Source organism: Streptomyces sp. NPDC086077 (assembly GCF_040686175.1).
GTDB lineage: Bacteria > Actinomycetota > Actinomycetes > Streptomycetales > Streptomycetaceae > Streptomyces.
The window spans coordinates 1-56634 of sequence record NZ_JBFBJT010000026.1 but is presented as its reverse complement, the minus strand read 5'-3'; the positions used below and the strand labels follow the sequence as shown (position 1 = coordinate 56634).

At 72.0% G+C, this 56634-nt stretch carries 54 protein-coding genes and 1 pseudogene (1 of these 55 only partly in view); 43 read left to right on the top strand and 12 right to left on the bottom strand.

Annotated elements, in window-relative coordinates; translation table 11 throughout:
* The 5 genes from dop to prcA form a co-directional block, all read left to right on the top strand.
* Window positions 1-899, top strand: partial view of a depupylase/deamidase Dop gene (dop, locus tag AB0O67_RS10835; RefSeq protein WP_365448409.1) — the 3' portion only. It extends 613 nt beyond the left edge of the window; 899 of the gene's 1512 nt are visible here — the last part of the coding sequence; its start codon lies off the left edge, out of view; its stop codon occupies window positions 897-899.
* A 180-nt stretch (window positions 900-1079) separates the two neighbouring features.
* Window positions 1080-1298, top strand: coding sequence for a ubiquitin-like protein Pup (locus AB0O67_RS10830; protein WP_062722796.1), 219 nt, complete (start codon window positions 1080-1082; stop codon window positions 1296-1298).
* 36 nt (window positions 1299-1334) lie between these two features.
* Window positions 1335-1625: an endonuclease domain-containing protein gene (locus tag AB0O67_RS10825; protein WP_365448435.1), complete on the top strand. Its 291-nt coding sequence runs from the start codon at window positions 1335-1337 to the stop codon at window positions 1623-1625.
* A complete protein-coding gene (prcB, locus tag AB0O67_RS10820; protein ID WP_365448407.1) occupies window positions 1577-2422 on the top strand; it encodes a proteasome subunit beta in 846 nt (281 codons plus the stop codon). Before AB0O67_RS10825 ends, prcB begins: the two co-directional genes overlap by 49 nt.
* Window positions 2423-2483: 61 nt before the next feature.
* On the top strand, window positions 2484-3233 hold the full coding sequence (gene prcA / locus AB0O67_RS10815) for a proteasome subunit alpha (protein WP_365448405.1): 750 nt from the start codon (window positions 2484-2486) through the stop codon (window positions 3231-3233).
* Window positions 3234-3300: 67 nt separating this feature from the next.
* Here prcA and AB0O67_RS10810 read toward each other — a convergent pair whose 3' ends face one another.
* The gene (locus AB0O67_RS10810) at window positions 3301-4311 is read right to left on the bottom strand and encodes a LacI family DNA-binding transcriptional regulator (protein WP_365448403.1); all 1011 of its coding nucleotides are present in this window, start codon (window positions 4309-4311) and stop codon (window positions 3301-3303) included.
* 113 nt (window positions 4312-4424) lie between these two features.
* Here AB0O67_RS10810 and AB0O67_RS10805 point away from each other — a divergent pair, with 113 nt between their 5' ends.
* The 16 genes from AB0O67_RS10805 to AB0O67_RS10730 all read left to right on the top strand — a co-directional run bounded on the left by AB0O67_RS10805 (window position 4425) and on the right by AB0O67_RS10730 (window position 20939).
* Window positions 4425-5684, top strand: a complete 1260-nt coding sequence (locus tag AB0O67_RS10805) for an MFS transporter (RefSeq protein WP_365448401.1) — start codon at window positions 4425-4427, stop codon at window positions 5682-5684.
* A gap of 9 nt (window positions 5685-5693) precedes the next feature.
* Window positions 5694-7055, top strand: a complete 1362-nt coding sequence (gene pafA / locus AB0O67_RS10800; RefSeq protein ID WP_365448399.1) for a Pup--protein ligase — start codon at window positions 5694-5696, stop codon at window positions 7053-7055.
* 126 nt (window positions 7056-7181) lie between these two features.
* Window positions 7182-8186, top strand: coding sequence for an FKBP-type peptidyl-prolyl cis-trans isomerase (locus AB0O67_RS10795; RefSeq protein WP_365448397.1), 1005 nt, complete (start codon window positions 7182-7184; stop codon window positions 8184-8186).
* Between the two features lie 60 nt (window positions 8187-8246).
* The gene (locus AB0O67_RS10790) at window positions 8247-8618 is read left to right on the top strand and encodes an FKBP-type peptidyl-prolyl cis-trans isomerase (RefSeq protein ID WP_365448395.1); all 372 of its coding nucleotides are present in this window, start codon (window positions 8247-8249) and stop codon (window positions 8616-8618) included.
* Between the two features lie 122 nt (window positions 8619-8740).
* Window positions 8741-9694, top strand: a complete 954-nt coding sequence (locus AB0O67_RS10785) for a WYL domain-containing protein (RefSeq protein WP_365448393.1) — start codon at window positions 8741-8743, stop codon at window positions 9692-9694.
* Between the two features lie 19 nt (window positions 9695-9713).
* On the top strand, window positions 9714-10772 hold the full coding sequence (locus AB0O67_RS10780) for a WYL domain-containing protein (protein WP_365448391.1): 1059 nt from the start codon (window positions 9714-9716) through the stop codon (window positions 10770-10772).
* Window positions 10773-10798: 26 nt separating this feature from the next.
* Window positions 10799-11059 (top strand): hypothetical protein, encoded by a 261-nt coding sequence (locus AB0O67_RS10775; RefSeq protein WP_365448433.1) that lies wholly within the window; start codon window positions 10799-10801, stop codon window positions 11057-11059.
* 56 nt (window positions 11060-11115) lie between these two features.
* The gene (locus AB0O67_RS10770; protein WP_365448389.1) at window positions 11116-11310 is read left to right on the top strand and encodes a hypothetical protein; all 195 of its coding nucleotides are present in this window, start codon (window positions 11116-11118) and stop codon (window positions 11308-11310) included.
* A 270-nt stretch (window positions 11311-11580) separates the two neighbouring features.
* The gene (gene tatA / locus AB0O67_RS10765) at window positions 11581-11871 is read left to right on the top strand and encodes a Sec-independent protein translocase subunit TatA (RefSeq protein ID WP_365448387.1); all 291 of its coding nucleotides are present in this window, start codon (window positions 11581-11583) and stop codon (window positions 11869-11871) included.
* Window positions 11872-11919: 48 nt separating this feature from the next.
* Window positions 11920-12882: a twin-arginine translocase subunit TatC gene (tatC, locus tag AB0O67_RS10760; protein ID WP_365448385.1), complete on the top strand. Its 963-nt coding sequence runs from the start codon at window positions 11920-11922 to the stop codon at window positions 12880-12882.
* A gap of 180 nt (window positions 12883-13062) precedes the next feature.
* Window positions 13063-15912, top strand: coding sequence for a DEAD/DEAH box helicase (locus AB0O67_RS10755; RefSeq protein WP_365448383.1), 2850 nt, complete (start codon window positions 13063-13065; stop codon window positions 15910-15912).
* 375 nt (window positions 15913-16287) lie between these two features.
* The gene (locus AB0O67_RS10750; RefSeq protein ID WP_365448381.1) at window positions 16288-17889 is read left to right on the top strand and encodes an ATP-binding protein; all 1602 of its coding nucleotides are present in this window, start codon (window positions 16288-16290) and stop codon (window positions 17887-17889) included.
* The gene (locus AB0O67_RS10745; protein WP_365448431.1) at window positions 17886-18293 is read left to right on the top strand and encodes a roadblock/LC7 domain-containing protein; all 408 of its coding nucleotides are present in this window, start codon (window positions 17886-17888) and stop codon (window positions 18291-18293) included. The genes AB0O67_RS10750 and AB0O67_RS10745 overlap by 4 nt, the downstream gene beginning before the upstream one ends.
* Window positions 18290-18739: a DUF742 domain-containing protein gene (locus AB0O67_RS10740; RefSeq protein ID WP_365448379.1), complete on the top strand. Its 450-nt coding sequence runs from the start codon at window positions 18290-18292 to the stop codon at window positions 18737-18739. The genes AB0O67_RS10745 and AB0O67_RS10740 overlap by 4 nt, the downstream gene beginning before the upstream one ends.
* Complete coding sequence (locus AB0O67_RS10735) at window positions 18720-19340, top strand: ATP/GTP-binding protein (protein ID WP_365448378.1); 621 nt, start codon at window positions 18720-18722, stop codon at window positions 19338-19340. The genes AB0O67_RS10740 and AB0O67_RS10735 overlap by 20 nt, the downstream gene beginning before the upstream one ends.
* Before the next feature lie 69 nt (window positions 19341-19409).
* Window positions 19410-20939, top strand: a complete 1530-nt coding sequence (locus tag AB0O67_RS10730; RefSeq protein ID WP_365448376.1) for a cytochrome P450 — start codon at window positions 19410-19412, stop codon at window positions 20937-20939.
* 74 nt (window positions 20940-21013) lie between these two features.
* Here the strand turns inward: AB0O67_RS10730 and AB0O67_RS10725 are convergent, their stop codons facing one another.
* From AB0O67_RS10725 to AB0O67_RS10715, 3 genes are all read right to left on the bottom strand, one after another.
* Window positions 21014-21961, bottom strand: a complete 948-nt coding sequence (locus tag AB0O67_RS10725; RefSeq protein ID WP_365448374.1) for an RluA family pseudouridine synthase — start codon at window positions 21959-21961, stop codon at window positions 21014-21016.
* A gap of 109 nt (window positions 21962-22070) precedes the next feature.
* Window positions 22071-22922 (bottom strand): siderophore-interacting protein, encoded by an 852-nt coding sequence (locus AB0O67_RS10720; protein WP_365448372.1) that lies wholly within the window; start codon window positions 22920-22922, stop codon window positions 22071-22073.
* A gap of 125 nt (window positions 22923-23047) precedes the next feature.
* Window positions 23048-24010, bottom strand: a complete 963-nt coding sequence (locus tag AB0O67_RS10715; protein ID WP_365448370.1) for a 5'-3' exonuclease — start codon at window positions 24008-24010, stop codon at window positions 23048-23050.
* 167 nt (window positions 24011-24177) lie between these two features.
* Between AB0O67_RS10715 and AB0O67_RS10710 the strand changes: the two genes are divergently transcribed.
* The 4 genes from AB0O67_RS10710 to AB0O67_RS10695 all read left to right on the top strand — a co-directional run bounded on the left by AB0O67_RS10710 (window position 24178) and on the right by AB0O67_RS10695 (window position 28944).
* Entirely contained in the window at window positions 24178-25260 is a 1083-nt protein-coding gene (locus AB0O67_RS10710; protein WP_365448368.1) for a glycine betaine/L-proline ABC transporter ATP-binding protein, read from the top strand.
* Window positions 25253-27073 (top strand): ABC transporter permease/substrate binding protein, encoded by a 1821-nt coding sequence (locus AB0O67_RS10705; protein ID WP_365448366.1) that lies wholly within the window; start codon window positions 25253-25255, stop codon window positions 27071-27073. Before AB0O67_RS10710 ends, AB0O67_RS10705 begins: the two co-directional genes overlap by 8 nt.
* Before the next feature lie 582 nt (window positions 27074-27655).
* Window positions 27656-28222, top strand: coding sequence for an XRE family transcriptional regulator (locus AB0O67_RS10700; protein WP_365448364.1), 567 nt, complete (start codon window positions 27656-27658; stop codon window positions 28220-28222).
* A 2-nt stretch (window positions 28223-28224) separates the two neighbouring features.
* Window positions 28225-28944 (top strand): helical backbone metal receptor, encoded by a 720-nt coding sequence (locus AB0O67_RS10695; protein ID WP_365448362.1) that lies wholly within the window; start codon window positions 28225-28227, stop codon window positions 28942-28944.
* Here AB0O67_RS10695 and AB0O67_RS10690 read toward each other — a convergent pair.
* On the bottom strand, window positions 28856-29995 hold the full coding sequence (locus AB0O67_RS10690) for a TDT family transporter (RefSeq protein WP_365448429.1): 1140 nt from the start codon (window positions 29993-29995) through the stop codon (window positions 28856-28858). The two genes, AB0O67_RS10695 and AB0O67_RS10690, sit on opposite strands and share 89 nt — an antisense overlap.
* 70 nt (window positions 29996-30065) lie before the next feature.
* Here AB0O67_RS10690 and AB0O67_RS10685 point away from each other — a divergent pair, with 70 nt between their 5' ends.
* Window positions 30066-31019: a LysR family transcriptional regulator gene (locus tag AB0O67_RS10685; protein ID WP_365448360.1), complete on the top strand. Its 954-nt coding sequence runs from the start codon at window positions 30066-30068 to the stop codon at window positions 31017-31019.
* Between the two features lie 70 nt (window positions 31020-31089).
* On the opposite strand, the gene AB0O67_RS10680 is transcribed toward AB0O67_RS10685, so the two are convergent.
* The 3 genes from AB0O67_RS10680 to AB0O67_RS10670 all read right to left on the bottom strand — a co-directional run bounded on the left by AB0O67_RS10680 (window position 31090) and on the right by AB0O67_RS10670 (window position 34189).
* Window positions 31090-31773: a gamma-glutamyl-gamma-aminobutyrate hydrolase family protein gene (locus AB0O67_RS10680; protein ID WP_365448358.1), complete on the bottom strand. Its 684-nt coding sequence runs from the start codon at window positions 31771-31773 to the stop codon at window positions 31090-31092.
* Between the two features lie 67 nt (window positions 31774-31840).
* Window positions 31841-33286, bottom strand: coding sequence for an ethanolamine permease (eat, locus tag AB0O67_RS10675; RefSeq protein ID WP_365448357.1), 1446 nt, complete (start codon window positions 33284-33286; stop codon window positions 31841-31843).
* A 159-nt stretch (window positions 33287-33445) separates the two neighbouring features.
* Window positions 33446-34189 (bottom strand): FCD domain-containing protein, encoded by a 744-nt coding sequence (locus AB0O67_RS10670; RefSeq protein WP_365448355.1) that lies wholly within the window; start codon window positions 34187-34189, stop codon window positions 33446-33448.
* Between the two features lie 118 nt (window positions 34190-34307).
* On the opposite strand from AB0O67_RS10670, the gene AB0O67_RS10665 reads away from it, so the two are divergent.
* The 4 genes from AB0O67_RS10665 to AB0O67_RS10650 are packed head-to-tail and all read left to right on the top strand — an operon-like array spanning window position 34308 to window position 38775.
* A complete protein-coding gene (locus AB0O67_RS10665; protein ID WP_365448354.1) occupies window positions 34308-35666 on the top strand; it encodes a glutamine synthetase family protein in 1359 nt (452 codons plus the stop codon).
* An 8-nt stretch (window positions 35667-35674) separates the two neighbouring features.
* The gene (locus AB0O67_RS10660; RefSeq protein WP_365448353.1) at window positions 35675-37060 is read left to right on the top strand and encodes an aldehyde dehydrogenase family protein; all 1386 of its coding nucleotides are present in this window, start codon (window positions 35675-35677) and stop codon (window positions 37058-37060) included.
* A complete protein-coding gene (locus AB0O67_RS10655; protein WP_365448352.1) occupies window positions 37057-37848 on the top strand; it encodes a 3-oxoacyl-ACP reductase in 792 nt (263 codons plus the stop codon). The genes AB0O67_RS10660 and AB0O67_RS10655 overlap by 4 nt, the downstream gene beginning before the upstream one ends.
* A 27-nt stretch (window positions 37849-37875) precedes the next feature.
* A complete protein-coding gene (locus AB0O67_RS10650; RefSeq protein ID WP_365448427.1) occupies window positions 37876-38775 on the top strand; it encodes a DUF2510 domain-containing protein in 900 nt (299 codons plus the stop codon).
* 3 nt (window positions 38776-38778) lie between these two features.
* Here AB0O67_RS10650 and AB0O67_RS10645 read toward each other — a convergent pair whose 3' ends face one another.
* A complete protein-coding gene (locus AB0O67_RS10645) occupies window positions 38779-39981 on the bottom strand; it encodes an amino acid deaminase/aldolase (protein WP_365448351.1) in 1203 nt (400 codons plus the stop codon).
* Window positions 39982-40535: 554 nt separating this feature from the next.
* On the opposite strand from AB0O67_RS10645, the gene AB0O67_RS10640 reads away from it, so the two are divergent.
* A complete protein-coding gene (locus tag AB0O67_RS10640) occupies window positions 40536-41534 on the top strand; it encodes a hypothetical protein (protein WP_365448350.1) in 999 nt (332 codons plus the stop codon).
* Complete coding sequence (gene mycP / locus AB0O67_RS10635; protein WP_365448349.1) at window positions 41531-42703, top strand: type VII secretion-associated serine protease mycosin; 1173 nt, start codon at window positions 41531-41533, stop codon at window positions 42701-42703. The genes AB0O67_RS10640 and mycP overlap by 4 nt, the downstream gene beginning before the upstream one ends.
* Window positions 42704-42850: 147 nt before the next feature.
* Here mycP and AB0O67_RS10630 read toward each other — a convergent pair whose 3' ends face one another.
* Window positions 42851-43804: a serine hydrolase gene (locus AB0O67_RS10630; protein WP_365448348.1), complete on the bottom strand. Its 954-nt coding sequence runs from the start codon at window positions 43802-43804 to the stop codon at window positions 42851-42853.
* A 56-nt stretch (window positions 43805-43860) separates the two neighbouring features.
* On the opposite strand from AB0O67_RS10630, the gene AB0O67_RS10625 reads away from it, so the two are divergent.
* A complete protein-coding gene (locus AB0O67_RS10625) occupies window positions 43861-44592 on the top strand; it encodes an SseB family protein (RefSeq protein WP_365448347.1) in 732 nt (243 codons plus the stop codon).
* Window positions 44593-44611: 19 nt separating this feature from the next.
* Here AB0O67_RS10625 and AB0O67_RS10620 read toward each other — a convergent pair whose 3' ends face one another.
* Window positions 44612-44959 carry a DUF1844 domain-containing protein gene (locus AB0O67_RS10620; RefSeq protein ID WP_365448346.1) on the bottom strand — a complete coding sequence of 116 codons (348 nt, stop codon included), beginning with the start codon at window positions 44957-44959 and terminating at the stop codon, window positions 44612-44614.
* Between the two features lie 388 nt (window positions 44960-45347).
* Here AB0O67_RS10620 and infC point away from each other — a divergent pair, with 388 nt between their 5' ends.
* The 10 genes and pseudogenes from infC to AB0O67_RS10570 all read left to right on the top strand — a co-directional run bounded on the left by infC (window position 45348) and on the right by AB0O67_RS10570 (window position 56217).
* On the top strand, window positions 45348-46013 hold the full coding sequence (gene infC / locus AB0O67_RS10615) for a translation initiation factor IF-3 (protein WP_365448425.1): 666 nt from the start codon (window positions 45348-45350) through the stop codon (window positions 46011-46013).
* Window positions 46014-46125: 112 nt separating this feature from the next.
* Window positions 46126-46320 (top strand): 50S ribosomal protein L35, encoded by a 195-nt coding sequence (gene rpmI / locus AB0O67_RS10610; protein WP_003977225.1) that lies wholly within the window; start codon window positions 46126-46128, stop codon window positions 46318-46320.
* Window positions 46321-46417: 97 nt separating this feature from the next.
* Window positions 46418-46801 (top strand): 50S ribosomal protein L20, encoded by a 384-nt coding sequence (gene rplT, locus AB0O67_RS10605; protein WP_055492778.1) that lies wholly within the window; start codon window positions 46418-46420, stop codon window positions 46799-46801.
* 188 nt (window positions 46802-46989) lie between these two features.
* A complete protein-coding gene (locus AB0O67_RS10600) occupies window positions 46990-47838 on the top strand; it encodes an RNA methyltransferase (RefSeq protein WP_365448345.1) in 849 nt (282 codons plus the stop codon).
* A gap of 53 nt (window positions 47839-47891) precedes the next feature.
* Window positions 47892-49028, top strand: a complete 1137-nt coding sequence (locus AB0O67_RS10595; protein ID WP_365448343.1) for an ATP-binding protein — start codon at window positions 47892-47894, stop codon at window positions 49026-49028.
* Window positions 49029-49154: 126 nt separating this feature from the next.
* The gene (gene pheS / locus AB0O67_RS10590; protein WP_365448341.1) at window positions 49155-50276 is read left to right on the top strand and encodes a phenylalanine--tRNA ligase subunit alpha; all 1122 of its coding nucleotides are present in this window, start codon (window positions 49155-49157) and stop codon (window positions 50274-50276) included.
* The gene (pheT, locus tag AB0O67_RS10585) at window positions 50276-52828 is read left to right on the top strand and encodes a phenylalanine--tRNA ligase subunit beta (protein WP_365448339.1); all 2553 of its coding nucleotides are present in this window, start codon (window positions 50276-50278) and stop codon (window positions 52826-52828) included. The genes pheS and pheT overlap by 1 nt, the downstream gene beginning before the upstream one ends.
* Window positions 52829-53037: 209 nt before the next feature.
* Window positions 53038-54036 (top strand): annotated as a pseudogene (locus AB0O67_RS10580) (PP2C family protein-serine/threonine phosphatase); the annotation flags it as partial.
* A 224-nt stretch (window positions 54037-54260) separates the two neighbouring features.
* Window positions 54261-55601, top strand: a complete 1341-nt coding sequence (locus AB0O67_RS10575; RefSeq protein ID WP_365448337.1) for a transcriptional regulator — start codon at window positions 54261-54263, stop codon at window positions 55599-55601.
* Between the two features lie 70 nt (window positions 55602-55671).
* Complete coding sequence (locus tag AB0O67_RS10570) at window positions 55672-56217, top strand: NUDIX hydrolase (protein ID WP_365448335.1); 546 nt, start codon at window positions 55672-55674, stop codon at window positions 56215-56217.
* Window position 56218: 1 nt separating this feature from the next.
* Here AB0O67_RS10570 and AB0O67_RS10565 read toward each other — a convergent pair whose 3' ends face one another.
* On the bottom strand, window positions 56219-56476 hold the full coding sequence (locus AB0O67_RS10565) for a hypothetical protein (RefSeq protein WP_365448333.1): 258 nt from the start codon (window positions 56474-56476) through the stop codon (window positions 56219-56221).
* Window positions 56477-56634: the final 158 nt, after the last annotated feature.

Below are 56634 nucleotides of genomic sequence, written 5' to 3'. Positions count from 1 at the left end.
AGCGCGCGGACTACTTCGAGGTCGAGGTAGGCCTGGAGACGACGCTGAAGCGCCCGATCATCAACACGCGCGACGAGCCGCACGCCGACGCGGAGAAGTACCGCCGGCTGCACGTGATCATCGGCGACGCGAACCTGTCGGAGATCTCGACCTACCTCAAGCTGGGCACCACGGCCCTGGTGCTGTCCATGATCGAGGACGGCTTCATCGCCGTCGATCTGGCCGTCGACCAGCCCGTACGCACCTTGCACCAGGTTTCGCACGACCCGTCGCTCAAGCGTCTCGTCACGCTCCGCAGCGGCCGGACGCTGACCGCGGTCCAGCTGCAGATGGAGTACTACGAGCTGTCCCGCAAGTACGTCGAGGAGCGCTTCGGGGCGGACGCCGACGAGCAGACCAAGGACGTCCTGCAGCGCTGGGAGGACACCCTCAACCGGCTGGAGCACGATCCGATGAGCCTGTCCGGCGAGCTGGACTGGGTCGCCAAACGGGAGCTGATGGAGGGCTACCGGCGCCGTGACGGCCTCGACTGGGACGCCGCCCGGCTGCACCTGGTCGACCTCCAGTACGCGGACGTACGCCCCGACAAAGGCCTGTACAACCGTCTGGCCTCGCGCGGCCGGATCAAGCGGCTGCTGACCGAGGAGGACGTCGAGCGGGCGAAGTCCAAGCCGCCGGAGGACACGCGCGCGTACTTCCGCGGACGCTGCCTGGAGCAGTACGCCGACGACGTGGCCGCGGCCTCCTGGGACTCGGTGATCTTCGACCTGCCGGGCCGGGACTCCCTGCAGCGCGTTCCAACCCTGGAACCGCTTCGCGGAACGCGTAATCACGTCAAGGAGCTCTTGGACCGCTGCCGCACCGCGGAAGACCTGGTCAAGGTCCTGAGCGGCGGCTGAGCGGGTACTCGGGCGGGGCCGGGCGCACAGGGTGGAAATCCTGGCGCCCGGGAATCATCGAGGTGGCCCTCGTACGTTGCAGAAACTGCGGGGCCATTGTCGGACCCGGCTTGTAGGGTCTGATCATGACCGATCGGCAGCGATGTCGAACATTCGGGCGAACCGAGCGGGGTGAGGGTTATGGCGACCAAGGACACCGGCGGCGGACAGCAGAAGGCGACGCGTTCCACCGAGGAGGTCGAGGAGCAGGCGACAGAGGCGCAGGCTTCGGAGGACCTCAAGGAGCGGCAGGAGAAGCTCTCGGACGACGTGGACTCGGTACTGGACGAGATCGACGACGTCCTGGAGGAGAACGCAGAGGACTTCGTGCGCTCCTTCGTGCAAAAGGGTGGGCAGTAAACCCACTTGCCCTTCGAATCGAAGGTCGACGGGGGTGTGGGTGTCCGGCATCCCGCCAATGAGGTGCCACGCGCGGTGCGGTGGGTCCGAGCCGCGCGTGGCCTTCGCCCGCGCCTGCGTGTGATCTGCCGCAAGGCTTCCGCCGTTCATGTGGATCACCGCCATGAGACGGGTAGGGTCCGTGGCGTACCTTGCTTCAACTGCGATACCGGCGTCGGCATGTCGAGTGACGGTCCCGAAGCCGCGTACCGAGCTGCTGACTACTTGGAAGGAAACGCGTGGAAGCCAACACTCGTAGCACCGGGCGTCTACCAGCTGCCTTCCTGACGCCTGGGTCCTCCTCCTTCATGGACTTCCTTGCCGGGCACCAGCCGGAGATGCTGCCCGGCAACCGGCAACTGCCTCCCACCCAGGGGGTGATCGAGGCGCCGCACGGCACCACGATCGTGGCCGTGACGTTCCCCGGCGGAGTCGTGCTCGCCGGCGACCGCCGGGCCACCATGGGCAACGTCATCGCGCAGCGCGACATCGAGAAGGTCTTCCCGGCGGACGAGTACTCGGCCGTCGGCATCGCCGGCACCGCCGGTCTGGCCGTCGAGATGGTCAAGCTCTTCCAGCTGGAGCTGGAGCACTTCGAGAAGGTCGAGGGCGCCCAGCTGTCCCTGGAGGGCAAGGCGAACCGGCTGTCGACCATGATCCGTTCCAACCTCGGCATGGCCATGCAGGGCCTCGCCGTGGTGCCGCTCTTCGCCGGCTACGACGTGGACCGGGGCAAGGGCCGCATCTTCTCCTACGACGTGACGGGCGGCCGCTCCGAGGAGCAGGGCTTCGCGGCCACGGGCTCCGGCTCGATCTTCGCGCGCGGCGCCATGAAGAAGCTCTTCCGTGAGGACCTGACCGAGGACCAGGCCACGACCCTCGTGGTGCAGGCCCTCTACGACGCGGCAGACGACGACTCGGCGACCGGTGGCCCCGATGTCGCCCGCCGGATCTACCCGATCGTCACCGTGATCACCGAGGACGGATTCCGCCGGCTCACCGAGGACGAGGGCTCCACGATCGCCCGCGCGATCCTGGAGCGCCGGCTGGAGCAGCCCGACGGCCCGCGGGCCGCGCTGCTGTAGCCGGCGGCCGTTGGTGTCCGAGGGTGCTCCAGTGACTTCGACAGAAAGGGACGGATAACCGGTGTCGACGCCGTTCTATGTCTCACCTCAGCAGGCCATGGCCGACCGGGCGGAGTACGCCCGCAAGGGCATCGCCCGGGGCCGCAGCCTGGTCGTGCTGCAGTACGCCGACGGCATCGTCTTCGTCGGCGAGAACCCGTCCCGCGCGCTGCACAAGTTCAGCGAGATCTACGACCGGATCGGCTTCGCGGCCGCCGGCAAGTACAACGAGTACGAGAACCTGCGCATCGGCGGTGTCCGCTACGCCGACCTGCGTGGTTACACCTACGACCGCGACGACGTGACCGCCCGCGGCCTCGCCAACGTCTACGCGCAGACGCTGGGCACGATCTTCTCCAGCGCGGCCGAGAAGCCGTACGAGGTGGAGCTGGTGGTCGCCGAGGTCGGTGAGACGCCCGAGGGCGACCAGATCTACCGGCTCCCGCACGACGGCTCGATCGTGGACGAGCACGGCTCGGTCGCGGTGGGCGGCAACGCCGAGCAGATCAGCGGCTATCTGGACCAGCGCCACGAGGACGGCATGACGCTCGCCGAGGCGCTCAAGCTGGCCGTGCAGGCCCTGTCCCGTGACACCAACGGCAGCGAGCGGGAGATCCCCGCCGAGCGCCTGGAGGTGGCTGTGCTGGACCGGACGCGCCCGCAGAAGCGCAAGTTCAGGCGGATCACCGGCCGACAGCTCGGCCGACTGCTGGAGGCCGGCGGGGCCTCGTCCGCCGCGGAGGCCGAGGACGAGGCCGGCGAGGACGAGTAGACCGCGTCTCGGCCCGCCCGATCCCCTTGCGGATGCCCCGGTCCCGACGGCCGGGGCATCCGGCGTTTCAGAGCGCCGGTGGCGGCGCCGTGGAGCCCCGTACGACCAGCTCGACCGGGATGTCCCCGCCCTCCGGCTCCCGGCCCTCCAGGACCGCCAGCAGGGCCCGCATACCGCGTTCCCCGAACAGCTCGGCGTCCAGGCGCACGGTCGTCAGCTCCGGATCGATCGCGGTGGCCAGGGCGAGGTCGTCGAGGCCGGTGACGGAGATGTCGTCCGGGACGCGCAGGCCCAGCCGCCGGACGGCCTTGTAGGCGCCCGCCGCCAGCTTGTCGTCGTCGCAGACGACGGCGGTGGCGGGGCGGCTCCCGAGCGCCCCCTCGGCGGCGCTCAGGGCGTCGTCGATGGAGATGGGCGCGCGGGCCGTGTGCACGGTCGTACCGGGGACGGCTCCCACGCGTGCGGCGAGCTCCCGGGCGCGCACCTCGAAGGTCCAGGACGGCACGTCGGCCGCCAGGTGCAGGAAGTGGCGGTGGCCGAGGCCCAGCAGGTGGTCGGTGACCTGGCGGACGCCGTCGGCGATGTCGAGGTTGACCGTGGCCGCGCCCAGGCTGCCCGTGGGGTCGCTGTCGAGCATCACCAGGGGCAGCTGGTCGCCTCGGATGGCGGTGAGGGCGTCGGCGGCCATGGAGGAGGCGATGACGCCGTCCAGGGCGGCCTGGGCGGACGCGAAGGGGCTTCGCGCGGGCCCGATGCCCTCGGGGGAGGGGTAGAGCACCACGCCGAAGCCGTGCTCGGCGGCGACGCGGGCGGCCCCGGTGTAGACGCCGGCGAAGAACTCGGTGGTGAGGGCGGGGACGACCAGCAGGACCGTGCGGGTGTGCCCGAGGCGCAGGTTGCGGGCGGCCAGGTTGGGGCGGTAGCCCAGGTCACGGGCGGCCTCCCGGACCCGCTCGGCCGTCGCCTCCGAGACGCGGCCGCGCCACTTCTCGCCCAGCACCAGCGAGACGGCGGCCTGCGAGACCCCGGCGGCCTCGGCGACGTCCCGGCTGGTGGGGCGGGTGCCGGCTCGTGCCACTCGGCCTGCTCCTTCGTCGGGCGGGGTCCGGGCTTCGCCTGGACGCGTGAACAGCGCACATGGTACGTATGGCAATGGACGTTATACGTAAAACTTCGGCGGAGGGCGGGGTCATGGCCGCGGGATACGGGGAGATCCTCAGGGCGAAGCACGCCGCGAGGCTGCTGACCGGCACACTCGTGGGCCGGCTGCCCAACGCCACTGCCGCGATCGCGATCGTGCTGTTCATCCGCGCCGAGGGCGGCTCCTACAGCCTGGCCGGCGCCCTGGCGGCCGTCTACGGCGTCGCCAACGCGGTGGGCCAGCCCCTGCTGGGGCGGCTGGTCGACCTGCACGGGCAGCCCCGGATCCAGCTGCCGGCCGCGCTGCTCTCGGCGCTCGCCATGGCCGGCTTCGCCTTCAGCGGCACCGAGGCGCTGCCGCTCTCCTACGCCGCCGTCGCCGCCGCCGGGCTCTTCACACCGCCCCTGGAGGGCGGCCTGCGCGCGCTGTGGCCCTCGGTGCTGCGCCGCGAGGACCAGATCCACAGGGCGTACGCCATGGACGCGGTGGCCCAGGAAGTCATGTTCACGGTCGGGCCGCTGCTGGTGACGCTCTGCGTGTCCCTGTGGTCGGCGCAGGTCGCGCTGTTGGTGCTGAACGTCGTCGGGGTGCTCGGCGCGCTCTCCGTCGTGCTGTCGCCGCCCTCGCGCGCGTGGCGCTCGGCGCCGCGCGAGGCGCACTGGCTGGGCGCGCTGCGCTCACCGGGGCTGCTGGCCCTGCTGGCCGCGTTCCTGTTCGTCGGCGTGGCGCTCGGCTCCATCACGGTAGCCGCGGTGTCCTACGCGGACGACCGCGGCGGGGACGCGGTGTACGGCTGGCTGATGGCGGCCCTGGGGCTCGGCGCGCTGGTCGGCGGGATCGGCTACGGGGCGCGGGAGTGGGCCGGTTCCCCCGAACGGCGACTGCGCGTGCTCGTGGGGCTTCTGGCGGTCTGTTATCTGCCGCTGATGCTGATGCCCGGCCCTGTCGCGATGACCGCCCTGTCCGGGCTGGCCGGCGTCTTCCTCGCACCCGCCATCGCGTGCGCCTTCGTCATCGTCGACCGGCACGCTCCGCGAGGGACCGTCACCGAGGCTTTCTCCTGGCTTGTGACGACGTTCACCGTGGGTGCCTCGGTCGGAACGGGGCTGGCGGGGCCCGTCGTCGAGTCGGGCGGGGCGCTGTGGGGCTTCGCCGTGCCCGGTGCGGCGGGAGCCGTGTCGTTGCTGGTTCTGCTGGCCACGGGGCGGGTACTCGCAGCTCCCGCCAGGACGGCGGTCGTTGCGGCTTCATCGGAAAATGATCCAAATCGTGCTGCCGAACCCCGTTTCAGTTCAGGGGATCGGGCGTAATGTTCAGTCATGGACCGCCGCATTTTCGGGCTGGAGAACGAGTACGGCGTCACGTGCACGTTCAGGGGACAGCGCCGTCTGTCGCCTGACGAGGTGGCGCGGTACCTCTTCCGCCGTGTCGTGTCATGGGGCCGCAGCAGCAATGTCTTTCTGCGGAACGGCGCCCGCCTCTATCTCGACGTGGGCTCGCATCCGGAATACGCGACACCCGAATGTGACAACGTGATCGAACTGGTCACCCACGACAAGGCCGGCGAGCGCATTCTCGAAGGACTCCTGGTGGACGCGGAACGACGCCTGCACGAGGAAGGAATCGCGGGCGACGTCTACCTCTTCAAGAACAACACCGACTCCGCCGGCAACTCCTACGGCTGCCACGAGAACTACCTGGTGGCCCGCCACGGGGAGTTCTCCCGGCTGGCGGACATCCTCATCCCGTTCCTCGTCACCCGGCAGCTGCTGTGCGGCGCCGGCAAGGTGCTGCAGACGCCGCGCGGCGCCGTGTACTGCGTCAGCCAGCGCGCCGAGCACATCTGGGAGGGCGTCTCCTCGGCGACGACCCGCTCCCGGCCCATCATCAACACCCGCGACGAACCGCACGCGGACGCCGAACGCTACCGCCGGCTGCACGTCATCGTCGGCGACTCGAACATGTCCGAGACGACCATGCTGCTCAAGGTCGGCGCCACCGACCTGGTGCTGCGCATGATCGAGGCGGGCACGGTGATGCGTGACCTCACCCTGGAGAACCCCATTCGGGCGATCCGCGAGGTCAGTCACGACATAACGGGCCGACGCAAGGTGCGACTGGCCAGCGGCCGGGAGGCCTCGGCGCTGGAGGTGCAGCGCGAGTACTTCGAGAAGGCCGTCGACTTCTGCGAGCGGCGCGGCATCCGCACCGGCATCGTCGAACAGGTGCTGGAGCTGTGGGGCCGCACGCTCGACGCCATCGAGGCCGAGGACCTGGACCGGATCGACACCGAGATCGACTGGGTCATGAAGTACAAGCTCATCGAGCGGTACCGGGCCAAGCACAACATGACCATGTCGAATCCGAGGGTCGCCCAGATAGACCTCGCCTACCACGACATCCACCGCCGTCGTGGCCTCTACTACCTGCTGGAGAAAAAGGGTCAAGCCGCCCGGATCTGCAACGACTTGAAGATCTTCGAAGGCAAGTCGGTTCCGCCGCAGACCACTCGGGCCCGGCTGCGCGGCGACTTCATCCGGAGGGCCCAGGAACAGCGCCGGGACTTCACCGTCGACTGGGTTCACCTCAAGCTCAATGACCAGGCCCAGCGGACGGTGTTGTGCAAGGACCCGTTCCGCTCCGTGGACGACCGGGTGGAGAAGCTGATCGCCGGTATGTGAGCCATGTGTTCCGAGTGAAGCCGGAACGCCACACGGGCGCCGTACGTTTCCCGTACGGCGCCCTTCTCACGCCGTAGAGTTGCGCGCACGCCATCAACAAGATCGACCGATTACGAGGCCCCCACCGTGCGCCGACGCTCACTGCTCATCGCCGTTCCCGCTGGACTGGTCACACTCGCCGCCTGCGGCGACGAAGGGTCCGACTCCGGCAAGGCCAGCGACACCGCGTCGCCCTCGGACCCGGCGTCGCCCTCCGCGGCACCGTCACCGAAGATCGTCGACGGACCGCTGCCGGCGATCACCGCGGGCACGAAGTTCGGCGAGAAGCCCACGGTGGCCAAGGGCAGCGGCGAGCCGTCGAAGGACCTCGCCGTGAAGACCGTGATCGCGGGCGGCGGCCGCACCGTCGCGGAGAACGACTACATCGTGGCCAACTACCTGGGTCAGATCTGGTCCAGCGCGAAGGTCTTCGACAACTCCTACGACCGCAAGACGCCGCTGCTCATCCAGCTCTCCCAGGGCAGCATCATCGACGGCTGGCGCTACGGGCTGGCCGGCAAGAAGACCGGCAGCCGTGTCGAGATGGCCGTCCCGCCCACCTGGGGGTACGGCGAGCAGGGCAACCCCCAGGCGGGCATCAAGGGCACCGACACGCTCGTCTTCGTCATCGACATCGAGGACACGTACAACGCGAGCAGCTCCGCCAAGGGCACCGACGTCGCGCAGGACGACGCGGACCTGCCCAAGGTCGGCACCAACACCGACGGCAAGGCGCCCTCGATCGAGATCCCCAAGACCGACGCGCCGACCGAACTGGTGGCGACCTACGTGATCGAGGGCGACGGCGAGGAGCTGAGCGCCGACAGCACCGTGCTCGTGCAGTACAAGGGCGTGCTCTGGGACACCGGCAAGGAGTTCGACTCGTCGTACAGCCGCAAGGCGCTGACCTCCTTCTCGCTCCAGCAGGTCGTCAAGGGCTGGGCGCAGGGTCTGACCGGCAAGAAGGTCGGCAGCCGGGTCCTCATCGTGATCCCGCCGGAGCTGGGGTACGGCGACAACCCGCCGCAGGGCAGTGGCATCGAGAAGGACTCGACGCTGGTCTTCTCGGTCGACATCCTCGCGGCGATGTGATCGCCGGGAATGTAAGACTGTGCGTGTTCGCCTTTCCACACACGAGCAGGAGCTGAAGACGTGAGCATCGACAAGCCCGAGATCGACTTCCCGGGCGGCGAGCCCCCGGCGGACCTCGAGATCAAGGACATCTGGGAAGGCGACGGCCCCGTCGCGGAGGCCGGCCAGACGGTCACCGTGCACTACGTCGGTGTCGCCTTCAGCACGGGCGAGGAGTTCGACGCCAGCTGGAACCGTGGCACGCCGTTCCGCTTCCCGCTGGGTGGGGGCCGTGTCATCGCCGGCTGGGACAAGGGCGTGCAGGGCATGAAGGTCGGCGGCCGTCGCCAGCTGACCATCCCGGCCCACCTCGCCTACGGCGACCAGAGCCCGACCCCGGCCATCAAGCCCGGTGAGACCCTGATCTTCGTGGTCGACCTGCTCGGCGTCTGAGCAGGACCGACCGGAGTCGATCACCTGGGGCCCATGCCTGTCCGGGCATGGGCCTCGGCTTTTGCCACGGCCCCGCGGAGCGGTACGGTCAACGATCGGAAGCACCTTAGGGAAGGGCGTCGATGGCCATTGCCAAGGCCGAGCGGCTGATGAACCTGGCGCTGTGTCTGCTGGGGACGCGCCGGCCGCTCAGCAAGCGTGAGCTTCGAGAATCCATCGAGGCCTATCTCGAAGCGGGCAGCGACGACTCCTTCAACCGGATGTTCGAGCGGGACAAGGACGACCTGCGCGAGCTCGGCCTGGTCATCGAGACCGTGGAGAACCTCGACGGCGAGGTCGGCTACCTGGCCCGCCGTGACAGCAACCGCCTCCCGCCCATCACGCTGGACGCCGAGGAGGCCGCCGCCCTGGGCCTGGCCGCCAAGGTCTGGCAGCAGGCCCGGCTGGCCGGCGCGGCCAGCGGCGCCCTGCAGAAGCTGCGCGCCGCCGGCCTGCCCGAGGACGTCGACCCCTACGAGGCGCACGGCGCCCTGGAGCCGCGCATCCCCGTGCACGAGGCCGCCTTCGAGCCGCTGATGCTGGCCTGCCGCGACCGCCGCCCCGTCGTCTTCGAGTACCGCAAGGCGAACGCCGCCCACCCCGAGGCCCGGCAGGTGGAGCCGTGGGCGCTGGAGTGCTGGCGCGGCCACTGGTACCTCGCGGGCTGGGACCGGGAGCGCGGCGCCGAGCGGGTCTTCCGGCTGTCCCGGATCACCGGCAAGGTGCGCACCCGCAGCGGCCGCTACACGGCCCCCGTCCCGGACGTCGTCACCGTCCGCGAGACCGTCGCCGGGTGGGCCGGTGAGACCGCCGACCGCAGCGCCCGGATCCGGCTGCGCTCCGGCTCGGGGTACCCCCTGCGGGCGAAGGCGGCCGCCGTCCGGGAACTCGGAGACGGCTGGGACGAGTTGGAGATTCCGTACGGCCACGGGCTGGATGCCTGGCTGGTCGAGTTCGGACCGGACGTGGTGGTCCTGGAGCCCGCGGAGCTGCGGGCCGACGTGGTGGACCGGCTGCGTGCCGTGGCCAAGGGCTGAGGGGGAGCGGAAGAAGACAGTGGCCGGCAAACCGATCAGGCCCACGAACGCCATCGACCAGACCCGGCGGATGCTCTCCCTGGTGACCTATCTCAGGGAGCGCCCCGGGGCCCGGGTGGAGGACGTCGCCCGCGCGTTCGGCATCACCGAGGACGAGCTGGTCTCCGACCTCGACCTGCTGCCCATGTGCGGCACCAGCTTCCGCGGCGGCGATCTGCTCGACATCGACACCGACGGCGAGCGCATCTGGTGGCACAACCCCGCCGCCCTCGGCGCGGACGCGGCCGAGCCGCTGCGCCTCGCCGCCGACGAGGCGACCGCCCTGCTGGTCGCCGCCCGGGCCGTGTCCACCCTGCCGGGCCTGCGCGAGAGCGACCGGCAGGCGCTGCTGCGCGCCACCGCCAAGGTGGAGGCCTCGGCCGGCGAGGCGGCCGGCGCCAGCTCCCGGCTGTCGGTGACCTTCGAGTCCGAGGGCGGTGTCTTCGCCGACGTCGACCGGGCGATCTCGGAGCGCCGCAGGCTGTGGATCCGCTACTACTCGCCGGCCCGCGACGAGGTCACCGAGCGCGAGGTCGACCCGATCCGCCTGGTCAGCGTCGGTCACACCTATGTCGAGGGCTGGTGCTACCGCTCGGAGGCGCGCCGCACCTTCCGGCTCGACCGGGTCGCCGAGATCAAGGTCCTCGACGAGCCGTCCGCACCGCCCGAGACCGAGCTGCGGGACCTGTCCGAGGGGCTGGTGCAGCCCGCGGCCGAGGACCCCGAGGTCGTCGTCGAGGTCGGCCCCGGCGGCCGCTGGGTCGCCGAGTACTACCCGCACGACACCGCGGATGAGCTTGCGGACGGCGGACTGCGTATCACCCTGCGCACGCCCGACCCGGCGTCGCTGCGCCGCCTCGCCCTGCGCCTCGGGCGTGACGGCCGGATCGTCACCCCGCTGGAGCTGGCCGACAGCGCCCGGCAGGCGGCCCGCGAGGCGCTGGCGGCGTACGACGGGATCGAGGCGGAGGCTCCCGGGAGCGGGCGACCGGGGCACCCGGGCAAGCATGCACACGACAGTCAGGAGCAGGGACTTTGAGCGAGCCGGCGGCTGGGGTGCGGGAGATGACGGTGGTGTCCGCGTTCGCGGGGATGAGAAGCGTGACTCCCGTGGTGTTCCGGGCCGGCTGCCCGGACTGCCGGGGCCGCTTCGAGCTCGCCGCGGGCGCCCTGCGCCTGGCCATCGGCGCCACGAGCCGTACGACCTTCTACTCCTTCACCTGCCCCGAGTGCGGCGCCGCCGTACGCAAGCCGGCGGGGGAGCGGGTCGTCGAGCTGCTCACCGGCGGCGGGGTCCGGACCCTGCGACTGCACTCCACGCTGTAGCGGTGTCGGCGCACCCTGTGCGCACCCGCCGCAGCACAGGCCCTAGGCTCAGGGGCATGTTCTGGCCGATGTTCGCGGTAGCTGTGGGTTTCCTGGGAATCGCCGTCCTCGGCGTGCTCGCCGTCCGGGTCTTCCTGGAGGCCCAGCGCCTGGGCAGGCAGGTGTCGGACTCCGCGCGCCGGATCAACCGCGCCGCGGAGGATCTGGAGCGGGCGGCGGCGAGCACGGCACAGTCCGTGGACGCGCTGTGATCGGCCGCTGACCTGGGCTGACCCGGCCGGTGAATCCGGCGCTTGGTGTCCCTTTGGGCCGCTTCGCCCTGTCAACTTCCCCCATGCGGAAGGTACGCTGCTGATCGCGGCCCGGAAAACGAGGCCCGGGCCGTGGACCGGGAGTACGCACGGGGATTGCTTCACGTTCACCCCCGAGCGTTACGATCGCTGCCAGCACGGTCGTTCGGATTCCTGTCCGACCGGTCGGACAGCACCCACCCGCCCGCCTCGGTGAGAAGGTAAAGACTTATGTTCGGAAGGCTCGGAGCCCCCGAGATCATTCTCATCCTCGTCGTCATCATCCTGCTGTTCGGCGCGAAGAAGCTTCCGGACATGGCTCGCTCGCTCGGCAAGTCGGCGCGGATCCTCAAGAGCGAGGCCAAGGCGATGAAGGACGACAGCAAGTCCTCCGCCCCTGCCGACCCGCCGAACACCGACGAGCAGCAGGCGGCCCCGTCCCAGCGCATCATCCAGGCCTCGCCCGGCGACGTGTCCAGCTCCCGCACGGTCAACGAACCGACGGACACGACCAAGCGCTGACGCCGGGCCGGTGATTCTCCGGCCTGCCGCACGAGATGGGAACGTGGGTTGCTGAAGCCTGCCCGCAACAAGGAGAAGGATCCCGAGGGGCGGATGCCCCTCGCGGAGCACCTGCGTGAGCTCCGCAACCGGCTCGCGAAGGCACTGCTGGCCATCATCGGTGTCACGGTCGTCGCCGCCTTCTTCTACAACGACATCATCAACTTCTTCACCGAACCGATCCTCGACTCGGTCGGTTGCTCCCAGTCGTTCGAGGAGCTGGCCAGGGCGTCCGCGGAGAACGCCAAGAACACGGAGCCGTGTGCGCAGATCACGATCAACGGTCTGCTCGCGCCGTTCACGCTGGCCCTGAAGGTCTCCCTGATGGCCGGTGTCGTGCTGGCCTCGCCGGTCTGGCTCTACCAGCTGTGGGCCTTCATCGCGCCCGGTCTGCACCGGCACGAGAAGAAGTACGCGTACGCGTTCGTCGGCACCGGCGCCCCACTGTTCCTCTGCGGCGCCTTCTTCGCCTACAAGGTGCTGCCCACCACCGCCAACGTGCTGATCGAGTTCACGCCGTTCGGTGTCGACAACCTGCTGCCGCTCGACGACCTGCTCGACCTCGTCACCCGCATGGTGATCGTCTTCGGTCTCTCCTTCGAGCTGCCGTTGCTGCTGGTCATGCTCAACTTCAGCGGCGCCATCTCCGGCAAGCGGATGCTCGGCTGGTGGCGGGCGATGATCATGGGCATCACGGTGTTCGCGGCGATCGCCACCCCCAGCACCGACCCGCTGACCATGCTGGCGCTGGCGGGGCCGATCTGGATCCTGTACTTCGGCGCGGTGGCCGTCTCCCTTGTCAACGACCGGCGCAGGCGCCGGCGCGAGGCGCTGGGACCCGCCGACGACGAGGCCTCCGAGCTGGACCTCACGCCCGACGAGATCGGCGAGGTGGAGACCGTCAGCGCGAGCCGCGCCCTGCCCGAGCAGCCGGGCAAGGACCGGATAAACGGCTACGACGACGTGACCTGAGACCCTCCTCGTCAACCCCACCGCGGGCAGCGGCCGGGGCGCCCACGCGGCGCAGCCGGCCGCTTCCGCTGCGCGGGCGGCCGGTACCTGCCGCCGAGCGTGCGGTGCGGGCCGGGGCGGTGCGCCTCGTGGGGCGCTGAGCTGGGGTGATCACCGGATTCAGCGCAGCGGATCCGGATAATGATCGTCCTGTTGTCAGTGTGGGCCGGTACGCTCGAGAGCACGATGACTGAGGACCTCTCCCCGGCCGAGCGGTACGTGGCGGCGCGTCGGCGCGCCGCCGAGCAGGCCACCGCGCTCGCGTCCTTCCGCGAGATGTACGACTTCGGCCTCGACCCCTTCCAGATCGAGGCCTGCGAGGCGCTCGAAGCGGGGAAGGGCGTGCTGGTCGCGGCGCCCACCGGCTCCGGCAAGACGATCGTCGGCGAGTTCGCCGTCCACCTCGCTCTCCAGCAGGGCAAGAAGTGCTTCTACACGACGCCCATCAAGGCGCTGTCGAACCAGAAGTACAACGACCTGTGCCGGCGCTACGGCGCCGGCAAGGTCGGCCTCCTCACCGGCGACAACAGCGTCAACTCGGACGCCCCGGTGGTCGTGATGACCACTGAGGTGCTGCGGAACATGCTCTACGCCGGCTCGCAGACCCTCCTCGGCCTCGGCTACGTGGTCATGGACGAGGTGCACTACCTCTCCGACCGGTTCCGGGGCGCCGTCTGGGAAGAGGTGATCATCCACCTCCCCGAGTCGGTGACGCTGGTGTCGCTGTCCGCGACCGTGTCCAACGCCGAGGAGTTCGGCGACTGGCTCGACACCGTGCGCGGCGACACCGAGGTGATCGTCTCCGAGCACCGGCCCGTGCCGCTGTTCCAGCACGTGCTCGCCGGGCGGCGGATGTACGACCTGTTCGAGGAGGGCGAGGACCAGCGGAAGGCCGTCAACCCCGACCTCACGCGCATGGCGCGCATGGAGGCGAGCCGGCCGTCGTACCAGGACCGCAGGCGGGGCCGGGCGATGCGTGAGGCAGACCGGGAGCGGGAGCGGCGGCAGCGGACGCGGATATGGACGCCGAGCCGTCCCGAGGTCATAGAACGGCTGGACGCGGAAGGGCTGCTGCCCGCCATCACGTTCATCTTCAGCCGCGCCGCGTGCGAGGCCGCCGTCCAGCAGTGCCTGCACGCCGGGCTGCGGCTGAACGACGAGGAGGCCCGGGAGAAGGTCCGGGCGCTGGTGGAGGAGCGCACCGCCTCGATCCCGGCCGAGGACCTGCATGTGCTCGGGTACTACGAGTGGCTGGAGGGCCTGGAGCGCGGCATCGCCGCCCACCACGCGGGCATGCTGCCGACCTTCAAGGAGGTCGTCGAGGAGCTGTTCGTGCGCGGGCTGGTGAAGGCGGTCTTCGCCACCGAGACCCTGGCCCTGGGCATCAACATGCCCGCGCGGTCGGTCGTGCTGGAGAAGCTCGTGAAGTGGAACGGCGAGCAGCACGCCGACATCACCCCGGGCGAGTACACGCAGCTGACGGGTCGTGCGGGGCGGCGCGGCATCGACGTCGAGGGTCACGCCGTGGTGCTGTGGCAGCGCGGGATGAACCCCGACCACCTCGCGGGACTGGCCGGGACGCGCACGTATCCGCTGAAGTCCAGCTTCAAGCCGTCGTACAACATGGCGGTCAACCTGGTCGAGCAGTTCGGGCGGCATCGCTCGCGGGAGCTGCTGGAGACCTCGTTCGCGCAGTTCCAGGCCGACAAGTCGGTCGTGGGCATCTCGCGCCAGGTGCAGCGCAACGAGGAAGGGCTCGAAGGCTACAAGGAGTCCATGACCTGCCACCTCGGGGACTTCGAGGAGTACGCGCGGCTGCGCCGCGAACTGAAGGACCGTGAGACCGAGCTGGCGCGCCAGGGCGTGGCCGAGCGGCGGGCCGAGGCGGCCGTCGCGCTGGAGAAGCTGCGGCCGGGCGATGTGATCCATGTGCCGACCGGGAAGTACGCCGGGCTGGCGCTGGTGCTGGATCCCGGGCTGCCGGCCGGCCGGTCCAACGGCCACCGGGGCTTCGAGCACCACGACGGGCCGCGGCCCCTGGTGCTGACGGCGGAGCGGCAGGTCAAGCGGCTGGCGTCGATCGACTTCCCGGTGCCGGTCGAGGCACTGGAGCGGATGCGGATCCCGAAGTCCTTCAATCCGCGTTCGCCGCAGTCCCGGCGGGACCTGGCGTCGGCGCTGCGCAGCAAGGCCGGGCACATCGCGCCGGAGCGGCAGCGCAAGCGGCGTTCGCAGGCGGCGGACGACCGGGAGATCGCGCGGTTGCGGACGGCGCTGCGGGCCCATCCGTGCCATGGGTGCAACGACCGTGAGGACCACGCCCGCTGGGCCGAGCGCTACCACCGGCTGATGCGGGACACCTCGCAGCTGGAGCGGCGCATCGAGGGGCGTACGAACACGATCGCCCGGACGTTCGACCGGATCGTCGCGTTGCTGACCGAGCTGGACTACCTGCGCGGTGACGAGGTCACCGAGCACGGCAAGCGGCTGGCGCGGCTCTACGGCGAGCTGGATCTGCTCGCCAGCGAGTGTCTGCGCGAGGGGGTCTGGGAGGGGCTGGGTCCGGCGGAACTCGCCGCGTGCGTCTCGGCGTTGGTGTTCGAGGCGCGGGCCGCAGACGACGCGATGGCGCCCAAGCTGCCCTCGGGCAAGGCGAAAGCCGCGCTCGGTGAGATGGTGCGGATCTGGGGGCGGCTGGACGCGTTGGAGGAGGACTTCCGGATCACGCAGACCGAGGGCGTCGGGCAGCGGGAGCCGGACCTCGGCTTCGCCTGGGCCGCGTACATGTGGGCCTCCGGGAAGGGGCTCGACGAGGTGCTGCGCGAGGCGGAGATGCCGGCGGGGGACTTCGTGCGGTGGTGCAAGCAGGTCATCGACGTGCTGGGGCAGATCAGTGCGGCGGCGCCGCAGGGCTCGACCGTGGTGAAGAACGCGCGGAAGGCCGTCGAGGGGTTGCTGCGGGGGGTTGTCGCGTACTCGTCGGTGGGGTGACGAGGCGCCGGGCGGGGTGCGGGGTGCGCGGAGGGCGGGGCCGGTCCCCGCGCCGCCCCTGTGGCGGTCGCTGACCGCCCACTTCACTCATCACGGTGAGTGGTTCTCGCATGCCCATGCACGGCTACGTACCGTGTTCGAATGTGATCTCAGCGTGTAAATGGGGCTGAGCGTACTCCTGTTGCATGCCCCGTTTCAGGTGCTTGCTGAATATGACATGGCGATGATCCGGTCGGACTAAGCTCGCCCGCAGCGCACCGAGTTGCGGTGTATTCGTGCGCTTGTTCCCAAAAACCCTGATGATCCCAACAGTCCCATGACGCATACCCCCACAAGCTCCCCCGACTCCCCGCCGACTGCTTTCAGAGGGCCCACATGGTGAGTGTTCAATCCCCACCCGCACGCCGTGAACTTCCCTACGCGCGCGTGTTGTTGCTCCCGGCGATACTGATGGCCGCGGCGACCGGAGCCGCCGTCGCCCTGGTGACGTCCTCGGCCCGGACCGCGGTCGCCGTGTGCGGCACCGTCGCCACACTCCTGGTGATCGCCGCCGCGGCCGAGGCGGTGCGCCGCGGCCGCGCGCTGCGGGACGCGCAGGTCGAGCACGCCCGTCACAGCGCGTCGCTGGAGCGGCGCATCACCGACCATCACGACGACTGGGTCCGCTTCGGCGAAGTGGTCGTGCCGACGGCCCTGCGGCGGATGGCAGGCGGTGTCACCGCCGTCGAGGTGATCCGCCAACTGAGCCTGGTCGACCCGGTCTTCCGGGACATGCCCGCCCCGCAGCGCCAGCTGCTGAAGAAGCTGATGCGCATCGTCGACCACGAGGAAGCCCTGCGCGACTCCGCGGCGGCCTCGTTCGTCAGCGTCGCCCGGCGCGTCCAGGCGATCGTCCACCAACAGGCCAACGAACTGCGGGAGATGGAGGAGGACCACGGCCGCAACCCCGAGGTCTTCGACGACCTGCTGCGCATCGACCACGGCAACGCGCTGATCGGCCGTCTCGCCGACTCCATCTCCGTCCTGGGCGGCGGCCGTCCGGGCCGGCAGTGGCCCCTGCCGGTGTCCTTGTACAGCACGCTGCGCGGCGCGATGTCGCGCATCCTGGAGTACCGGCGCATCAAGCTCGACAACATCTGCCGCATCAGCGTCAAGGGCATCCACGTCGAGCCCGTCATCCACGCCTGCGCGGAGCTCTTCGACAACGCCACCCGCTACTCGCCGCCGCACACCGACGTGCACGTCACCGCGGTCCGGGTGCAGACCGGCATCGCCATCGAGATCGAGGACGCCGGCGTCAGCTTCAGCGAGGAGGCCCGCGCCCGGATCGAGGGCATGCTGGAGCGCGCCAAGGCCGGCGTCGACCTCCAGGACCTCGGTGACGCCCCGCGCCTCGGCCTCGCCGTCGTCGGCCGCCTGTGCCGGGCGTACAACATGCAGGTCGCCCTGCGCTCCTCGGCCTACGGCGGGGTGCGGGCCGTGGTCATCGTGCCGAGCAACATGCTGACCGACGAGCCAGGCGTCGGACTCGCCCACGGCATCGGCGCCACCTCCGTGCCCAATGTCTCGCCCGACGCGCTGGAGGGCCCCAAGCGGCCCCCGAAGCGGCGCCGACCCACCAGCCCGAAGATCCCCGCCTCGGTCTCCATGGAGGACGACGTCCCGGTCGTCACCGAGTGGACCGCGGGCGGCCTGCCGCAGCGCCGCAGCCGGGTGAAGACCCCGCTGAGCCAGCGGATCGCCGAGCAGTACGCCGCCGAACGCGCCGAACGCGAGGCCGCCGAACGGGAGGGGCGCGAACCCCGGTCGGTCTGGGGGGCCCCGGAACCCAAGACCGAGGACAAGGACCAGCCCCCGCCCGGAATGTGGGTCGAGGCGTTCATGGAGGGGCTCAAGCGACCGACGCCGACCTCGTCCACCCAGCCGACCAACGAGCCGGCCCGCGTTGAGGCCGACGACGAGAGGGACCCCAACTGATGGCGTACCGAGCGGACTTCGACTGGATGCTCCAGGACCTCGCCAAAGGCGTACCGGGCATTCAGATGATCGTGGTGCTCTCCGCCGACGGGCTGCGCATCGCCCGGCACGGCGGCGACCCGGACACCGCCGACCGGGTCGCCGCGGCCTGCGCGGGACTGCAGAGCCTGGCGAGCGCCGTGGCTGACGAGATCCCGACGAGCGACGGCCAGATGCGCATGGTCCTCATCGAGGTCAACGGCGGCTACTTCTACCTGATGGCCGCGGGGCCCAACGCCTATCTCGCGGTGCTGTCCAACATCGTCGCCGAACCGGGTCTGATGAGCGCCCAGATGCGCGACCTGGTCGACCGGATCGGTCCCCACCTGACCAGTCCGCCGAGGCGCAACGGGAAGGCCGTATGACTCCCCCGAAACGCAAGCGGCGCTCCCCGAGGCAGGAGCCCTCACCGCAATCACTGCCGTTCACCCAGGAGGGCGGCGCGGGCGACGACGGCACGGACGGCCCGGAGAGCAAGGACGGCAAGCCCTCCAACCCCGAGCGCCTGTTCGTGATCGGCGAGGTGGACGGCGACCGCGCGGAACTCGACCTGGTCACGTTGATCGTGGCACGCGCCGAGCCCAAGCCGTCCACCAGCCCGGAACAGGCAGCGGTGCTCCGGTTGTGTTCCGCCCCGCTCTCCGTGGCCGAGTTGTCGGCCTACCTCAGTCTGCCGTTCAGCGTGATCACCGTGCTGCTCACCCAGATGCTGACGGCCGAACTCGTACAGGCACGCGCCCCGGTCGTCCGCCAGGCGCTCCCGGACCGTTCCATCCTCGAAGCGGTGATGCATGGACTTCAAAAGCTCTGAGACCGTCCCGGGCCCACGCGCCGAGGACCATCTGCCGCACACGGCGCAGGCCGCGGTGAAGATCGTCATCGTGGGTGGCTTCGGGGTCGGCAAGACCACCATGGTCGGCTCGGTCAGCGAGATCAAACCGCTGACCACCGAGGAGACCATGACGCAGGCCGGCGTGGGTGTCGACGACAACTACGGCTCCGACTCCAAGACGGCCACCACGGTGGCGATGGACTTCGGCCGCATCAGCATCACCGACCAGCTCGTGCTGTACCTCTTCGGCACGCCCGGCCAGGAACGCTTCTGGTTCCTGTGGAACGGGCTGTTCGAGGGCGCGCTGGGCGCGGTGGTCCTGGTCGACACCCGCCGGCTGGAGGTCAGCTTCGACGTCATGGGCCGGCTGGAGGAGTGCGGCGTGCCCTTCGTGGTCGCCGTCAACACCTTCCCGGACGGCCCCCGTTACGCCCTCCCGGAGCTGCGCGCGGCGCTCGACCTGTCGGAGGAGATCCCGATCCTGGAGTGCGACGCCCGCCGCCGCGCCTCCAGCAAGGAGGTCCTCATGACGCTGATGCGGTTCCTGCACTCCCTCGCCATGACGGGACAGCTCACCTGACCCGCCCGCACCGCCGCAGCCCCACTGCCCAGACAACGGCCCCCCCACAGTTTCCGAAAGCGACTCGCTGTGACGCCTGAATCCCACTCCACGACAGACACGGACGACCTCGGCATCAGCCCGCCCCCCGGCTGCCCCGCGCACAACCTCGGCCCCGGCGGACTGCACCGGCTCTACGGCCCCGAAGCGCGCGACCTGGGCGCCCTGTACGAGGGGCTCCGCGCCGAACACGGGGCTGTGGCCCCCGTCCTCCTCCATGACGACGTACCGATGTGGGTGGTCCTCGGCCACGCGGAGAACCTGCACATGGTCCGCTCGCCCACGCAGTTCACCCGGGACAGCCGCATCTGGAGCCCGCTGCTGGAGGGGATGGTCAAGCCCGACCACCCGCTCATGCCGCACATCGCCTGGCAGCCCATCTGCTCGCACGCCGAGGGCGACGAGCACCTCAGGCTGCGCGGCGCGGTCACCGGCGCGGTCTCCACCATCGACTTCCGCAGCCTGCGCCGGCACATCACCCGCTACACCCAGATCCTCGTCAACCGGTTCTGCGAGGTGGGGGAGGCCGACCTCGTCGGCCAGTACGCCGACCATCTGCCGATGGCCGTGATGTGCGAGATCCTCGGCATGCCCGACGAGTACGGGGACCGGATCGTGCACGCCGCCCGCGACATGCTCAAGGGCACCGAGACCGCGATCGCCAGCAACCAGTACATCGTGGACGCCCTCGGACGGCTCGCCGCCCAGCGCCGCGCACAGCCCGAGGACGACTTCGCCAGCCACCTCGTCACCCACCCGGCCGGCCTCACCGACGACGAGGTCCGCGAGCACCTGCGGGTCGTCCTGATCGCCGCCTACGAGGCCACCGCCAACCTCCTGGCCAACGTGCTGCGCACGGTGCTCACCGACCCGCGCTTCCGCGCCCAGCTCAACGGCGGGCAGATGACCGTGCCCGAGGCGGTCGAGCAGTCGCTCTGGGACGAGCCGCCGTTCAGCGCGGTCTTCGCCTACTTCGCCAAGCAGGAGACCGAGCTGGGCGGGCAGCGCATCCGCAAGGGCGACGGGCTGCTGTTCGCCCCGGCCCCGGGCAACGTCGATCCGCGGGTGCGGCCCGACCTGACCGCCAACATGCAGGGCAACCGCTCGCACCTCGCCTTCGGCGGCGGCCCGCACGAGTGCCCCGGCCAGGACATCGGCCGTGCCATCGCCGACATCGGTGTGGACGCGCTGCTGATGCGGATGCCGGACGTCGAACTCGGCTGCGACGAGGAGGACCTGCACTGGTCCGAGTCGATCTCCTCACGCCATCTGGTGGAGCTGCCGGTGCGGTTCGACCCCTCGCCGCGGCAGGACGTGATGGAGAAGCCCGGCCTCCAGCCGGTGCACCGCCCGCGCGCCGACTGGCAGGTCGGCACCGCTGCCCCCGAGCCGGTGCCCGCCGCCGTACCCACGGCCGCCCCCGTGTACCCGCAGTTCACCGCAACCGCGGCGCCGGGACAACCCCCGCAGCCCCCGCATCCCGCGCCGGTCGCGGAACCGGACGGCGCCCGGAGGCCGGGCGCCTGGCAGCGGTTCCTGCGCTGGTGGCGGGGCTACTGACCGGCCTACCCCCGAGCGGCGGCCGCTCCGGCCGCCGTGGCACTCCGGCGACTGCTCCGGCCGCCGCCGTCCTGCTACCGACCGGCCCACTCCGGGTCTCCGGACCAGGCCGTCAGCGTCCGCCGACTGCGCACGGCGTGCGGCAGCCCCGTGACCGGGTCGGTGAACTCCAGTTCCCGCGCAAGCAGTTGCAGCGGGCGCCGGAAGTCACCGGCCGGCACGGGGTCGGTCACCACCGGATACAGCGGATCGCCGAGGATCGGCACGCCCAGGGCGTTCATGTGCACCCGCAGCTGGTGCGTCTGCCCGGTGCCGGGGACCAGCCGGTACCGGGCGAGATCCGCGCGGCGCTCGATCAGCTCGACGCGGCTCACCGCGTTCGGCTCGCCCTCGACCTCACGGGCCGTCAGCGTCCCGCGTTCCTTCACGATCCGGCTGCGCACGGTCCGGGGCAGCCCGAGCGCGGGATCGTACGGCGCCACCGCCTCGTACACCTTGCGCACCAGCCGGCGCTGGAACAGCGTCTGGTACGCGCCCCGTTCCTCGGGCCGCACCGTGAACAGCACCAGCCCGGCGGTGAGCCGGTCCAGCCGGTGCGCGGCGGTGAGCGTGGGGATGCCCAGCTCACGGCGGAGCCGGGCGAGCGCGGTCTCGGCGACGTGGCTGCCGCGCGGGGTGGTGGCGAGGAAGTGCGGCTTGTCGGCGACGACGATGTGCTCGTCGCGGTAGGCGACCTGCAGCGGGAACGGCACCCGCACCTCGGCGGGCAGCTCCCGGTGGAACCACACGAACATCCCCGGCTCGTAGGCCGCGTCCGGCGCCACCGCCGTGCCGTCCGCCCCGACGATCAGCCCCGCCTCGAACATCCCGTCGACGACCCCGGTGCCGGCGCCCGTGAGTCGCTCCACCAGATGCTCCCGGACGGTCGCCCACGCGCCCTCGAAGGGCAGCCGCACCCGCACCGGGTCCACCCCGTCACGCTGCGGCAACGGGGAGGGCGGTATGCGGGTCCTGCGTCTCATGGCTGTTCAGCGTAGGCGCTCGGGCGGGGGCGGGCGCCCGGGGCGGCGAGCCCCGCGAACGCCGGAACGGCGGCACCTCTTCCGGTGCCGCCGCCTCGTGAACGTATGCCTAGGCGGCCGAAACCGCTGCTCCGGTCTCCTGCTCCGCCTCGATCCGGGCGTTCCACTCCCGCTTCGACGCCTGCCAGCCGTCCTCGTTGTGGCCGAGACGCCAGTAGCCGGAGATGGAGAGGTCCTCGCGCGGTACCTGGCGCTCCAGGCGCAGCAGTGCGCGCAGTTCCTTCACGAAGGCCGCCTCGCCGTGCACGAACGCTTGCATCCGGCCCTCGGGGCAGTCCAGCGTCCGCACCGCGTCGACCAGCAGCTCGCCGACGGGGCGGTCGCCGCGGTGCAGCCAGACGACCTCCACGTCGGAGTCGATCTTCTGCTCCTCCTCGGGCCCGGAGATCTCCACGAAGGCCCGTACGTCGGCGCCGTCGGGGAGCGACTCGAGGGCGGCTGCGATCGCGGGCAGCGCGCTCTCGTCACCGGCGAGCAGATGCCAGTCGGCGCTCGGGGCGGGTGCGTAGGCGCCGCCGGGGCCGAGGAAGCGCACGGTCTCGCCCGGCTGGGCGCGCATCGCCCACGGGCCGGCCAGCCCCTCGTCGCCGTGGAGCACGAAGTCCAGGGTCAGTTCGCGCAGTCGGGGGTCCCAGCACCGCACGGTGTACGTCCGGGTGACCGGCCACTGGTCGCGGGGGAACTCCTCGCGGATGCGCTGCAGGTCGAAGGGCTCCGGATAGGAGGCGCCCCCGGTCGGGAACAGCAGCTTCACATAGTGATCGGTGCACGTACCCGCCTCGAACTCGGCGAGACCGTCGCCGCCGAGAACCACTCGCTGCATATGAGGGGTCAGCCGCTCGGTGCGGACGACCTGCGCGGAGTGGGCCTTGCGCGGCTGGCGGGCCGGACGATCTGCCATGACGGCCTCCCTGATCCGATAACTTAGGCTAACCTAAGCTAGCATCCCCGGCCCCGCAGACGCCTCTCCGCTGTTCAAGTGCGTCGCCCAGGTGTTCAAGTGTATGAGCCGACTCGTCCGGATCATCATGATTCGAGCGTGGTGCGGAGGCGTTGGAGCGCGCCGCCCAGCCCCCAGCGCCCCGACAACGCCTCCAGCGCCGCCGGATCGCGTGGTGCACGTGGCACGGTCGTGTCGACGTCCGGCAGCGGCACGTCGGACGCCACGCGGACGACCGTCGGCGCCACCGCGAGGTAGGGCCGCGACTCGTCCAGCCGCTTGCGCTGGGTGGGCGTCAGCTTCGCCCTCGGGTCGTCGACCGCGGCCAGGATCCCGGCCAGGTCGCCGAACTCGGCGAGCAGCTTGGCGGCCGTCTTCTCGCCGATGCCCGGAACGCCCGGCAGGCCGTCACTGGGGTCGCCGCGCAGCAGCGCGAGGTCCGCGTACCCGCCGCCGGCGACGCCGTACTTCTCGCGCAGCCACGCCTCGTCCGTGAGCTGGAGGGTGCCCACGCCCTTCAGCGGGTACAGCACGCGCACGCCCCGGGCGTCGTCCACCAGCTGGTAGAGGTCGCGGTCGCCGGTCACGATGTCCACCGGGCCGGGGGCCCGCGCGGTGAACGTGCCGATGACGTCGTCCGCCTCGTACCCCTCGACCCCCACACGCGCGATGCCGAGCGCGTCCAGGACCGCCTCGATGACCGGCACCTGCGGTGACAGCGTGTCCGGCACCTCCTCCACGTCCGGCCCGACCTCGTGCTCCTCGGCGACCCGGTGCGCCTTGTACGAGGGGATAAGGTCGACCCGCCACTGCGGGCGCCAGTCGGCGTCCATGCACGCCACCAGGTGCGTGGGGTGGTGGTCCCTGACCAGCCGCTCGATGAAGTCGAGCAGCCCGCGCACGGCGTTCACCGGGGTGCCGTCCGGCGCCTTCACGGAGTCCGGGACGCCGAAGTAGGCGCGGAAGTAGAGCGAGGCGGTGTCGAGGAGCATCAGTCGTCCGGTCACGTCCCGCATCATGCCGTACCCCACCGACAGGCAGCTGGTCATCGCCGCGGCATGGCAGCCGTGAACGGCGTGTGAACCGGATCACCATCGCGTTTGCCTTGGGCACCTCTGGGCAGGCGCCGCCTCGGAGCGAGTCCGGTTGCATTTTCAACCGTTTGCGGGCCCAGGCCCTTCGTCTCCGATCCTTGCCGTCGAGACGAGAGGTACGCGTGACAGCCAGGCTTGAGGCCCAGCATCTCTACAAGGTGTTCGGCAGACGACCGGACGAGGCAGTGGACCGGCTCCGCGAGGGAGCCGACCGGGAGGAGTTGCGGGCCGACGGCACCACCGCCGCCGTGATCGACGCGTCCTTCAGCGTGGAACCGGGCGAGATCTTCGTCGTGATGGGCCTCTCCGGGTCCGGCAAGTCCACACTGCTGCGCATGCTCAACGGGCTGCTGGAGCCCACGGCCGGAACGGTCGGATTCGACGGCCAGGACCTGACCGCGCTCACCGACCGCGATCTGCGCGAGGTCCGGGCGAAGAAGATCAGCATGGTCTTCCAGCACTTCGCGCTGTTCCCGCACCGCAGCGTGCTGGAGAACGCCGCCTACGGCCTGGCCGTGCAGGGCGTGCCCCGCGCCGAGCGCGAGCGCCGCGCCGGCGAGGCGCTGGCCCTGTGCGGACTGGACGGCTGGGCGAAGTCCTGGCCCGACGAGCTGTCCGGCGGCATGCAGCAGCGCGTGGGCCTCGCCCGCGCGCTCGCCACCGACGCCGACGTGCTGCTGATGGACGAGTCCTTCAGCGCGCTGGACCCGCTGATCCGTCGCGACATGCAGGACCAGCTGCTGGAGCTGCAGCGCACGCTGAGGAAGACCATCGTCTTCATCACCCACGACCTGAACGAGGCCATGCGCCTCGGTGACCGGATCGCCGTCATGCGCGACGGCCGGATCGTGCAGACCGGCACCGCCGAGGACATCCTGCTGCGCCCCGCGAACGACTACGTCGCCTCCTTCATCAAGGACGTCGACCGCTCCCGGGTGCTGACCGCGGGGGCCGTCATGGACGCCGGGGTCCGCGGCGACGAGGCCGACTGCGGCTGCGAGACCGCGACGCCCGACACCCCGTTCACCGAGCTGTGCGCGATCAGCGCCCGGGTGACGCACCCGGTCGCCGTGCTCGGCCCGCGGCGCGAGCTCGTCGGCGTGGTGCCGAAGCAGCGCCTCGTCGGCTTCCTGGGCGACGAGCGGAGCGCGGCCCCCGCGGCCTGCGACCAGCCGCGTACGCAGGCGGTGACCGCCGATGCCTAGGCTGCGTCTCGGCGACTGGGTCGACTCCGGTGTCGACTGGCTCGTCAACCACCTCTCCTGGCTCTTCGACGCGGTCAAGGCCGTCGTCGAGGGCATGTACGACGTCATCAGCGACGTCCTGACCGCCCCGGAGCCGCTGCTCCTGGCCGGCATCCTCGCGGTGCTCGCCTGGTGGTTGCGCGGGCTGCTGGGCGGCGCCCTGGCCTTCGCCGGCTTCGCCCTCATCGACTCGCTGGACCTGTGGGAACAGGCCATGTCGACGCTGTCCCTGGTGATCGTGGCAACCGTGATCGCCCTGGTGATCTCCATACCCCTGGGCATCTGGTCCGCCCGCTCCAAGACCGTGAGCGGGTTCGTACGGCCGGTCCTGGACCTGCTCCAGACGATGCCGTCGATGGTGCTGCTGATCCCGGCGATCCTGTTCTTCGGCATGGGCGTGCCGGCCGGTGTCGTGGCCACCCTGATCTTCGCGCTCGCGCCCGGTGTCCGGATGACCGAGCTGGGCATCCGCCAGGTCGACGCCGAACTCGTGGAGGCCGCCGAGGCGTTCGGCACCACGCCCCGCGACACCCTGCTGCGGGTGCAGCTGCCGCTCGCCCTGCCGACCATCATGGCGGGCATCAACCAGGTCATCATGCTCGGTCTTTCGATGGTCGTCATCGCCGGCATGGTCGGCACCGGCGGCCTCGGCGGCGCCGTCAACGAGGCGATCGGCCAGCTCGACATCGGCCTCGGCTTCGAGGCGGGTCTCGGCATCGTCGTCCTCGCCATCTACCTGGACCGGATCACCGGCGCGCTCGGCGAGCAGATCTCACCGCTCGGCCGCCGTGCCGCCGCCCGGGCCCGTGCCGCAGGCGACCGCCGGGTGTGGGACCACCGCCCCCGCCCGGTCGTCGCGGTCGTCGGCGTGGTCGTCCTCGCCCTGGTCGCCGGCGGCATGGGCGTCTTCGGCACCTCCGCCGGCACCGCCCAGGCCTCCGCCACGAACGTCGGCAAGGGCAAGGAGATCAAGCTCGGCTACATCCCCTGGGACGAGGGCATCGCCTCGACGTACCTGTGGAAGGAGATCCTGGAGCGGCGCGGCTTCGAGGTCTCCGCCACGCAGTACACGGCCGGCCCGCTCTACACCGGCCTCGCCACCGGCGAGGTCGACTTCGAGACCGACTCCTGGCTGCCCACCACGCACGCCGAGTACTGGAAGAAGTACGGCGAGCGGCTCGACGACCTCGGCTCGTGGTTCGGCCCCACCTCCCTGGAGCTGACCGTCCCGACCTACATGAAGGACGTGAACTCCCTGGAGGACCTGAAGGACCACGCCTCCGACGTCGACGGCAAGATCGTCGGCATCGAGCCCAGCGCCGGAATGATGGGCATGCTCAAGGACAAGGTGCTCAAGGAGTACGGGCTGGAGAACTCGTACGAGGTCGTCGACGGCTCCACCCCCGCGATGCTCGCCGAGCTCAAGCGGGCCTACGCCAAGAAGCAGCCGATCGTCGTCACGCTCTGGTCGCCGCACTGGGCGTACAGCGACTACGACCTGAAGAAGCTCAAGGACCCGAAGGGCGCCTGGGGCAAGGGCGACGGCGTGCACACCCTCTCCCGCGAGGGCTTCTCCGACGACAACCCCGAGGTCGGGCAGTGGCTGCGGGACTTCTCCATGACGGAGCAGCAGCTCACCGGCCTGGAGGCGCAGATCCAGAAGTCCGGCCAGGGCCAGGAGCAGGAAGCCGTGCGCACCTGGCTGAAGCAGAACCCCGGGCTGGTCGACAAGTGGGCCCCCGTGGACGAGGGCAGGAGCCAGGCGGCCGAATGACCTGACCGGCCGGCCGCCGGGGCGAGGGGTGGGCAGCGACGTACACGCACGCGCGGTGTGTGGACGCTCGCGCCCACCCCTCGTGTCATTGCGGGCACCGGGGGTGTGCCGTCCGCACGAAAAGGATCCGGACAACCACGCAGCGCTACGCCACCGCCAGAGCCCGGGCGTCAACTTCGCCGGACCCGACCCGACTTGCGCGGCGCCGGGTCCCCTTGTCGGTTCAGGCCCACGGCGGGAACATCGGTGACCGGTCGCGCATTGAACCGAACAGCGGGAGGCTCGTACTGATCGCCGGTCAGGGTCGCGGGCGTGACGACGCGGTCCTGGGGCGCGAGGCGGGGTCCGGCCCGCTGGTCAGGGCGTTCGCCGTGAAGGAGGAGGCCGTGGCGGGCAACGCCGCGAGGCACGGTCCGGTGGCGCGAACTGTGAGGTCCCGGGCCACGCCGCGTGACGGCGATGTGACGGCCGCGTGAAACGGTTTGCCGAACATGCATAGGGTGCAGAGAACTCATCAGAAAGGAGTGCGCCCGGACAGCGGCGTACGACGACCGACCGACGAGCGAGGAGGGAGCCGGAGCGATGGGCGACCACAAAGAGCAGCCCCTTCGGGTGGGCGCGGCCGTGCGGCGGCGCCGTCGCGCCCTGGAGCTCACTCTCGCCGTCGTGGCCGAGCGCAGCGGCCTGTCGGTCCCCTTCCTGAGCCAGGTCGAGAACGACCGGGCACGGCCCAGCCAGAGCTCCCTGGAGAAGGTCGCCGACGCCCTGCGCACCACCGCCGTGGAGCTGCTCGCCGCCGCCGACCCGGCGTGCAGCGTCGACGTGGTGCGCGCCGACACCGCCGAGCAGGGCCTCTTCCCGCAGGTGCGCTCCCTGGTGCGCGGTCATCACCAGATGCACGCATCGGAGTTCACCGGCGACCACGAGGCGGGCCGTGAAATCCAGTACCGCAACGACCAGTTGATGTACGTCGCCGACGGAGCCGTCGAGATCGAGGCGGAGGGCCGCGCGTACCGCCTGGGCCGTGGCGACACCCTGTACCTGACCGGGGGAGTGCGGCACCGCTGGCGGGCGACCGTGCCGGACACGCGCGTGCTCGTCGTCGCCGTCGCCGAGCACGTCGAGGCCGTCCAGGACCGGCACCGCTAGTCGTGCGCGTCGTCTCCCTGGTGCCCTCCCTGACGGAGGCCGTGGCGGTGTCCGCCCCCGGCGTCCTGGTCGGCGCCACCGACTGGTGCACCCACCCGGCGGGCCTCGCCGTCACCCGTGTCGGTGGCACCAAGAACCCCCAGGTCGACGAGGTCCTCGCGCTCGCTCCCGACCTGGTGGTCGCCAACGAGGAGGAGAACCGCGCCCCCGACCTGGACGCCCTGCGCGCGGCCGGCGTCGACGTGCTGGTGACCGAGGTGCGCGACGTGCCGCAGGCCTTCGAGGAGCTGGCGCGGGTGCTGGACGCCTGCGGCGCCGGACCCCGCCCGGCGTGGCTGCGGGACGCGGAGGCGGCCTGGGCGCGGCTGACGGCCCCCGAGCCGCGGCTGACGGCCGTGGTGCCGATCTGGCGGCGGCCCTGGATGGTGCTGGGCCGCGCCACCTTCGCGGGTGACGTCCTGGCCCGCTTGGGCGTCGACCACCGGTACGCGGACCACGCGGACCGCTACCCGAGGGTTCCCCTCGACGCCCTGCGCGCCGCCGCTCCGGACGTGGTCGTCCTGCCGGACGAGCCGTACCGCTTCACCGCGGACGACGGCCCGGAGGCCTTCGAGGGGCTGCCCTGCGCGCTCGTCAGCGGACGGCACCTGACGTGGTACGGACCGTCACTGGCCGAGGCCCCACGGGTGCTGGGCGAGGCCCTGCGAGCAGCTCTCGGCTGATCAGCCCACGCGCCGTGCGCACGGCGACGACGGCCCAGGCGGCCACCAGGACGACGTACAGACCGGTCGCGAGCCAGTCGAAGGCGGCCAGGCCGGTGTGCCGCCCGAGGGCCTCGGCGCCGGTCACGCAGGTGCCGACCGGGAAGGTGAACGCCCACCACGTCATGGCGAAACCCATTCCACGCCGGCGGGCCCGCAGCACCAGCGCGGTCGCCACTACGGACCACAGCAGCGCGAAGCCCATCACGGGCACGCCGTACAGCACGACGAGGAAGCCGTCGCCGAAGGGCGCGGCGTCCGCGATGCTGCCCACGGCGGTCGTGGACTGCCCCAGCGGGCCGAGCACCAGGAACAGCGTCGGGGTGAGGGCGAGCGGCAGCGGCCCGGCGGTGCGCAGGCGGGCGAATATCACCGGCAGGGTGAGCAGGGTGGCGAGCAGACTCAGCCCGAACATCACCGCGCAGGCCGGCAGGAGCGCCGCCCGAGCCGGCCCGGGTGGCAGGTACGGCACGAGCAGCGGCCCGACGGCCGCGGACACCATGGGCGCCACCAGCGGCAGCAGCCACACGGGTGTGGCCTGCCGTCGATCTACCCGGTGGTGTACGGCCATCAGGTACGGCACCGTGACGGCGGCCGCCAGCCCGAGCACCGTCCCGGCCGTGAAGAGCACGGCGTCGAGCGCCACCGCCGCCCCGGTGCCGATCCAGTCCCGCCCCACGACGACCGTGGCGCCGCCGACGGCCAGCAGGGCCATCGCCAGGCAGCCGTAGAAGGGAGCCGTCGCAGGGTCCAGCAGGTGGGCGCGCGCCTGGTCGCGGTGGTGGGTCCAGTGCAGGGCGCGGGCGACGAGCAGGGCCGCCAGCAGGACCAGGGACAGAGCCCAGACGCCCGCGCAGGCGGTGCGCAGGCCCGGGAGCCGTACGGGGAGCGCGGCGCCGGCGGTGGCGACGACGGCGGTGCCCATGACGGAGGCGTACCAGTTCGGTCCGAGGTGACGGACGGCGAGGGCACGCCCGGTGGGGCGGCGCAGAGGGTGGGCGGCGTTGACCATGTGCTCACCGTCCCGCCGGTCAGGGACCGCCACCAGGGACCACGTCCCTATGGGGGCATAAGGTGGGGTTATGAGCAGCGCTGAGGGGCAGGGAAACGGACGGACGCCTCCGGGGGCGGGTTCGCTGGCGCACCGGGTGCCGGATCTCGGGGCACTGGAGCTGCTGCTGGCCGTGGCGCGGCTGGGGAGTCTGGGGGCGGCGGCCCGGGAGGTCGGCGTCTCACAGCCGGCGGCGAGCAGCCGGATCCGGTCCATGGAGCGGCAGTTGGGAGTGGCGCTGGTCGACCGCTCGCCGCGCGGTTCCCGGCTCACCGACGCCGGTGTGCTGGTGACGGACTGGGCGCGGCGGGTCGTGGAGGCGGCGGAGGCCTTCGACGTGGGGGCGCAGGCCCTGCGGGACCGGCGGGACTCGCGGCTGCGGGTCGCGGCCAGCATGACCATCGCCGAGTATCTGCTGCCGGGCTGGCTGCTGGCGCTGCGCGCCGGGCGTCCGGACACGGCGGTGTCGCTGCTCGCGGGCAACTCGGCGGCCGTCGCGGAACGGCTTCTGTCCGACGAGGCCGACCTGGGATTCGTGGAGGGCCTGACGGTCCCGGCGGGGCTGGACTCGGTGGTCGTCGCCCATGACCACCTGGTCGTCGTCACGGCACCCGGTCATCCCTGGGCCCGCCGGCGCCGCCCGCTGCCGGCGGACGAGCTGGCCGCGACACCGCTGGTCCTGCGGGAGAAGGGCTCGGGCACCCGCCAGGTCCTGGACGCGGCCCTCGGCGGCCTGGCCCGACCCCTGATCGAGCTGTCCTCCACCACGGCCGTGAAGGCGTCGGCGGTCGCTGGCGCGGGTCCCGCGGTGCTGAGCGAACTGGCGGTCGGCGAGGAACTGGCGACCCGGCGCCTGGTGAGCGTCCCCGTGGAGGGCGTGCGGCTGCGACGCGAGCTGCGGGCGGTGTGGCGCACGGGCCACCGACCGGCGGGCCCGGCGCGGGAGCTGCTCGGGCTCACTCGGAACGCGCCCAAGGGCAGATGAGCGCCCTGACCAGGAGCGCTGGACCGCGCGGCCCGGCGGCGGTGGAAGTGCCCCGTCCCTCAGGCGTCGGTCACGTCCCGGCCGCTTCCACCAGCCCCCGCATCACGCGTACGTCCTCGCCCATCTCCGGATGCCACTGCACTCCCAGCACCCAGTGGTCGCCGGGCAGCTCGACGGCTTCCGGCGTCCCGTCCGCCGCGTAGGCCGACGGCACCAGGCCCGTCCCGAGCCGGTCCACGGACTGGTGGTGGTACGTGGGCACGGTCATCTCCTCCGCCACCAGACCGGCGTACCGCGTGCCGGGGACCGGCTTGACGGGGTGCCCGCCGAAGACGCCGACCAGCTCCGCGTGCCCGTCGAGATGCTGGACGAGGGTGCCGCCCAGGGCGACGTTCAGCAACTGCATGCCCCGGCAGATGCCCAGCAGCGGCACCCGCGCCGTGAGCGCGGCGCCGATCAGGGCGAGTTCCCAGGCGTCGCGCTCCCGTGCCGGCGGCCCGGTGCGCGGGTCGCGCGCGGCGCCGTAGCGGTCCGGGTCGACGTCCGGGCCGCCCGCGATCACCAGGCCGTCCAGCCGGGCGACCGTCGCCGCCGCGCACTCCGGCGCGTCCGGCGGCAGCAACGCGGCCAGGCCGCCGGCCCGCTGCACCAGGCGGGGGTAGCCGGCCGGCAGCAGTGCCGCGTCCAGCTCCCACACGCCCCAGCGGGCCCCGGTCTCCAGATAGGTGCTGACGCCGATCAGCGGCCTGGCCACCTTGTGCTCCTTCACGGCGAGGACAGACGTACGAGCGACTTCGAAAAGGTCGCGGAACCGGTGGAGCTCAGTCCCGGACCAACTCTGCCTCGGCCGCGGCCAGTGCCGCGAATTCCTCCTCCGGCGCCTTCGCCACCAGTCGCTTGCGGCTGTACAGGCCGAAGTAGGCCACCGCCACGACGTACACGCCGAGCGCGATGAACGCCGCGGTCACGTCGACCAGGAACGTCGCCACCAGCGCCGCGCAGGCCAGGACCAGGGCCACGGAGGACGTCAGCACACCGCCCGGCGTACGGTACGGCCGCGGCAGACCAGGCTCCCGGCGGCGCAGCACGATGTGCGACAGGGACATCAGCGCGTAGCTGATCGTGGCGCCGAAGACCGCGACGTTCAGCAGCCGGGCGCCGTCGCCGGTGCCGGCGGCCAGGCCGAAGCCGATCGCCCCGGGCACCAGCAGCCCCAGGTACGGGGCCTTGCGGCTGCTGGTCAGGGACAGGAACCTCGGCAGGTAACCCGCGCGGGAGAGCGCGAACAGCTGGCGCGAGCCCGCGTAGATCAGCGAGAAGAACGAGGCCACCAGACCCGCCAGGCCGGCGTAGTTCACGATCCGGCTGAGCGCTGTCGCCTCGCCGTCCGGCTGGAGCGCCTCCACCAGCGGGTTGCCCGCGTCCTGGACCGCCGCCGAACCGCGCGCACCGGCCGCCGCGAAGAAGGTGACCACCGCGAGGACCACCAGGATGCCCATCGACCAGCGGATCGCCTTCGGCAGCGTACGGGCGGGGTCCCGGGTCTCCTCGGCGGCCAGCGGCACGCCCTCGACGCCCAGGAAGAACCACATGCCGAACGGGAACGCCGCCCAGATGCCGAGCAGCCCCATCGGCAGCCAGGAGCTCGCGCCGAGCGCCGCGGAGTCCACCGGGATGTCGTCGAGGCCGGAGAGGTCGAAGTTGGGCAGGGCCGCCACCGCGAACACGATCAGCGCCACCACCGCGATGCCCGTGACGACGAAGCTGAAGCGCAGGGCCTCGCCCACGCCCCACAGATGGATGCCGAGGAAGATCGCGAAGCAGACCAGGTACATCGGCCACCCGGACTCCAGGCCGAACAGGCCCAGCGACTCGACGTAGTCCCCGATGAAGATCACGATGGCGGCGGGCGCCAGGACGTACTCGATGAGGATCGCCGTACCGGTCAGGAAGCCGCCCCACGGGCCGAGGGCCCGGCGGGCGAAGCCGTAACCGCCGCCCGCCGTGGGGAGGATCGAGGAGAGCTCGGCCAGCGCGAAGACCATGCAGGTGTACATGGCGCCCATGAGCAGCATGGCGACGGCCAGGCCGCCGAAGCCGCCCTCGGCCAGGCCGAAGTTCCAGCCCGAGTAGTCGCCGGAGACGACGTAGGCGACGCCGAGGCCGGTCAGCAGCAGCCAGCCGGCGCTGCCGCGGCGCAGCGCCCTGCGTTCCAGGTAGTCGTCCGTCTCGGGGGCGGTGGGCGGTGTAGCGGGATCCACGGTCATGGGACGACTCCCCAGGGGGCGGCGGACACGAAGGACGGGTCGTAGGAGGCGCCGCGACCGGTCACCGGCCGCCGGCTCAATGGAGTGGATGCATACCTTTGTGTGGCCGGCCGGGGAAAGCAAGACCCCTGCGTCAATCCGTGGTGAACGCCGCCCGGTTCAGGTCAGGAAGCCGCGCAACAGCGCCGCCGTCCCCCCGCAGTGCTCCCGCATGATCTCCCGCGCCCCGTCGGCGTCCCCGTCGAGCACCGCCTCCACCACGGCGGCGTGCTGGCGCTGCGAGTGCTCCAGGTTGCGCACCAGCAGCGGGATGCAGTCCAGCAGGTCGTTGACCGTGGCCCGGACCGCCGCGTACTGCGCGGTCAGCGTCGGTGACCCGGACAGCTCGGCGAGCGTGAGGTGCAGCAGCGTGTCCAGCCGGCGGTAGTCGGCGAGCGGGGCCTCGTGCGTCGCCGTCAGCGCCTGACGCAGCCGCTCCGCCCGCCGGTCCGTGAGCCCGTGCGCCGCGCACAGCCCGGCCGCCCCCACCTCCAGCACCTCGCGGAAGCGCAGCACGTCCTCGATGTCGACCCCGGCCACCCGCCGCCGCAACTCGTCCTCGCCGCCGGCGTCCCCGCGCGGCAGCACGAACGTGCCGCCGTACCGCCCCCGCCGCGCCTCCACCAGCCCCTGGTCCTGGAGCACCTTCAGGACCTCGCGCAGCGTCACCCGGCTGATCCCGAGCCGCTCCGCCAGCTCCCGCTCCGCGGGCAGCCGCTCCCCGCCGGGCACCAGCCCCAGCCGGAGGACCTGCAGGATCTGCTCCAGCGCCTCCTCGAAGCCGTTGCCCGCCCGCACGGGTCGCAGCACCGGTGCCAGTCGGTCCCCGGTGCCGCCGTCGGAATTCACCGGATCCGGCGCCATCCTGCCGTGCCCCCTTCCCAAGCAATGGTTCTCCGCAATACCTTATGGCTCCCGGCCCGGCCGGCAGAAGCGCACAGCAGCCGGCAGACGACGGAAGAAGCCCCAAGGAGGCCCTCCCGTGGCAGACCGCACACCCCCGCTCGGCGTCGAGGAACTGCACGCCCTCGTCACGGGCGGCGAGATCGACACCGTCGTCCTGGCCTTCCCCGACATGCAGGGGCGCCTGCAGGGCAAGCGGTTCGCCGCGCGCTTCTTCCTCGACGAGGTGCTGGAGCACGGCACCGAGGGCTGCAACTACCTCCTCGCCGTCGACGTCGAGATGAACACCGTCGACGGCTACGAGATGTCCTCCTGGGACCGCGGCTACGGCGACTTCGCCCTGCACCCCGACCTGAGCACCCTGCGCCGTGTCCCGTGGAACGAGGCCACCGTCCTGCTGATGGCCGACCTGGCCTGGGCCGACGGCTCCCCGGTCGTGGCCGCGCCCCGGCAGATCCTGCGCCGCCAGCTGGACCGCCTCACGGAGCTCGGCCTGAGCGCGCAGGCCGGCACCGAGCTGGAGTTCATCGTCTTCCGGGACACCTACGAGCAGGCCTGGGACGCCGGCTACCGCGGGCTCACCCCGGCCAACCAGTACAACATCGACTACTCGGTCCTCGGCACCGGCCGCATCGAGCCCCTGCTGCGCCGCATCCGCAACGAGATGACCGGCGCCGGCATGACCGTCGAGTCCGCCAAGGGCGAGTGCAACCCCGGCCAGCACGAGATCGTCTTCCGCTACGACGAGGCCCTGGTCACCTGCGACCAGCACGCGATCTACAAGACCGGCGCCAAGGAGATCGCCGCCCAGGAGGGCATGTCGCTCACCTTCATGGCCAAGTACGACGAGCGCGAGGGCAACTCCTGCCACATCCATCTGTCGCTGGCCGACGACAAGGGCCGCAGCCTGATGCCCGGCGACGACGGGATGTCCGAGCTCATGCGGCACTTCCTGGCCGGACAGCTCGCCGCGCTGCGGGACTTCTCGCTGCTGTACGCGCCGCACATCAACTCGTACAAGCGGTTCCAGCCGGGGTCCTTCGCCCCGACCGCCGTCGCCTGGGGCCACGACAACCGCACCTGCGCGCTGCGGGTCGTCGGCCACGGACAGTCGCTGCGTTTCGAGAACCGGCTGCCCGGCGGTGACGTCAACCCCTACCTCGCGGTGGCGGGGATGGTCGCGGCGGGTCTGTACGGCGTCGAACAGAAGCTGGAGCTGCCCGAGGCGTGCCCCGGCAACGCGTACACCGCGGGTTTCGCGCAGGTGCCGACCACTCTGCGCGAGGCGGCCGAGCTGTGGGAGAACAGCCCGATCGCCCAGGCGGCCTTCGGTGACGAGGTGGTCGCCCACTACCGCAACATGGCGCGCGTCGAGCTGGAGGCCTTCGACGCCGCGGTGACCGACTGGGAGCTGCGCCGCTCCTTCGAACGTCTGTGAGGCATCAGGTGTCGCAACTGCTCGACGTACTCGACCCCGCGACGGAGGAGGTCGTCGCCTCCGTACCCGCCGCCACACCGCAGGACGTGGACGCGGCGGTCGTACGGGCCACGCGGGCCCAGGCCGGCTGGGCCGCGCTGGCCCCCGGTGAACGTGCCCGCCTGCTGCGCCGGTTCGCCGTCGTGGTGGACGAACACCTCGAAGACCTGGCCCAGTTGGAGGTCCGTGAGGCCGGTCATGTGATCGGCAACGCGCGCTGGGAGGCCGGCAACGTCCGCGACCTGCTCGACTACGCGGCCGGGGGCGTGGAGCGGCTGACCGGGCGCCAGATCCCGGTGCCGGGCGGCCTCGACGTCACGATCCTCGAACCGCTGGGCGTGGTCGGCGTCATCGCGCCCTGGAACTTCCCCATGCCGATCGCGGCCTGGGGCACCGCACCGGCCCTCGCGGCGGGCAACGCGGTGATCCTCAAGCCCGCCGAGACGACCCCGCTGACCGCCCTGCGCCTGGGCGAACTCGCCCTGGAGGCGGGCCTGCCCGAAGGCCTCTTCCAGGTGCTCCCCGGCCACGGCCCGGTCGCGGGCAACGCCCTCGTCGAGCACCCCGGCGTCGCGAAGATCGTGTTCACCGGCTCGACGGCCGTGGGCAAGCAGGTGCTGGCGAAGGGCTCGGCCCTCCTCAAGCGCGTCACCCTCGAACTCGGCGGCAAGAGCCCCAACATCGTCTTCGCCGACGCCGACCTGGAGGCCGCCGCGGCCGCCGCCCCCATGTCCTTCCTCGACAACTCCGGCCAGGACTGCTGCGCCCGCACCCGCATCCTGGTCCAGCGCACGGCGTACGACCGGTTCCTGGAACTGCTCGCGCCCGCCGTCGAGGCCGTCACCGTCGGTGACCCGGCCGACGCGACCACGGACATGGGCCCGCTGATCTCCCGGACCCAGCTGGACCGCGTCCGCTCCTACGTCGACCCGGCCGCGCCCGGCATCCGCGGCAAGGCTCCCGAAGGCCCCGGCTTCTGGTTCCCGCCCACCGTCCTGACCGGCGTCGGCCCCGACGCGCGCGTGGCCGTCGAGGAGGTCTTCGGCCCCGTCGCCGTCGTCCTGCCCTTCGACGACGAGGCCGACGCCGTCCGCCTCGCCAACGCCACCGACTACGGCCTCGCCGGCTCCGTCTGGACCCGGGACGTCGGCCGCGCCCTGCGCGTCTCGGGGGCCGTCCGGGCGGGCAACCTGTCCGTCAACTCGCACTCCAGCGTGCGCTACTGGACCCCCTTCGGCGGTTTCAAGCAGTCCGGCATCGGCCGTGAGCTGGGCCCGGACGCGCTCGCCGCCTTCACCGAGACCAAGAACGTCTTCATCAGCACGGAATCCCGCACGGAAGGCCCCGCACAGTGAGCGCATCGCCCGAGGAAAGCATCTGCCGCCGGCTGGTCGGCCGTACCGCCGTCGTCACCGGAGCCGGCAGCGGCATCGGTCTCGCCGCCACCCGACGGCTCGCCTCCGAGGGCGCGCACGTCGTCTGCGGCGACGTCGACGAGGTCCGCGGCAAGGCGGCCGCCGAGGAGGCCGGCGGCATCTACGTGAACGTCGACGTCACCGACCCCGAGCAGGTCGAGGCGCTGTTCCGGACGGCGTACGAGACGTACGGCAGCGTCGACATCGCCTTCAACAACGCCGGGATCTCGCCGCCCGACGACGACTCCATCCTGGAGACCGGCCTGGAGGCCTGGAAGCGCGTCCAGGAGGTCAACCTCACCTCCGTCTACCTGTGCTGCAAGGCGGCGATCCCCTACATGCGCCGCCAGGGCAAGGGGTCCATCATCAACACGGCGTCCTTCGTGGCCCGGATGGGCGCGGCCACCTCGCAGATCTCGTACACCGCGTCCAAGGGCGGCGTCCTCGCGATGTCCCGTGAACTCGGTGTGCAGTTCGCCCGCGAGGGCATCCGCGTCAACGCGCTCTGCCCCGGGCCCGTCAACACCCCGCTGCTCCAGGAGCTGTTCGCCAAGGATCCGGAGCGCGCCGCGCGCCGCCTGGTGCACATCCCGCTCGGCCGGTTCGCCGAGGCCGACGAGATCGCCGCCGCCGTCGCCTTCCTGGCGAGCGACGACTCCTCCTTCGTCAACGCCACCGACTTCCTGGTGGACGGCGGGATCTCGGGGGCGTACGTCACACCGCTGTAGCCGTCGGCCTACAGTGCCGGGGTGAGCATGTCACCTCCGCCCGGCTGGTACCCCGACCCGTCGGCCCCGCACGTCGAGCGCTGGTGGGACGGCACGGCCTGGACCCAGCACCGGCGCCCGCCCGAGCCCCCCGGCCCGCCGTCCCCGGCAGGTCGCGCCACCTCCCCGCGCGGCAGGGTCGTGGCCCTCACCGCCGCCGGGGCGCTCCTGGCCGCCGCCGTGGTCACCGGCGCCGTCGTCCTCGGCACGGGCGGCGACGGCGACGGCAAGGGCGGCGGCCCGCAGGCGGGGACCGCGCCGCCGGGCACCACGACCACGGCGCCGCCCACCACGTCCCACGAGTCCCCGGCGGACGACCCGAACGTCGTGGTCGACGAACTCAACGGCATCACCCTGCCGTTGCTCGACGGCTGGGTCCGCCCGGAGAACATCAGCCTGGACCACGTCATGATGACCACCGACGGGACGTACGACTGCCCGGGCGACGCCGGGCAGTGCCGGCACGGCCTGGTCTTCTCCCGCACGGCCACCGCCGGCGAGGGGACGTCCCCCGAGGCGCTGGCCAAGGCCGACATCGCGGACGCGGCCGACGAGGCGTACGACCGTGACATCGTCGGCCGGCGCCCCTTCGGCGGCATCGAGTCGCACCGGGTCGTCAAGTCGGGGCCGGTCGCGGTGGCGGGCCGCGCCGGGTACCTCGTGCGGTGGCGGGTCGTCACCGCCGAGGGTCCCGGCGGCTATGTGCAGTCGCTCGCGTTCCAGTCCAGCGTGGGCACGCAGGCCCCGATCGTCGTGCGCTACGTGTTCGACGCCGGTCCGGCCGGGCCGCCGCCCGCCGACATGGACCGGATCACCGACGGGATCCGGCCGGTCGGCGACGCGGACACCGGCGGCGGGGTCGGCGCCGGCATCAGCCCGGCCGGCTGACCCTCACAGGAACGTGCGGCCCTCGCCCCGGTACGTCGGCACGGTCGCCGTCACCCGGTCCCCCTGGACCAGATGCAGCGTGTCGAACCGCTCGCACATCTCGCCGGCCTTGGCGTGCCGGAACCACACCTTGTCGCCGATCAGCAGGTCGTCGGCCGGTGAGCCGAGCAGCGGCGTCTGTACCTCGCCGGCGCCTTCCTGAGGGTCGTAGCGCAGGCCCTCGGGCAGATACGGGACCGGCAGCCGGTCCACGCCGGCCGCGCCGGACGCCGGGTAGCCGCCACCGAGGACGGTCACCACGCCGACGCCGGGCCTGCGCACCACGGGCAGGGCGAACGTCGCCGCCGGACGGCCGCTGAACGACGTGTAGTTGTCGAACAGCCGCGGCACGTACAGCCCCGAACCGGCGCCGATCTCGGTGACCGCGTCCTCGGCGGCGGTGTGCTGGACGCTGCCCGTGCCGCCACCGTTGACGAACTCCAGCCCCGGCGCCACGGCGCGCACCGCGCGCGCCACGGCCGCGCGCCGCTCTGCCAGCTCCCGCCGGGCGGTGGCCTGCATCAGCCGCACCGCCCGCGAGCGCAGCGGCCGCCCCGCGACGGCGTCCCCCACCCCGGCGATGTGTCCCTCGTACGCCATGATCCCCACGACCTCGAACCCCGGCCGCCGGGCCACCAGCCGGGCCAGGTCGGCGACGTCGGCGGGGGAGTGCAGCGGTGAGCGGCGGGCCCCGACGCGCACCCGCCCGCCGAGCAGCCTCAGGGAGGTGTCCAACTCCAGGCAGACCCGCACGACTTCGCGGCCCCCGTCCCGCGCCTCGTCGATGAAGGCCAGATGGGCGGGGTCGTCGACCATCACCGTGACAACGGCGGCGAGCTTGGGGTCCGAGGTGAGTTCGGCGAAACCGGCGCGGTCGGCGGACGGGTAGGCGAGGAGGACGTCCTCGTACCCGGAGCGGGCCAGCCACAGGGACTCGGCGAGCGTGAACGACATCACCCCGGCGAAACCGTCCTTGGCCAGGACTCGTTCGAGCAGGGCGCGGCAGCGTACGGACTTGCTGGCGACGCGGATCGGCTTCCCGCCCGCGCGGCGGACCATGTCGTCCGCGTTGGCGTCGAAGGCGTCCAGGTCCACGATCGCGACAGGGGCGTCGAGATGGGCGGTGGCCCGGTCGTAACGGGCCCGGTCGGCGGCGCGCGCAGTCATGAACGAAGCCTGCCAGACAGGATTACCGCAGGGTAGGGGGATGTTCCGGGCAGATGCCCCGGCCTCGCGGACTGGTTCCCTCATCTGCCGGGGCAACCCGTAGAGTGACGCGCACGCAGGGAGGAACGACTCCGCCCGCCGCCGCGCCGGGATGCCGGACCGTCCGCGCGGGTATGCGTGCGACGACGTGACGAGGCGGCCCGCGTACGGGGAGACGGGCACGAGGAAACGGGGGCTGCATGAGCACGGAAGCGCAGCACGCCCCGATCCCGCCCCGCCCGCCCCACCCCCCGAGACCGACGAACGCCGACGCGAGACCCCCCGCGAAGGCCCCCGAGCCCCAGCACCCGCAGGCCCGCACCTCCTCGTCGCCGTCCCCCGGCCCCTCCTCGTCGGACACGGGTACGCGCTCCGGTGGGTCATCGCCGCTGGACGCCCGGGTTCCTGGCCGTCGTGCGGAGGGGAGCCGGGACACCTGCCCTGTCGCCCCGCCCCCGCCGCCGGCCTCCGCCCGTTTCCCCGATGCCCCGCCCCGTCCGGGGCACCGTCCAGCCGTGCCGCCCGTCGCGGATCCCTCGGAGACGACCCGGCGCCTGCGGCCCGTCGCGCCGGAGAGCAGGCGTGGGCCTGGGGGCGGCTCGACGGAAGCCCTCGCGGCCGTGACCCCGGATCCGGTCCACTCCTGGGGTGCCCAGCACACCTCCGGTGGGTCGTTCGGCTCGGGGCGGCCGCGGCCCGTGGTCGGCTTCGGTGAGCCCGAGGCGTTCGACGACCCCGCGCGGACCGGCTGGTCCGGCACGCTCGTCCGGCGGCGCACCGTCGCGGCGGCCGTCTGCTTCGTCCTCGGCGCCGGGCTCATCGGGGGTGCAGTGGCCGGGAGTTGGCTGGCCGGGGACTCCGGGGAGAGCGGCGAGCCCGGGACCTACGCGGCCGCCGGAGGCCTGTGGCACAGCGTGCCCGTCGACCAGCTGTTCCCGCCGACCGTGCAGGGCCGCGGCGCCGGCCCCGGCGGAGCCGACCGGCTCTGGACACGTATCGCCGTCGCCCCGGACAGCGACTGCGCCGGAGCGTTCGACCCGCTGCTCGGCAAGGCCCTCGCCCCGGTCGGCTGCGAGCGCCTGCTCCGCGCCACGTACACCGACGCCACCCAGAGCTACGTCACCACCGTCGGCGTGCTCTTCACCAAGGCCGACGCCGCCGCGATGCGCTCGCTGGAGACCCGCTTCGACAAGGACCGCCTGGGCCGGCGTACCGACCTGATGCCCCGCCCGTACGCCGCGCGGGACACCGTCGCCGCGGGCTTCGGCGACGGGCAGCGGGCGTCCTGGACGGTCTCCGTGCTGACCGACGCCCCGGTCGTCGTCTACGCCGTCTCCGGCTGGGCCGACGACCGGACCGTCGACGAGCCCCAGTCCGCCGCCGACGCCACGCGCTCCGGCGCCACCACCGCCGTCGCCCAGGCGGGCCTCGGCCACGAGGCGAAGGGCCTCGCCGACCGGGTCGAGCGCGGCCTGCGCAAGTCCGTCACGTCGTCCCCGGAACGGCCCTCATGAACCCCACCACCCGCAGGGCGGGACTGCTCGGCGTCCTGCTCGCCTCCTCCGTCGCCCTGGTGCCGCCCACCGCGGCGCACGCGGACGGCATCCGCGGCCAGCAGTGGGCCCTTGAGGCCATGCACACCGAGGACGCCTGGCAGACCACCAAGGGCGCCGGCGTCACGGTCGCCGTCCTGGACACCGGCGTCGACGACGACCACCCCGACCTCGCGGGCAACGTGCTGGCCACCAAGGACATGGTCGGCTTCGGCGCCGGCCGCGGGGACCGGGCGTGGGCCCGGCACGGCACCGCCATGGCCGGCATCATCGCCGGACACGGTCATGGGGACGGCAACGGCGACGGCGTGATGGGCATCGCGCCGGAGGCCCGGATCCTGCCCGTCCGCGTCATCCTGGAGGACGGCGACCCGGCCCGCGCCAAGGCCCGCAAGACCCGCGGCAACGCCCTCGCCGACGGCATCCGCTGGGCCGCCGACCAGGGCGCCGACGTCATCAACCTCTCCCTGGGCGACGACTCCGCCTCCGCGCACCCCGAACCCGCGGAGGACGAGGCCGTCCAGTACGCCCTGAGGAAGGGCTCCGTCGTCGTCGCCTCGGCCGGCAACGGCGGCGAGAAGGGCGACCACATCTCCTACCCGGCCGCCTACCCCGGGGTGATCGCCGCGACCGCCGTCGACCGCCTCGGCACCCGCGCCTCCTTCTCCACCCGCCGCTGGTACGCCACGGTCAGCGCCCCCGGCGTCGACGTCGTGATCGCCGACCCCGACCGCAAGTACTACGAGGGCTGGGGCACCAGTGCCGCCGCCGCCTTCGTCTCCGGCGCCGTCGCCCTGGTCAAGGCGGCCCACCCCGGCCTGACCCCGGCCCAGATCAAGCAGCTCCTCGAGGACACCGCCCGCGACGCCCCCGCCGACGGCCGCGACGACTCACGGGGCTTCGGCTTCATCGACCCGGCCGCCGCCATCGAGGAGGCCGGCCGCCTGGACCCGGAAGGCCTGCGCTCGGCGTCGTACGGCGAGAAGTACTTCGGCCCCGGCCCGGACACCGAAGACTCCGACGACGACACCGCGAGCTGGGCCGGCCCCCTCGCCGGCAGCGTGGGCGGCGTCCTCCTGGTCGCGGCCGTGGTGCTCTGGCGCGCCCGCCGCGAGTACGACGCCTTCTAGCCGCACCGGCTCGGCGCCCCGTCCGCCGTCGGCGCGTACCGGCGGCCCGCTCCTCCCGAGGGCGCACGGGAACCCCGAGCCCAGACCACCGTGGCCCGTGACGGACACTGCGCCCGCCCCCCGACTCCCACGACGTCTTCCGCCCGCTCAGCCGGGCCTCGCGGACGCCGGGGCCTCCGCGGTGAACACCGAGACGGCGGCCCGCGCCGCGGACTCCACCAGCGCGATGCCCCTCTCCTTCGTCGTGTTGCCGTCGGACAGCACCGCCACCAGGAAGGCACGGCCGTCGGCCGTCACCCGTCCGATGCTGTGGACGTCCCACAGCCCGGTCTCCTTGTGGGGCAGCCAGCCGTTCTTCAGGGCCCACCCGGACGCGCCCCCGGCCGCCGACACCCCCCACCGCTGACCGCGGGTCACCCGCCCCATCAGTTCCTGGACATACGCCCGCGAAGCCGCGCTCAGCTCCGATTCCGCCGCGAACACCTGTCGCAGCAGGGCGAGTTGGTCGGCCACCGTCGTGCTGGTCAGCCCCCACTCCATCCTGTGGCCGCCCTCGGTCCCGGTCAGCCCGAACCGCTCGTTCGCGGCGTCCAGTCCCTCCTCCGCGCCGATGGCGCGCCACAGGGCCGACGCGGAGTCGTTGTCGCTGCGCTCGATCATCGCGGTGGCGTACGACTTCTCCCTCGCCGTCAGTTCCCGTCCGGCGTCCTGCGCCTGGAGCAGCAGCGCCGCCAGGATGTCCACCTTGACGATGCTCGCGGTGCCGAAGGCTCCGTCGCCGTACGCGGCGCTCCGTCCGGACGCCAGGTCCAGCACCGCCACCGACACCTCGGCACCGTCCTCGACCGGCACGGTCCCCATGGCCCGGGCCAGCGCGGCGTCATGGTCCACCGTCGACCGCGTCACACCTTCCATCCCCGTCTCCCCGCCCATCCCTGTCTCCTCCCCGCTCGCCGCCACCGAGGCCGACGGCGTCACGGCCGGCGACAAGGCCCAGGTCCCGGGGAGCGCCCACGCCGTACCGCCCGCAGTACCGCCCAGCGCGACGGCGGAGGCGGCGCAGGCGCCGATCAGGGCGCGGCGGACTCCGGGTCGGTCCATACCTCCATGGTGGGCGCCGCGCCGGTCTGCGGCTCCCCCCGATAGGGTCGGTGACCGTGGCGAACAAGAACATTCCCGACCCCGGCTTCTCCGACGACGACGGCTCCGCCGACCCCCGGCTGAGCGCGGCGCTCGCCGCCTGGGCCGAGGACCGCACCGCCGTGGGACCCGTGCTGGCCGCGCTGAAGGGCGCCCGGCTGCTCGTCCCCGTGGTCGCCGTGCTCGGCGAGGTCGAGGAGGACGAGAACGGGCTGCGCCGCGAGAAGACCAGCGACATGGCCGTACCCACGCTGAAGGCAGGCGGCCGCACGGCCCTGCCCGCCTTCACGTCCACCGAGGCGCTGGCCCGCTGGGACGCGCAGGCCCGTCCGGTGGCCGTACCGCTGCACCAGGCCCTCCAGGCCGCCGCGCACGAGAAGGCGGACACGGTCGTGCTGGACCTGGCCGGTCCCGTGCCGTTCGAGCTGACCGGCCCCGCGCTGCTCGCGCTGGCCGAGGGGCGCACGAGCACCGACCCGCTCACCGACCCCGCGGTCGTCGCGGCGGTACGGGACGCCGTGGCCGCCGAGCCTGCCGTGCTCCGTGCCCACCTGGGGCCCGGACAGGCGGACGGCACCCTGGCCCTCGTCCTCGACCCGGCCGCCGCCCCCGCCGTGGCCGCCCGCGCTGTGGCGCGGCGGATGGCCGCCGACGAGACACTGAGGGCCCGCCTGGTGCGCGGCCTCGACCTGGCACTGCTGCCGGCCGGGACCACACCACCGGGCGAGCCCCTGTACGTACGAGGGTGACTCGGGCCTGAGGCCGGGATCAGCTGTAGATCGGGCCCGTGTACTTCTCGCCCGGGCCCTGGCCGGGCTCGTCGGGCACGAGGGACGCCTCGCGGAACGCCAGCTGGAGCGACTTCAGGCCGTCCCGCAGCGGGGCCGCGTGGAACGAGCTGATCTCGGTCGCGCTCCCGTCCAGCAGACCGGCGAGGGCGTGGATCAGCTTGCGGGCCTCGTCCAGGTCCTTGTGCTTCTCGCCCTCCTCGGTCAGACCGAGCTTCACCGCGGCCGCGCTCATCAGGTTGACGGCGACCGTCACGATCACCTCGACCGCGGGGACCTCGGCGATGTCGCGGGTCATGGCGTTGAAGTCGGGCGTCTCTTCACTCATGCCTTTCACCATAGGGGCAGAGGGAGAACCGGCCCCAGCGGGCCTCGGTTAGCCGATTCCGGCCGAGGCTGCTAACCTCGTGTAACGACCGGTCGGACACGTATGCCTCACCGCACAACGAGCCCGACCTACAAGTGGAGGCTGTCGAACTCCCACCTGACCGCTCTTCCGGGCGGCGGGTCACCGGTCAGGCGGTCCCGTCCTCCGTGACGGCACCCGCCCGAAAGTGCGCCCCGCGGTCACCGCGGCGGTCGCTCCGGTTGTTCGAGGAGCCCCCGCCTGTGATCGTCCGGGGCATTTTTTGTGCTTCGGCGCGGTTAGGTCTATCGAACAGAGACGTTACGCGGCTGTCCGCCAGACCGTCGCGTGGTGCTACCGAGGAGGATCCATCAGCGCCGAGCCCCGCATCAACGACCGGATTCGCGTTCCCGAGGTGCGACTTGTCGGTCCCAGTGGCGAGCAGGTGGGCATTGTCCCGCTCGCTAAGGCACTGGAGCTTGCGCAGGAGTACGACCTGGACCTGGTCGAGGTCGCGGCGAACGCCCGTCCGCCTGTGTGCAAGCTCATGGACTACGGGAAGTTCAAGTACGAGTCGGCCATGAAGGCCCGTGAGGCGCGCAAGAACCAGGCGCACACGGTCATCAAGGAGATGAAGCTCCGGCCGAAGATCGACCCGCACGACTATGACACCAAGAAGGGTCACGTCGTCCGGTTCCTCAAGCAGGGCGACAAGGTCAAGATCACGATCATGTTCCGTGGGCGTGAGCAGTCCCGGCCCGAGCTGGGCTACCGGCTGCTGCAGCGGCTCGCGGAGGATGTCCAGGACCTCGGTTTCGTCGAGTCGAACCCGAAGCAGGACGGCCGAAACATGATCATGGTTCTCGGTCCGCACAAGAAGAAGACCGAGGCGATGGCCGAGGCTCGCCAGGCGCAGGAGGCCCGCAAGGCCGAGGCGAAGGCCAACCCCGGCAAGTCGCAGAACGCCGCGGACGGCGATATCCCGGCGGACGGCGAGATCGCCGAGGCCCCGGCCGAGGCTTCCGCCGAGGCGTGACCCCGGGGGGCGTGAGTCCCCAGGACCTAACCGAAACAGAGAGCGACGCTCCACCGTGCCCGGTTTTCGTGACCGGGCACCGGAGCGCCACCGACGAGGAGAGAACGGCGCTATGCCGAAGAACAAGTCGCACAGCGGTGCCAGCAAGCGCTTCAAGATCACCGGCTCCGGCAAGGTGCTCCGTGAGCGCGCCGGCAAGCGCCACCTGCTCGAGCACAAGTCGTCCCGCGTGACGCGTCGCCTCACCGGCAACGCCGAGATGGCCCCGGGCGACGCCGCGAAGATCAAGAAGCTTCTCGGCAAGTGACGTACGGGCGCCACTGAGCGTCGTACGTCTGGACCGGGACCCCATCGATTCCGGGCCGTGTGAGGACAACCACGGCCCCGCTACAAGGAGTTAAAAAGTGGCACGCGTCAAGCGGGCAGTCAACGCCCACAAGAAGCGCCGGGCGATCCTCGAGCAGGCCTCCGGCTACCGCGGTCAGCGCTCGCGCCTGTACCGCAAGGCCAAGGAGCAGGTCACCCACTCGCTGGTCTACAACTACAACGACCGCAAGAAGCGCAAGGGTGACTTCCGCCAGCTGTGGATCCAGCGCATCAACGCCGCTGCCCGCGCCAACGGCATCACGTACAACCGCTTCATCCAGGGTCTGAAGGCCGCGAACGTCGAGGTCGACCGCAAGATCCTGGCCGAGCTGGCCGTGAACGACGCCGGCGCGTTCGCCGCGCTCGTCGAGGTCGCGCAGAAGGCGCTGCCGGCGGACGTCAACGCGCCGAAGGCCGCGTGACGCTGCGCCGGCTCTAGGCCGACGTGACCGAGGACCCGCAGGTGTCAGCCTGCGGGTCCTGCTGTGTCCGCGTGGTCGTCGAAGCCGCGGGTCGCCGGTGGCTGGTCGCGCAGTTCCCCGCGCCCCTGGGTAGGTCCACTCGCGCCCGTGATCCGCGGCGCGGTCCGTAGTACGAAGGTGAGCTGCACATGCCCCCCGCCAGCCCCGAGCTGATCTCCCCCCGTTCACCCCGGGTCCTGGCCGCGCGGCGGCTGGCCAAGCGGAACTTCCGGGGGAAGGAGCAGCTGTTCCTCGCGGAGGGGCCGCAGGCCGTGCGCGAGGCCGGGGCGCAGCCGGGGACCCTGGTGGAGCTGTTCGCGACCGTCGAGGCCGCCGAGCGGTACGCCGACATCGTCGGCGAGGCCCGCGACACCGGCGCCCGGGTGCATCTGGCCTCCGAAGAGGTCATCGCCGACATCTCCACGACCGTGACCCCGCAGGGGCTGGTCGGCATCTGCCGGTTCCTGGACACGCCCTTCGAGGAGATCCTCGCCGCCCGCCCCCGGCTCGTCGCCGTGCTCGCGCACGTGCGGGACCCTGGCAACGCCGGGACCGTGCTGCGCTGCGCGGACGCCGCCGGTGCCGAGGCCGTCGTCCTGACCGACGCGTCCGTCGACCTCTACAACCCGAAGGCGGTACGCGCCTCCGTCGGGTCGCTGTTCCATCTGCCGGTCGCCGTGGGGGTGCCCGTCGAGCGGGCCGTCGCGGGACTGAAGGACGCCGGGGTGCGCATCCTCGCCGCCGACGGGGCCGGGCGGCACGACCTCGACGACGAGCTCGACAAGGGCACCATGGGCGGGCCGACCGCCTGGGTCTTCGGCAACGAGGCCTGGGGCCTGCCCAACGAGACCCGCGCCCTCGCGGACGCCGTCGTGCGTGTCCCGATCCACGGGAAGGCCGAGAGCCTGAACCTCGCGACCGCCGCGGCCGTATGCCTCTACGCGTCGGCCCGTGCACAGCGCGCCCCCGGAGGCTGCCGCAGCGTGACCGGGAGCTAGTAGGGTGACCAGCTCGGGGGCCTCCTGCGCCGTCTGAGAGGTGGGGTACGCGGATGAGCGTCGGCACGAGCAGCGCTCCGGGGGGACGGGACGTGCGGCGACCGCCCGCGTCCCGGCAAGGCGATCCCGCCGGGCTCGGCATCGAACCCGACGAACTGCCCGACGGCCTCGTCGTCGCCGACGAGAACGGGCACGTGATCTGCTTCAACGCCGCCGCGGAACGCATCACCGCCGTCGCCGCCACCGACGTACTCGGACAGCCGCTCGACAAGGCGCTGCCCCTGGAGGACCTGGAGGGCCGGCGCTGGTGGCAGCTGACCGACCCCTACGGCGGCCTCGCCATCCGGGTCCGGCAGCCGGAGCGGAACCTGCTGCTGCCGGGCGGGCGGGAGGTGCTCGTCTCGGCGCGCTACGTGCGCGGCGAGCCCACCGGACCCGTCCGCCGCGTCGTCGTCTCGCTCCGGGACACCGAGGCCCGCCGCCGCACCGAGCGCAGCCACGCCGAGCTGATCGCCACCGTCGCCCACGAGCTGCGCTCGCCGCTCACCTCCGTCAAGGGGTTCACGGCCACGCTGCTGGCCAAGTGGGAGAGGTTCACCGACGACCAGAAACGGCTGATGCTGGAGACCGTCGACGCCGACGCCGACCGCGTCACCCGGCTCATCGCCGAACTGCTCGACATCTCCCGGATCGACTCGGGCCGGCTGGAGGTGCGCCGCCAGCCGGTCGACATCGGCGCCGCCGTCGGCCGGCACATCCAGGCGTACGTCGCCGCGGGTCTGACCGCCGACCGGTTCCTGCTGCGCCTGGAGCAGCCGCTGCCCGCGCTGTGGGCCGACCCCGACAAGATCGACCAGGTGCTCAGCAACCTCATCGAAAATGCGGTGCGGCACGGCGAGGGAACCGTCACCATCGACATCACGCCCGCCGCGTCCCCGCGCGAAGGAGAGGACGCCGGCACATCGGTCACCGTGAGCGACGAGGGCACCGGCATCCCGGAGGAGTCCATGAACCGCGTCTTCACCCGCTTCTGGCGGGGCAGCAAGCGCGGCGGCACGGGCCTCGGGCTGTACATCGTCAAGGGCATCGTCGAGGCCCACGGCGGCACCATCACGGTCGGACGCGCCCCCGACGGCGGCGCGGAGTTCCGATTCACGTTGCCCGTGGCCGCGCCGGCGTATCTCGCCTGACGGCCACGGGCGCATTCGTCCACCCCCACCCCGTTAGACTCGGCCTTTGGCACCTTTGTGTCCCACAGACGGCCCATCCAGTCGGTGACGGGGACTTCAGCCAGCCAATCGGAAGCACGGGAAGAGATGTCGGCACCCAATAAGTCGTACGACCCTGTCGAGGTCGAGGCGTTGAAACCGGAAGAGATCGAGCGCATGCGGGACGAGGCGCTCGCCGCCTTCGCCGCCGCAGGCTCCCTCGACGCGCTCCAGGAGGCCAAGGTCGCCCACACCGGCGGCACCTCCCCGCTGGCGCTGGCCAACCGCGAGATCGGCGCCCTGCCCCCGCACGCCAAGGCCGCCGCCGGAAAGCTGGTCGGCCAGGCACGCGGCGCCGTCAACAAGGCCCTGGCCGCGCGCCAGGTCGAACTGGAGGCCGAGCGGGACGCCCGGGTGCTGGTGGAGGAGGCGGTGGACGTCACGCTGCCCCACGACCGTGTGCCCGCCGGCGCCCGGCACCCCCTGACCACGCTCTCCGAGCGCATCGAGGACGTCTTCGTCGCCATGGGCTACGAGGTCGCCGAGGGCCCGCAGGCCGAGGCCGAGTGGTTCAACTTCGACGCCCTCAACATCGGCCCGGACCACCCTGCCCGCGGTGAGGCCGACACCTTCTTCGTGCAGGGCGAGGACGGCGGCTCCGAGTCCGGTGTCGTGCTGCGCACCCACACCTCGCCGGTGCAGATCCGCTCCCTGCTGGAGCGCGACCTGCCGGTCTACGTGATCTGCCCCGGCCGCGTCTACCGCACGGACGAGCTGGACGCCACGCACACCCCGGTCTTCCACCAGGTCGAGCTGCTCGCCGTCGACGAGGGCCTGACCATGGCCGACCTCAAGGGCACCCTGGACCACATGGTCCAGTCGCTGTTCGGCGAAGGCATGAAGACCCGGCTGCGGCCGAACTTCTTCCCGTTCACCGAGCCGTCCGCCGAGATGGACATGGTGTGCTACGTCTGCCGCGGCGACTCCGTCGGCAACCCCGACCGGCCCTGCCGCACCTGCTCCAGCGAGGGCTGGATCGAGCTGGGCGGCTGCGGCATGGTCAATCCGCGGGTGCTCACCGCCTGCGGCGTCGACCCGGAGAAGTACAGCGGCTTCGCCTTCGGGTTCGGCATCGAGCGGATGCTGATGTTCCGCCACAACGTCGAGGACATGCGAGACATGGTCGAGGGTGACGTCCGGTTCACCCGGCCGTTCGGGATGGAGATCTGATGCGGGTCCCGCTTTCTTGGCTGCGGGAGTACGTCGACCTGCCGGAGACGGAGACCGGTCGTGACGTGCAGGCCAAGCTCATTTCGGCCGGTCTGGAGGTCGAGACCGTCGAGCAGCTCGGCGACGGCCTCAAGGGCCCCCTGGTCGTCGGCCAGGTGCTGACCATCGAGGAGCTGGAGGGCTTCAAGAAGCCGATCCGCTTCTGCACCGTCGACGTCGGCACGGCCAACGGAACCGGTGAGCCCCAGGAGATCGTCTGCGGCGCCCGCAACTTCGCCGTCGGTGACAAGGTCGTCGTGGTCCTGCCCGGCGCCACCCTCCCGGGCGGCTTCTCGATCTCCGCGCGCCAGACCTACGGCAAGACCTCGCACGGCATGATCTGCTCGAGCGACGAGCTGGGCATGGGCGACGACGGCACCAAGGGCATCATCGTGCTGCCGCCCGAGACCGAGGTCGGCAAGGACGCGATCGAGCTGCTGGAGCTGGTCGACGAGGTGCTGGACATCGCCGTCACCGCCAACCGCGGCGACTGCCTGTCCCTCCGCGGCGTCGCCCGCGAGGCCGCCATCGCGTACGGCCTGCCGCTGCGCGACCCGGCCCTGCTCGACGTACCGGCGCCGAACGCCTACGGCTACCCGGTGAAGGTGTCCGAGCCGATGGGCTGCGACCGTTTCACCGCCCGTACGGTGTCCGGGCTGCGCCCCGAGGCCCGCTCCCCGATCTGGCTCCGGCGACGGCTGCAGAAGGTCGGCATGCGCCCGATCTCGCTGGCGGTCGACGTCACCAACTACGTGATGATGGAGCTCGGCCAGCCGCTGCACGCCTACGACCGCAAGCTGGTCCAGGGCACCATCGGCGTCCGCCGGGCGGCCGAGGGCGAGAAGATCGTCACCCTCGACGGGGCCGAGCGCAAGCTGCACGCCGAGGACCTGGTGATCACCGACGACCGTGGCCCCATCGGGCTCGCGGGCGTCATGGGCGGCGCCGACACCGAGATCGCCGACCTCCCCCAGGCTCTCGACTCCGCTCGGGCAGGGGAGACCCCCGTCACCGAGGGCGCCACGACCGACGTGGTGATCGAGGCCGCGCACTTCGACGCGGTGTCGATCGCGCGCACGGCCCGCCGCCACAAGCTGTCCTCCGAGGCCTCCCGCCGCTTCGAGCGGGGCGTCGACCCGCAGGCCGCGTCGGCCGCCGCGCAGCGCACGGTCGACCTGCTGGTGCTGCTCGCGGGCGGCACGGCCGAGGCCGGTGTCACCGAGGTCATGGCCCCGTCCGCGCCGCACACCATCACCGTCGCGGCCGACCACCCGGACAAGGTCGCGGGCGTCGAGTACGGCCGCGAGACCGTCGTACGGCGCCTCCAGCAGGTCGGTTGCGACGTGTACGGGCAGGACGAGCTGATCGTCACCGTGCCGTCCTGGCGGCCCGACCTCCTGGAGCAGAACGACCTCGCCGAGGAGGTCATCCGCCTGGAGGGCTACGAGAACCTGCCCTCCACGCTGCCCAGGCCCACCTCGGGCCGCGGTCTGACGCACCGGCAGCGGCTGCACCGCCGGGTCGGCCGGGCGCTGGCCGGGGCCGGCTACGTCGAGGCGCCGAACTACCCGTTCGTCGGCGAGCAGGTCTTCGACCAGCTCGGCCTGGACGCCGACGACCCCGCCCGCCGCGTGGTCAAGCTGGTCAACCCGCTCAACGACGAGGAGCCCGCCCTTCGTACCTCGCTGCTGCCGGGCCTGCTCGGCGCGCTGCGCCGCAACGACGGCCGGGGCTCGCACGACCTCGCGCTGTTCGAGACCGGACTGGTCTTCCTCCCGCGCGCCGAGCGCAGGGGCACCGCCGCTCATCTGCCGGTCGACCGTCGGCCCACCGCCGAGGAGATCGCCGCGCTCGACGCCGTGCTGCCCGAGCAGCCGCGCCATGTCGCCGCCGTCCTCGCGGGCGCCCGCGAGCAGGCCGGCTGGTGGGGCAAGGGCCGTCCGGGCGACTGGGCCGACGCGGTCGAGGCGGCGCGTACGGTCGCCCGCGAGGCCGGTGCCGAACTCGTCGTGCGCGGCGGCCAGTACGGGCCGTGGCACCCGGGTCGCTGCGCCGAGCTCGTGATCACCCTCGACGGCACCGAGCGGGTCGTCGGCCACGCGGGTGAGCTGCACCCGCGTGTCCTGAAGGCGCTGGGCCTGCCCGCGCGCACCTGCGCGATGGAGCTGGACCTGGACGCCCTGGAGCAGGTCGGGGACGGCACCCCGCAGGCGCCGAGCATCTCCTCCTTCCCGGTGGCCACGCAGGACGTCGCGCTGGTCGTCGAGCAGGCGGTCGCGCACGCGGACGTCGAGGCCGCGCTGCGCGAGGGCGCCGGCGAACTGCTGGAGTCCATCCGGCTGTTCGACGTGTACGAGAACGCCGAGCAGCTCGGCGCGGACCGGAAGTCGCTGGCGTACGCGCTGCGCTTCCGGGCCGGGGACCGGACGCTGACCGTCGACGAGGCGTCCGCGGCGCGGGATGCCGCGGTCGCGCTGGCCACGGAGCGTACGGGCGCGGAGTTGCGCGGCTAGTTCCCTGAGGGGGACCGCGTCCTGGGCCGGTCACGGGTCGTCCGTGGCCGGTCGCGCGGTTCCCCGCCCCTTCGGGGCCTCGGCATCACCTCACTCGTTCGGGTGGGATGTCCCGGTGATCTGGTCCTACCGGGCCATGCGGCGACAGAATCGGACCGGCCTTTCGGGGTCGGTCTGCGCTGTCACGGCCTGCATGGGAGGCCACCCGCATGATCCGTTTCAGGGCCCTGGGGCTGCCCACGGTGTGGGGTGCCATGGCGATCACGTACAAACTGGCCTGTCCGCTCGCCCAGCAGACCTCCCTCGGCGCGCGGATCGTCACCAGCGCCGTGTTCTTCGCCGTCGGCACCGGCCTCGTCCTCCATGTCCGCCGGACGCTGCTGCGTGAGCTGAGACAGGCCCGCCGCGTCGCGGATGCCGCCCAGAGCGCGCTGTTACGGCCGCTGCCCCCACGCGTCGACGGGCTGAACGTCGCCGCGGCCCAGCTGTCCGCCGAACGCGGTTCCTCCGTCGGCGGCGACCTGTACGAGGTCATCGCCACCGAGCACGGCGTGCGGGTCGTGATGGGCGACGTACGGGGGCATGGGCTCGACGCGCTCGGGACGGCCGCCGCCGTGCTGGGCAGCTTCCGCGAGGCCGTGCACGACGAGCCCGAACTGGGCCGGGTGCTGCTCAGACTGGACCGCGCGCTGGCCCGGCACCTGCGCGAGCGTCCACGCGTGGAGCAGGCCGAGGAGTTCGTGACCGTCCTGCTGCTGGAGATCTGCCCGGACGGCGAGGTGCGGGCGCTCAACTGCGGCCATCCCTGGCCGTACCGGCTCCAGGAGACCGGCGTCGAGCCGCTGACCCGGACCGAGCCCCTGCCGCCGCTCGGCCCGTTCCCGCTGCCGGCCGACCTGCCCGCCGTACGCCACGGCGCACTCCGCCCGGGCGACGCGCTGTTCCTCTTCACGGACGGGGCCGAGGACGCCAGGGACGGGCATGGCCGGTTCTTCCCGCTGGCGGACGTGCTGACCGAGGCCGCCCACAACGGCACGCTCTCTCCGCAGGACGTCCTGGGCGCCGTGTTCACCCGCCTGTCACGGCATACGAGCGGCAGCCTTCCCGACGACGTGGCCCTCCTGATACTCCGCAACGAACGCGAACTCCCACGCCCTCCAGGAGCGCGGGGAACCGCGCGACCGGCCACGACGCACCCCCGGCCGACAACGCGCCGCTGGCCCCTCGGCCCCCTGTACAGCCCCCGGCAGGGCCGCCGCACTGTACGAGGGGGAGCCGGCGGCCCGGCCGGCCTCTTGCGAGGCAATTCAGTCAACCGGTTGGAAACTCTCCGCAACAGTGCGCGCACGCTGCGGATGCGCGCACTCCGTTCACACCCCGTGTGAAGCCGGATTCACTACGCTGTCGGCACCGAGCCACCCGGGGGCCTCCCATGCAGCCCAACACTCTGCTCGACGCGATCCTGGACGAGGCGGGCATCTCGCACGCCGGTCTCGCGGCCCATGTGAACCAGGCCGGCCGCGCCCGTGGGCTCGCGCTCCGCTACGAACACACCGCCGTGGCCCGCTGGTTGAAGGGCCAGCGGCCGCGCGGTCAGGTGCCCGACCTGATCTGCGAGGTGCTCGCCGCCCGGCTGCACCGCCCGGTCACCCTCGACGACATCGGTCTCGGTGTCCCGGGCCAGGAGGCGATCCCGCACGCCACCTCGCTGTCCGGGTTCGTCGAGCGGGCCACCGCCCTGTGGCGCTCGGACGAACAGCAGCGGCCGCACGTCCTCGGCGCACCGGCGGTGACCGGGACGCCCGCGGTGATGCCGGTGTGGGAGTGGGAGAACCCTCCCGAGGACGTGGACGTCTCCCGCGGCGGCCGGCACCGGGTCACCCCCGCCGACCTCGACATGCTGCGCGCGGCCCGCGCCCACTACGAGCAGCTGTACCGCAAGGCCGGTGGCATAGCGACCCGCTCCCGGATCGTCGGCTTCCTCAACGCCGAGGCGGCGCCGCTGCTGCGGGGCGGCTACACCGACGCCACCGGCCGCCAACTCCACCGCGCCACGGGCGGGTTGGTGGCGATCGCCGGGATCTGCGCGTACGACTCCGACGCGCACGGGCTCGCCCAGCGCTACTTCCACCAGGCGCTGCGGCTCGCCAAGGCCAGTGGTGACCGAGGGCTCGGCGCGTATGTGATCGCCCTGCTGGTCAACCAGTCGCTGTTCATGCGGGAGCACCGCCAGGCGGTCGCGTTCGCCGAGGCCGCGCTGCGCGCCGCCGGCAAGCAGATCACCCCCGCCCTGGCCTCCGATCTGTACGCGATGCAGGCGAAGGCGTACGCCCACCTCGGCGACGGCACGAGCGCCCTGTCCTGCATCCGGCGGGCCGAGCAGGCCGCCGAACGTATCCGGCGCGGCCACGAACCCGACGAGACCGGCTATGTCCAGCCGGGCCTGGTCAACGTCCAGGTGGCGGAGGCGCTGCTCAGCCTCGGTGAGCTGGCCGCCGCCGGGGAGCACGCCGCTGCCGCCGTGGACACCCCGGCGCACGACCGGGGCCGCGTGCACCGGCTCGCCATGCTCAGCACGGTCGAGCTGCGTCAGGGAAACGCCGAGAAGGCGGTGGCCATCGCGGTGCAGATGGCGGAGCAGGCCCGCGGCATGGAGTCCCAGCGGCTGCGCGACAGACTCCGGGCGGTGCGCGAGCATCTGGCGCGCAGCGGTGGCGCGGGCACGGCCGAGGCCGCCGAACTCATCGACGGGGCCCTGCGTGTACCGCTGTAGGCGTTGCTGATCCCTGCTGCGGAGTCCCTGCTGCGATATTGCCACTTACTCGATGGAAGGTGGCAGAACCGTGCAGTGGACGAAACAGAACGAACAAACTGTCTATGAAAACCGCTGGTTCAGCGTCAATCTCGCGGATGTGGAGCTGCCGGACGGCCGGCACCTCGACCACTTCCTGATACGGATGCGGCCGGTCGCCGTGGCCACGGTGGTGAACGAGGCGAACGAGGTCCTGCTCCTGTGGCGCCACCGCTTCATCACCGACAGCTGGGGTTGGGAACTCGCCGCCGGCGTCGTCGAGGACGGCGAGGACATCGCGCGGGCGGCCGCCCGGGAGCTGGAGGAGGAGACCGGCTGGCGGCCGGGGCCTCTGCGGCACCTGATGAGCGTGGAGCCGTCCAACGGACTCACCGACGCCCGGCACCACATCTACTGGGCCGACGAGGGTGAGTACGTCGGGCACCCGGTGGACGACTTCGAGTCGGACCGCAGGGAGTGGGTCCCCCTCAAGGTCGTCCCCGACCTGGTCGCCCGCGGCGAGGTCCCGGCCGCCAACATGGCGGCCGCGCTGCTGTTGCTTCACCATCTCCGGCTGGGCCAGGACACCTTGCCCTGATCTACCGTCCCAGCGCCTGCCAGAGGGACACGACCAGGGCGCCCACGGCCGTGACGGCCGCGACCGACGGCAGCGGCCAGCGGGAGTGTTCCAGGGTGACGAGCCGGGTGTTCACCTCGTCCAGTTCCTTGGTCGTCTCCTCGGTGCGGTGACTGAGCAACGCCAGCCCGCCCTCGACTTGTGCGTACGCCACGTCTAGTCGGCGCCGTAACTCTGCGAGTTCACCGTGGACGACGGAATGCTCCGGATCGGCGGTCACGGACCGCTCCTTTCCGTAGTCGAATCACATCCTTTGCATGCGCACCATGAGTCAACTCGCCTGGTGGGTGCGTGGGGAGCGTGTGCGCGGGGCATATGCGTGCCCGGCGTGCACACGGTGTGTGAATGCCGCGGGCCCGGCACCGGAAGACCGGTGCC

Excerpts from the sequence above, each read along its gene's own strand:
- AB0O67_RS10830 (WP_062722796.1), top strand. The coding sequence starts at position 1,080 with ATGGCGACCAAGGACACCGGCGGCGGACAGCAGAAGGCGACGCGTTCC.
- AB0O67_RS10805 (WP_365448401.1), top strand. The coding sequence starts at position 4,425 with ATGGCCGCGGGATACGGGGAGATCCTCAGGGCGAAGCACGCCGCGAGG.
- pafA (WP_365448399.1), top strand. The coding sequence starts at position 5,694 with ATGGACCGCCGCATTTTCGGGCTGGAGAACGAGTACGGCGTCACGTGC.
- AB0O67_RS10785 (WP_365448393.1), top strand. The coding sequence starts at position 8,741 with ATGGCCATTGCCAAGGCCGAGCGGCTGATGAACCTGGCGCTGTGTCTG.
- AB0O67_RS10775 (WP_365448433.1), top strand. The coding sequence starts at position 10,799 with ATGACGGTGGTGTCCGCGTTCGCGGGGATGAGAAGCGTGACTCCCGTG.
- AB0O67_RS10770 (WP_365448389.1), top strand. The coding sequence starts at position 11,116 with ATGTTCTGGCCGATGTTCGCGGTAGCTGTGGGTTTCCTGGGAATCGCC.
- tatA (WP_365448387.1), top strand. The coding sequence starts at position 11,581 with ATGTTCGGAAGGCTCGGAGCCCCCGAGATCATTCTCATCCTCGTCGTC.
- AB0O67_RS10755 (WP_365448383.1), top strand. The coding sequence starts at position 13,063 with ATGATCGTCCTGTTGTCAGTGTGGGCCGGTACGCTCGAGAGCACGATG.
- AB0O67_RS10750 (WP_365448381.1), top strand. The coding sequence starts at position 16,288 with ATGGTGAGTGTTCAATCCCCACCCGCACGCCGTGAACTTCCCTACGCG.
- AB0O67_RS10740 (WP_365448379.1), top strand. The coding sequence starts at position 18,290 with ATGACTCCCCCGAAACGCAAGCGGCGCTCCCCGAGGCAGGAGCCCTCA.
- AB0O67_RS10735 (WP_365448378.1), top strand. The coding sequence starts at position 18,720 with ATGGACTTCAAAAGCTCTGAGACCGTCCCGGGCCCACGCGCCGAGGAC.
- AB0O67_RS10725 (WP_365448374.1), bottom strand. The coding sequence starts at position 21,961 with ATGAGACGCAGGACCCGCATACCGCCCTCCCCGTTGCCGCAGCGTGAC.
- AB0O67_RS10720 (WP_365448372.1), bottom strand. The coding sequence starts at position 22,922 with ATGGCAGATCGTCCGGCCCGCCAGCCGCGCAAGGCCCACTCCGCGCAG.
- AB0O67_RS10715 (WP_365448370.1), bottom strand. The coding sequence starts at position 24,010 with ATGACCAGCTGCCTGTCGGTGGGGTACGGCATGATGCGGGACGTGACC.
- AB0O67_RS10705 (WP_365448366.1), top strand. The coding sequence starts at position 25,253 with ATGCCTAGGCTGCGTCTCGGCGACTGGGTCGACTCCGGTGTCGACTGG.
- AB0O67_RS10700 (WP_365448364.1), top strand. The coding sequence starts at position 27,656 with ATGGGCGACCACAAAGAGCAGCCCCTTCGGGTGGGCGCGGCCGTGCGG.
- AB0O67_RS10690 (WP_365448429.1), bottom strand. The coding sequence starts at position 29,995 with ATGGTCAACGCCGCCCACCCTCTGCGCCGCCCCACCGGGCGTGCCCTC.
- AB0O67_RS10685 (WP_365448360.1), top strand. The coding sequence starts at position 30,066 with ATGAGCAGCGCTGAGGGGCAGGGAAACGGACGGACGCCTCCGGGGGCG.
- eat (WP_365448357.1), bottom strand. The coding sequence starts at position 33,286 with ATGACCGTGGATCCCGCTACACCGCCCACCGCCCCCGAGACGGACGAC.
- AB0O67_RS10670 (WP_365448355.1), bottom strand. The coding sequence starts at position 34,189 with ATGGCGCCGGATCCGGTGAATTCCGACGGCGGCACCGGGGACCGACTG.
- AB0O67_RS10650 (WP_365448427.1), top strand. The coding sequence starts at position 37,876 with ATGTCACCTCCGCCCGGCTGGTACCCCGACCCGTCGGCCCCGCACGTC.
- AB0O67_RS10645 (WP_365448351.1), bottom strand. The coding sequence starts at position 39,981 with ATGACTGCGCGCGCCGCCGACCGGGCCCGTTACGACCGGGCCACCGCC.
- mycP (WP_365448349.1), top strand. The coding sequence starts at position 41,531 with ATGAACCCCACCACCCGCAGGGCGGGACTGCTCGGCGTCCTGCTCGCC.
- AB0O67_RS10630 (WP_365448348.1), bottom strand. The coding sequence starts at position 43,804 with ATGGACCGACCCGGAGTCCGCCGCGCCCTGATCGGCGCCTGCGCCGCC.
- AB0O67_RS10620 (WP_365448346.1), bottom strand. The coding sequence starts at position 44,959 with ATGAGTGAAGAGACGCCCGACTTCAACGCCATGACCCGCGACATCGCC.
- rpmI (WP_003977225.1), top strand. The coding sequence starts at position 46,126 with ATGCCGAAGAACAAGTCGCACAGCGGTGCCAGCAAGCGCTTCAAGATC.
- AB0O67_RS10600 (WP_365448345.1), top strand. The coding sequence starts at position 46,990 with ATGCCCCCCGCCAGCCCCGAGCTGATCTCCCCCCGTTCACCCCGGGTC.
- AB0O67_RS10595 (WP_365448343.1), top strand. The coding sequence starts at position 47,892 with ATGAGCGTCGGCACGAGCAGCGCTCCGGGGGGACGGGACGTGCGGCGA.
- pheS (WP_365448341.1), top strand. The coding sequence starts at position 49,155 with ATGTCGGCACCCAATAAGTCGTACGACCCTGTCGAGGTCGAGGCGTTG.
- pheT (WP_365448339.1), top strand. The coding sequence starts at position 50,276 with ATGCGGGTCCCGCTTTCTTGGCTGCGGGAGTACGTCGACCTGCCGGAG.
- AB0O67_RS10575 (WP_365448337.1), top strand. The coding sequence starts at position 54,261 with ATGCAGCCCAACACTCTGCTCGACGCGATCCTGGACGAGGCGGGCATC.